Source organism: Lacimicrobium alkaliphilum (assembly GCF_002591895.1).
Taxonomy (GTDB): Bacteria; Pseudomonadota; Gammaproteobacteria; order Enterobacterales; family Alteromonadaceae; genus Lacimicrobium; species Lacimicrobium alkaliphilum.
Genome location: NZ_NISX01000022.1, coordinates 1 through 57671 on the forward strand (window position 1 = coordinate 1; position 57671 = coordinate 57671).

The following is a 57671-nucleotide window of genomic DNA, read 5'->3' on the forward strand; positions in this document are numbered from 1 at the left end:
GCGGAATTGTTCTTCCAGGTAATTATTCCTGGCCTGCAGTTGTGCTACCTGGGCTTCCAGTTCCTGAATGCGTTGGTGTAATTGAGGTGTCGTCATCGGTATCTATTTTACCGCAACATGCTCTTAACTCACTGTATTTATTTAGATTATTGGGTGATCGTTAAAGTTTTTTTATGATCACCGGTTATAAGGACTTAGCAGGCATGATAGTGATAGGTTAACGCTGGATGAGCCTTATCTTGCACCAGGGGTAAGCCTTCCAACAGCCAGTTCAGTTGACGGGCAGAGATGGTCAAAGCCAGTTCGTCATCTTCAATGCCCGGCCATTGGAAGGTGCCTTTTTCTAAACGTTTGTAGTACAGCCAGAAGCCGTTATTGACCCACTGCAGAATTTTAATTTTATCGCGGCGGCGGCCACAGAACACAAAGAGTTGTTCCGAGCAGGGCTCCTGCTCCAGGTCATAGGCAACAATATTGCTCAGGCCATCAATGGCTTTGCGCATATCAGTGGGGCCACAAATCAGAGTGACCTTAAGCTGACTGGATACCGGGAACATAATGACAACTCCTGTAATTATCAGAAGATGCCAGTTTGGTGGTTCAGTTTATTGAAATGAAGGTGGGGTTTACCGGACGGTTACATATAGAGCGACTCTCTGCCAGCGATTGTGTTTGTTTGAAATCGGTACCAAAAGAAACTTTTTCCACTGCGAGTCCGCTTTCCCAAGTTTGGCTTGTAGTGTAAACCCCTGTGCTACAAGCGGCGTCAATTTAGGTTAATTCTGGCCTATTTTGATTAAAGTGGTAAATTGCAATGGGTAGGCTGAAAGCCTTTATTGATAAGGGTTTAGGTGGTTTTTGGTTAATCAGGATTATGCGGGATTTGTGAAATGGCGTCCCCACCAGGAATCGAACCTGGATCTAAGCCTTAGGAGGGCCTTGTTTTATCCATTAAACTACGGGGACTTTACTGTAGCTCAGTGACGGCAATCTGCCGACGGGCGGGCATTATTACCCAAGCCCCCCATAATTTAAAGTCCTGCTGCATACGACCGGGTAAATAATCGCCTGCATACCTCTTTTGGACAAAGTGCTTTAGCGCCGTGATACAAAGTCGTTGGGCTGGATATTTGCCAGTGGCACTCCGTTCACTGATTCCACCACAGAGGAGCTTAGCGAGATACGGGTTACCTGTACTTCCACGGGATGCACCTGATACTGGTAATGACTGTTGCCCATGGGATCGTAAAACTGATTGAGTTTAAATACCTTTAATCGATCACCCAGGCTGACGCCATGCTCTTTGCCGATATCGATGGAGAGCTGCTGGTGAGTGCTTTGCAGCACCCGGCCGTGGGCCGGTAAACAGGCGATTTCATCGTCAATACGTTGCGCCACATCGTCAAGTTGTTGCCTTATCGCCATCCCATAGCTGGATTGCCAGAAGGTATTGCTGGCCGTATCAACACTTTTATGCGGGTCAAAAGGCCAGCTAGCGCGGGTTCGAAAGGGTTTCGAGATAAGTACTTCGCCGGTCATACCATTTATCAGATGCACATCAAGAGAAAAGTTACGGCTAATTTGTGGCTCTTTCCAGAAGGCGAGCATGGAAGGTGAAGTCTGCTCGTCACTGATATCGGTAATTTCCGCCAGCAATACAAACTGACCTCCGGCTTTGCGAGCCAGGGATGTGGCCTGACGACTCAGATCATTACCGGGCGTAACATAAAAGTTCTCTACAGAGTGAATACTGGTATGTTGACTGGCAGTTGAAAACGCGCGATGCAATTGGCGTGGTAAGTCTTTACCAATATTGTAGAGTTGCCCCAGACTTGCCTGTTGCTTGTTTCTGATGGGGAACCAGGTGGTGACGAGACTCTTCTGATAATCAGAAGCCCGGCACTGGGTTTCCTGCGGGAAGATGTCAGCACGAATGGCCACGGTAACAATATCGCCCTGATAGTCTTCATTGATCAGCTCGACCTTGTTAACTTCACCACCGGATCGGACTTCGAGACGATCATCCTGTAATAATCCGTCGGCAAGGTGTTGCACACTGTTGACCCTGGCACCGGCAAACATCAGAGCTTGTTTTAGCGCTTCCTGAGTTGCCATTTTTCTGGCGTGGCGTTTATCACCGTTGTGGACAACAGCCTGGCCACTGGCTTCAAACCAGATTGCCTGAGCCTGAAAGCTGGATAACATTATAAATATCAGAACAAACAACTTATTCACAGGCATAACCTTCTATTTCCCCTGTTTGGCCCCTTGCACAAAATATACCGTTTTTAAGTTGGTTTGTTGACGCTATCCTCAGAATGGATAAAACAGGTATACAAATTGCTTACTTTTAATCAGTTGAAAAGTGAGTTCCATTATTCTTAACCAACAACATCACCAGTCCATTTTATGACTGAGATTGTTGATTTGGCTTCCGGCGAATACGCCGGTTTTATTCCGAGGTGGCAAATGAAAAGACTCTATTCCGTAATTGTGCTGGCATTTGCATTAGCCGGATGCTCGGTACTGTATGACAAGCATGTGGAGTGGGAGTATGTGGAACCCGATAACTATCCGGTTCTGACGGCCGTTGGTTATGCGCCCATTGACGAGCAGTCCGGCAACTCCGCATCATTAAAAATGCTACAAGCCGTTAAAGCGTCAAAACTGGATGCCTATCGTGAGTTGGCCGAGCAGGTGTACGGTCACAGAGTCAATGCAGAGCAATCATTGGAAAACATGCTTCTGGAGAATGAGCAACTGCAAAGTTCGGTGCAAGGCGTAATCAGAGGGGCAAGAGTACTCAGAACCTATGCGGTAGGTGATAACACCTATGCCACTGAGCTTGAGCTGGATATGCAGAAGGTGTACGACATTTATTTGTCGGTGGCCAAACCAAGACGGATTAAAGAAGTGAAATATTACTGACAAGCCGTCAGTCATCAGCTTGCAGCGATCAGATACAAAGACAAATCAGATTAAACAGGAATGTTCTGGCTGGGAAGTGGGATGTTTCTTTAAAACTAAAAACTAGGCTGTTACACCGCCGCCCTTGGGGCCGGCTTTTTTCTTTCCCGCTTTGTCATAGGTGAGGCTTTCTTTTGCTCTGACTTCCATAATCAGATTGCGCAGATGTTCGAGCCTGAGCTGGCCCTGTTCAACTGCTGTGGCATTGATTTGAGTGCGATATTGACAGTCTTCCACCAGCCGCTGGATCTTTTCTTTGGCGGCTACAAATTCAGGTTCATCAGGTGAGGTAGTGGCATAGAGGCTGGCTATTTTCTGATCCTGCTGTTGAATTTCATCCAGCAGAGTTTCTTTTTCATTGACCAGATTAATCAGAGCTTCGGCATCCCTGGAGCTTATAAGCTGTAATTCGCTGTCCAGTAATAACTGCAAATTGCTGAGCAGTTCCTGTTGATGCGTCATTGCCTCAATAATCTGGCTCATATATTCAGGACTTCACCCCGAAAAGCTCGGCTTCAAGTTTGGCAATTTTGTTCGCCAGAACTTCTGGATTCACCCGGTACTCGCCGGATTGCACTGCTTTTTTCAGGCGATCGACTTTTTCCTGACTAACAGGCGCATCAGTGCCTTTCTTTTGCATCTGTGCCAGTTGCTGAGCTGACTGGGTCAGCGACACTGAATCCTGCCTTGGAGCGGCAGCGGCCTGAGCGCTGGCTTTATCTGCCTGAGACGAGGCCTGATTCTGCGTCTGCTGGTTCAGCTTCTGGTTGTCAACCTGCGTTTTATTCAGGTTGCCGCTATTGCTGTTAATATTGTTAACTGACATGGTTAATTCCCACTACCTATTTTACCTCTGCTTTGGTTATCGGCAGGCCCTGGTACATCTTTAGCAATCTTTTACCAATATTGGCGAATATGTTAGCAAATAATTTACCAACACTCACTCTTTGCCTGTCGCTATCTTATCGGCCTTTTATACCAAGGCTTTAGATACCCACGGTGACTTCTGATGCACTGACTACTGTGGCGTCAATCTGACGTCGACTGGAAGTATTCTCTACGCGAATAGTATCACCAATATTGCCGTCCTGTTCAGCAACACCGGAGGCTTTGATCTGTAAACCAGCAACATCGGCTGAAATCACTACGCTGTCACCTTTGCAGACATAGCAAAGCAGTGAAGGCTCAATAGGTTGTCCGGCTCTCAGCCGGCGCTTGCTGCGTGCCCCGGCAAGGCTTTCGATGGTGGAATAGGTGCTGCCACGAAGCTGGTTAATATCCAGCCGGATGACCTCCAGTTGTTCTTCAGATAACAGCTCTCCCGGCGACACGGCCTGCCTGGCGACGACCACTTGTTGCATTTGCTGAACATTGACCATCACGTATAAAAACCAGTTCGAACCGGGGCAGGCCACCCGCACAGTAACATTGCTTTGAGTCAGACTATTTTCACTGGCGCTGGCTTCAAAAGGCACCTCACAGGAAGGAACCTTAATGCGCTGGTCTACTTTTCCTGCACTGACCTGCGTACTGATATTGCTGCTGTTGTCAGTGATAACCCGTGTTTTTACAAAGTCTGCAGCGATAGTCCGGATTCGCTCATGGGGTGAGTTTTTACCCTGTGCCGGGCACTGTAACGCCACAAAAAGCGTAAAAAAGGTCAGTGTTCTCAGGAAACTAGCAAAATTTTTCATATTTACTTTTTGCCAGTTTGTCTATGCTTAAGGACAAAATCTTGTAACATGGTAAAGACATAATGCTTTTTCACTCGTTCAGGATTAATGTTACCGCCACTGTTTGCGATAACGAAAAACAACGCACAGGCTTTATGTATGCCGAAATCAGTGTTCGTTGCTGTTGTCGGTTTAATCTGACGTGTATCGGGTGTCAAATTACTGTCGATACAGACTAATATTATTTAGTGGTGGCAATTTCTGTGCCTAAACTGAAATAGCTTTGGGGTGATATATGGCTGGGATCCTTGATTCGGTTAATCAACGCACACAGTTGGTCGGGCAAAACCGGCTGGAGTTACTATTATTTAAGTTGCAGGGCAATCAGCGCTTCGGAATCAATGTGTTTAAAGTGCGTGAGGTTTTACAATGCCCGCCCCTCACATCCATGCCCAGGTTAAACCCTTTCGTCAGAGGGGTTGCACACATCCGTGGTCAGACTATCTCTGTTATCGATCTGAGTATGGCGACAGGTGGCAAGATGATCGATGACGTCACCAAACGTTTTATTATTATTGCCGAATACAACAGATCGGTGCAGGGTTTTTTGGTGGGCTCGGTGGAGCGCATTATCAATATCAACTGGGATTCTATTTTACCACCGCCTAAGGGCACTGGCAGAGCCAGTTATCTTACCGCCGTTACAGAAATTGATAACGAACTGGTAGAGATTCTTGATGTAGAAAAAATTCTGAATGAAATTACGCCGCTGGGAACCGACGTCAGTGCATCGGTGACCGAAGGGTTGGATATTTCAGCGATTAAAGACAAGATTATCTATATCGCCGATGACTCATCGGTTGCCAGAAAACAGGTTATTAAGGCCCTGACCAGTCTGGGGCTCAAAATTGAGGCGGCTAAAAACGGTGCAGAGGCTCTCAAAGGGTTATTAGCCTTTGCTGAAGAAACCGGTGATGTGACCGACAAAGTCGGGGTGCTGGTGTCAGATATCGAAATGCCGGAAATGGACGGTTATACTCTGACCGCAGAAATTAAAAATAATCCTAAACTGAAAAATCTGCATGTTATCCTGCACACCTCTTTAAGTGGCGTGTTCAATCAGGCGATGGTAAAGAAAGTAGGAGCCGATGACTTTATTGCTAAATTTCACCCCGATGAACTGGCAAATTCAGTGAAGAAGTGGCTAGGTCTTGAAACATAATCAGAGTGCAGTCCGTGTCTGATAGAGAAATTGGCGATCAGGATTATCAGTTGTTCCGGGGGTACCTGGAAAAACAGTGCGGTATCGTATTGGGTGATAACAAGCAGTACCTGGTGCGTAGCCGACTCTCACCATTGTTGCGCAAATTCAATATAGAAAGCCTGCCCCAATTAGTGGGTAAAGTGGTCAACAGCCATGACAGAGGCCTGCGTGAGGCCGTGATTGATGCCATGACCACCAATGAGACACTCTGGTTTCGCGATAATTATCCCTTTGAACTGCTTAAGTCGCAGTTGCTGAGCAAGTTTCGCGGCAAAACATCGCCACTGCGGATATGGTCTGCGGCCTGCTCTTCCGGGCAGGAGCCTTATTCTATTGCGATGAGCATACAGGAATACCTGCAACGCAACCCTGGCGCGTTCCCCGGAGGAGTGCAGATACTTGGCACCGACATTTCAGTAGACATGCTGAATCGCTGTAAACTGGCCGAATACGATAATCTGTCCTTATCACGAGGATTATCAGAAGAGCGTAAGCGACAGTTTTTCCAGCCAACCGCTAACGGAACCCTCAAACTGAAACCTCAGGTTACCAATATGGTGTCATTCAGACCCATAAACCTGCTGGATTCTTATGCCTCAATGGGCAAGTTTGACCTGGTATTCTGTCGCAATGTGTTGATCTACTTTTCACCAATGAGCAAAACCAAGATACTGCAACAGATTGCCGCCAGCCTGCAAAGTGAGGGAGTATTATTCCTTGGCGCGTCGGAATCCATGTCCGGATTATCTGATGCCTTTAATATGGTGCGTTGCAGTCCCGGCCTGTATTACGTTAAAAAATAACGTTTTTTTTTATCCTCTGACAATTCCTTCCTAACGATACCAGTATATGGCACACGCCTTGCTTTGTTTTCTGCAGTGAAATTTTTTGCAGGACCAGAGCATGGCAATCAGCCTCGACAAATTGGTTGGCTTCCACCATAAGGCGCTGACCCTTCGTGATCAGAAAATGGAGACCATCGCCGGCAATATTGCCAATGCTAATACACCGGGTTACAAGGCCCGCGACATTGACTTTAAAGCCGCGATGCAGGCCGCTCAGACAGAACAAAAACAGGCTCTGAGCCGCACACATGAAAAGCATTTTAATGTGCAGATACGTAACACCCAGGACCTGTTGTACCGGGTTCCGATGCAACCGGATACCGGAGACGGCAATACGGTAGAAATGCAAAAGGAAAGAAACGAGTTTCTCGACACCGGAATGCGTTATCAGTCCGGACTGGAATTTCTTAAAGGTAAATTTAAGGGCATGAAAACCGCCCTGAAAGGAGGGCAAGCCTGATGAGTCTGTTTAATGTAATGAATATTGCCACTACCGGTATTACTGCTGAAGGCGTTCGACTCAACACTACCGCCAGTAATATTGCCAATGCGAACAGTGTCAGTAGCAGTTATGAGGACACGTACCGTGCCCGTAAGCCAGTATTCGCAGCGGCTATGGACCAGGCAATGAACAATCAGAATGCCACTCCCGGGGTTAAGGTTGAAGGCATTGTAGAGAGTAATAAGCCGCTTCAGATTGAGCATAACCCTGACCATCCCATGGCCGATGCAGAAGGTTATATCTACAAACCGAATGTGAACGTGGTGGAAGAAATGGCAGATATGCTGTCGGCGTCCAAGGCCTATGAAACCAATGTTCAGCTGGCAGATACCACCAAGCGGATTTTCCGCCGGGTGTTAATGCTTGGCCGGGCTTGATAGCAGGAGCCGATGATGGATAACGTTACCAACAACAAAGATATCCGTGACCTGTACTGGAAGGATGAGAGCAAAGTGCCTGAGCCTGATGATGGCAAACTGACACAGGAAGATTTCTTTTCTTTGCTGACAGAACAGCTGGCCATGCAGGATCCCACCAAACCGGTGGATAACGACCAGATGATCGCGCAGATGACCAATTTCACCATGGCCGACAGTCTTAACAAACTGAACGTCAACTTCGAAGATTTTGCCGCCAATATGAATTCCAGTCAGGCCCTGCAGGCCTCCAGCCTGATTGGTCAGGATGTACTGGTAATGGGTAATAAAGCGGCGCTGGGTGCCGAGGGCAATGTCTCAGGAGTGATCATCAACGAACAGTCCGTGCAGGATATGAAGATCACCATAGAAGATCAGTTTGGCCAGACAGTGAGAACCATGAATCTTGGCACGAATCCGGCCGGTAATATTGAATTCGGCTGGGATGGTACCGACAGTAACGGCAATATGTTGCCGCCCGGCAATTACAAGATTTCAGCCAGTGGCAAAGTGGGTGAGGATACCGAAGATCTGCCCACCGCCATCAATCGCCATGTTAACAGTGTCAGTCTTGCCTCGAGCAGCCAGGGCGTGATCCTGAATCTGGCCGGTGAAGAGAGCGTCAAGATTGGCGATGTGCTTCAAATTGGTAAAAGTTAATTAAGTGCCTCTGGCGCAGTTGGTTCCCGTCAGGAAACCTTATAGGAGAGAGTGACCATGTCTTTTAATATTGCTTTAAGTGGCGTTAATGCCTCACAAAAAGACCTTGATACCACGGCGAATAATATCGCCAACGTTAACACCGTGGGTTTTAAAGAGTCCCGCGCCGAATTTGTCGATGTGTATGCCGCATCGTTACTGGCGGGCGGTAAAACCAAAGTCGGTGACGGTGTACTGACCTCTGAAGTGGCTCAGCAGTTCAGCCAGGGCAGCCTGCAATTTACCAATAATGCACTGGATCTGGCGATTACCGGCAATGGTTTCTTTGCCACCATTCCTGAACAGGGCTCGCAGGATTATTCCTATACCCGGGCGGGTATGTTTAAACTCAACTCCGAAAACTTTATGGTGAACTCAAACGGCGATCATCTGATGGGCTTTCCGGTTAACCCTGATGGCTCGTCAGCCTCAGTGGCCTTAAGTACCACTCAGCCTGTACGTGTACCTGATTCATCTGGTACGCCACAGCCTACCAGTGAAGTGGATTTAAAAATGAACCTGCCGGCTAATGACGGTGCGGTTGATCCGGCAGACTTCGACCCCACCGATCCGCTGACCTATAATGCAGCCACTTCAGTGACCATTTATGACTCTTTGGGCGACAGCCATGTGCAGACTTTTTATTTTATGAAAGACTCCACCGCAGGTGTTGGTGCCAATGAATGGGTGATGGTGACCTCGGTTGATGATCAACTGGTTAACCAAACAGCGAGTGATGGAGTCACAGTTCCACCGTTGCCGCCAGCTGCTGGTGCTGCAACAAATTTTGCCGGTACTAACACAGGCAACGGTGTTACAGCTTCCAGGCTGCTGTTTTCCTCTGGCGGCGACTTTATTGGCATTGAGTCGGCCGATGGTGCAAATCAGGCGGATAATAAATTAACGACCGAAGCACTGGGTGTGGGTATTCTTACCAACGGTTCTGACCCTGCCCAGGATCTCAGTATCGATTTTAATTTAAATACTGCCACGGCAACGCCCAATGAACCCACTCAGTTTGCTGCAGGGTTTGAAGTTACTGCGCTGGAGCAGGATGGGCTGGCAGTAGGGCGTCTTACCGGTGTGGATATCGGCCCCGACGGATTAGTAAGGGCGACCTATTCTAATGGTACTTCCGAGCCCCTTAGCCGGGTGGCGCTGGTGCGGTTTGCTAATGATCAGGGTCTGACCCAAATGGGTAATTCTCAGTGGCAGGAGAGTATTCTGTCCGGTGAGGCGCTGGCCGGTGAAGCTACTACCGGCACCTTTGGTGAGATTAATTCTTCGGCACTGGAGCAGGCCAACGTTAACCTGACCACAGAGCTAATCGATATGATTATCGCCCAGCGTAACTTTCAGGCCAACTCCAGAGCCCTGGAAGTGAATAATCAGCTGAATCAGACCGTACTGAATATCAGGTAGTAAACAGTTAGGAGAGAAGCGTAAGGGGTGAGGAGGGAAACCATTTCACCCTTTTTTTGTGCTCTTTTTGTAGTAAATATTGCTCTTCTAAAAGGTCACTGGATGCCCGACAACAGCACTCGGGCATGACAGACTGTCGTTCCCGCGGCAGTTGGCGGGAACCCAGTGTCTTCTCGGCCTCTGGGTCATCCTGAGCCTGCCTCAGGATCTTTTTCAGCGCGCAGGGAGATAGATTGCCCTTCACAGTCGCCGCCAAAAACCGTCATATGAGAGAGTGATACTTAGACTTAATCGATAACTTTCTGTAAAAGCTGACCTGTATGGACAAAGGTATATTAAGGTAGTTGTTTGTATAGAAAGGGATACTTGTATTATTAAATGGTTCTGGCCAGTATGAAATCGTTAAATGGGCTAAACTATTTTAGGCCAGTTAACATAGTCGCACTAAGGATGGTACCGATGGAATCCATCTTTGGCGTCCAGCCAAGTTCCAACTACAAGGAATATAAGTAATGAGACACTTCTTTAAGATTTTTATATCGCTATTATTCATACAATTAAACTATTCGCCTTTGGCTTGGGCAATTGAGCCAGAAGGGTTGGCATTTCAAGCCAATACGACCACGGTCTACAGACAGGAACATCCTGCAGTAGGATCCCTAACTGGTGGGGGCTTTGTTGTTGTGTGGGAGTCAGATAATCAGGATGGCTCGGAAGATGGTATTTATGCTCAACAATACAGCGCCGGTGGTGTACCTGTTGGCTCAGAATTTCGGGTAAATACTCATACTGATCAGTACCAACAGAAACCCGCAGTAGTTGGCCTTGATGATGGGGGCTATATAGTTGTATGGTCGAGCTCAGGAACATACTCAGGGGTTTATGGTCAGCGTTATGATGCCAGCGGTACTCCAGTTGGGGCACAGTTTATGGTGCATACGCAGTGGGGGCAATCCGGTAACGGTAGTGATCCTGCCATTGCCTCACTTAAAGATGGTGGCTTTGTGGTTACCTGGTCTGGGGTACACTACGATGGTTCTGTAAATGCGGTAGTAGGACGACGTTTTCAAGCTAACGGGGATCCCATTAGCGGGGAGTTTGTAATAAACACGTATACCCACAATAATCAGTATAGGTCATCGGTATCAGCATTAAATGATGGTGGATTTGCAGTGGTTTGGGAGTCTGCGTATCAGGATGGTTCATCATCTGGCGTTTATGGTCAACTTTATGACGCAACAAATAATCCAGTGGGTGAAGAGTTCAGAGTTAATACCGATACCTATGCAAGCCAAGGCTTTCCGAGTATATCAACCTTAGAGAATGGCGAAATTGTAGTTATATATGAATCATCGGCACACGACACTACGGGCGTTTATCTTCAGTCTTATGATTATGATGGGGAACCAATAGGTGTAGAAACGCGTATCAATGCTCCTGATGAGAGGGGGTCTATGTCTTCAGTAGCTAGCTTAGAAGATGGTGGCTTTTTTGTTGGCTGGACTTATATGTCTGACGATGGAACAGAAATTGGACTAAGAGGGCAAAAGTTCTCCGCATTTTTTGAACCTGTGGGAGAGGAACTTAATATTGCACCAACTGACCAACTATCGAAGAGGAATGGAAATGTTGCAGCCCTTATGGATGGCGGGTTTTTGGTGGTATGGGCAATAACTTACACTAATCAACAAGGAATTACTGATCGTGAAATTTTTGGCCAAAGGTACAATCAATTTAGCGAACCTGTAGAGCTATTAGTTCCTGATGTAAATCTCAATTTTACTAAGACACTTTCCGTAATTCATGATCAAGATAGCGATGGTAACGCGGATAAAGCTGTAGTGTTTGTACCTCAAGTCTATGACTATCGCTTATCATTGGATGATCTTAACGGCAATTTGATTGACGATGAAGTTCGGGTCACGGACACGTTCGACGGTTGGTCTATGGTTTATGCCACTCCCTCTATAGGTGCTGCTGTTGTTGAGGTAGTTGATGGCAAAACGCAACTGGTGTGGGACTTACTGGGGCTGGATATCAACACACAAGGAAATGCCTTTGTGGATATCCGAGTTCAGGAGAGTTGTGGCGCCAAATACATCGGTGGTGAGGCGATGTTTCAGCGTAAACCAGATACAGTCGGCCACTTCATTACAGAAGATGTCGAACGTCCTAAGTTATGTGTGGTTAGACTATTCGATGCCAATAATGACGGCACAGTAAAATTAGACGGCACTGGTGATGAAAATGATAACGGCATCAGTGATTATGTTGAAGCCTGCGAAATGAGCCAGGATCCTTGCTTATAATAAAAACAATGTTTGAGTAAAAATAACAGGGTGAGGTGGGATACCATCTCACCCCTTTTTTTTGCTCTTCTCTGCGGCCTCTGCGTCTTTGCGAGACCAAAGAGAAAAGACTAATGATCTCGCAGAGGCGCCAAGACGCAGAGGATTAAAAGAGGTTAAAGTTCAAATCTCTGCGATCTCAGCGTCTCTGCGGTGAATAGCTTTTTGTACTGTTGTGTGATGGCAAACAGAGAGTTGGTTTTCTATTCATCATTCGCAAGTCCCCCAACCTGGCACCCAACTTGCAGTATTAACTGCAAGGTTTAACAGTCAAGAAAGTGTCATGGACAAGTTGCTCTATATCGCGGCCAGCGGCGCCAAGCAGGATTTGTTGGGCACCGCGGTACGCGCCAATAATCTGGCAAACGCCCAGACCACAGGATTCAAGGCTCAGCTTCAACAGGCCAGAGCCATGCCCGCCTTTGGAGAAGGAATGCCGAGCCGGGTTTTCGCCATGACGGAAAGTCCGAGCCATAAATACGAAAACGGCGCTATGATTCAGACCGGTCGCGAACTGGATGTTGCCATTCAGGGCCGGGGCTGGCTGAGTGTTCAGGATGCTCAGGGCAATGAAGCGTACACCCGTGCAGGTAACCTGCAGGTGGGTGCTGATGGCTTGCTGGAAGATGGCCATGGCAATCTGGTGATCGGTGATGCAGGCCCGATAGCTTTGCCTCTGCCACTTTCAAAAATCGATATCGCTGCCGATGGCACGCTTTCCATCAGGCCTCAGGGTGCCCCGGCTGAAGTGCTTGCAGAAGTGGGGCAGTTAAAACTGGTTAACCCACAACTGGATCAAATGCAAAAGGGCACCGATGGCTTATTCCGACTTAAAGACGGCACGGCGGCTGCCCAGGACATCGATGTCAGGTTGATGAATGGCATGCTTGAAGGCAGCAATGTTAATCCAATTGAAGAAATGGTCAGCATGATCGAGCTGCAGCGTCATTATGAACTGCAGGTGAAAATGATGAAAAAAGCTGACGAGCTGGATATGCGCGGCAATATGCTGTTACGCATCATCTGATTGAAGTTTGAACGATTAGTGGAGACAAATTATGCACCCGGCATTGTGGATCAGTAAAACCGGCCTGGATGCGGCCCAGACCGATGTATCGGTGGTTTCCAACAACCTGGCGAACGCCAGTACCGTTGGCTTTAAGAAAAGCCGCGCTATTTTTGAAGACTTGTTGTATCAGAATATTAATCAGCCAGGCGGGCGCTCATCTGCTGATACCGAAATGCCTTCCGGGTTGATGTTGGGCGCCGGCTCTAAAGTCGTGGCGACGCAGAAAGCCTTTACACAGGGCAACCTGTTAACCACCGAGAACGCACTGGATCTTTCTATTCAGGGGCGGGGCTTCTTCGAAATTCTGCAGCCTGATGGCACCCTTGCCTATACCCGTAATGGGCAGTTTACCCTTAATGAAGATGGCGAAATGGTCACACCCGGTGCCGGATTCCAGCTACAGCCCGCGATTGCGGTGCCTGAAGATGCCCAGCAGATCACTATCTCACAGGATGGTGAAGTGTCTGCCACGATTCGTGGGCAGGCAGAGCCTGTAGTGCTGGGGCAGCTAAACCTGACCGACTTTATTAATCCCACCGGATTACAACCTATCGGCCAGAACCTGTATGTGGAAACCGCTGTCAGTGGTGCGCCATTGCAGGGCGTTCCGGGGCTGGAAGGACTCGGTTCACTGAATCAGGGTTCACTGGAGACCTCTAACGTGAACGTGACCGAGGAATTGGTCAATCTGATCGAGAGTCAGCGACTGTATGAGATGAATTCAAAAGTGATTTCCTCAGTGGATCAGATGCTGGGGCAGGTCATCCAGCAGCTTTAATCAATGGGTAATATCATGAAAGTGCTTGTTTTGTTCGTTATTTTGTTGGGGCTTAGTGGCTGTGCCAGTACCCCGCCAAGAGGACCCGCACCCGGCGATCCGTTCTTTGCGCCGGTGATGCCTGATGCGCCGGAAGAAAAGCTCGAAGAAGACGGCTCCATATATAAACAAAACTTTGCCAACAGCCTGTATTCCGATGTTAAAGCCCGGCGCGTGGGTGACATTATTACGGTGGCGCTGCGGGAAAATACCAATGCCAGTAAATCTGCCGGCACCAATACCAGCAAGGAATCTGAAGTAGATGTCTTGCCGATCACAGGCCTGGGCGGCAATAACATTAATATTGGTGGTCAGTCAGTGCAGTTTGGCCTGGACTCATCCAATGAATTTTCCGGTAACGCCACGGCTAATCAGAGCAACAGCCTGAATGGGAATATCTCGGTGACTGTGACCCGGGTGTTACCCAACCAGAACCTGGCGGTGCGGGGCGAAAAGTGGCTGACACTGAATAACGGTGATGAATATATCCGCCTGACGGGTATCGTGCGTGCTGCTGACATCAGTCCTGAAAACCAGGTGGACTCCTCAAAAATTGCTAATGCCCGTATTCAGTACAGCGGTACAGGTAGCTTTGCCCGGGCTCAGGAAAAAGGCTGGCTGACCCGTTTCTTTTCATCCCAGTGGTGGCCTTTCTAGGAGTTGATATGCGTACTTTAGTCCTGTTACTAAGTGTGGTGCTGTCTGCCTCTCCTGTGGTGGAGGCGGCTCAGAGAATCAAAGATCTGGCTTCCATTCAGGGGGTGCGCAGCAATCAGTTGGTGGGTTATGGACTCGTGGTGGGGTTACCGGGAACCGGTGAGCAGAGCCCGTTTACCGAGCAAAGCTTCAGAACCATGTTGTCCAATTTCGGCATCATGATGCCGAGTGATCTGAAACCAAAAATCAAAAATGTGGCTGCAGTTGCAGTACATGCGGAGCTGCCACCATTCATCAAGCCCGGACAGACGATCGATGTCACTGTGTCTTCTATCGGTGAGGCCGACAGTCTGCGCGGTGGAACCCTACTACAGACCTTTCTTAAGGGGCTGGATGGCAATGTGTATGCCGTAGCTCAGGGGAGTATGGTGGTCAGCGGCTTTGGTGCACAGGGCGCAGACGGATCCAGAATCGTGTCGAATACCCCTACTGTGGGCAGCATTGTTAATGGTGCAATTGTAGAGCGGGCGGTGCCCAGTGGTCTGATGCAGAACGACTATCTGACCCTGAATCTTAATTATCCTGATTTTTCTACGGCGCAGGCCCTGGCCGATGCAATCAATGAACAACTGGGAGCCGATCCGACGAAAGGACAGGCTGTTGCAACCCCTATTGATGCCGCTTCAGTCAGAGTCTCAGCCCCGCGTGATGTAGGCCAGCGTGTCGGTTTTCTGGCCACGCTGGAAAATTTCGAGTTTGAACCGGCTGAAGCGTCCGCCAGGGTTATCGTTAACAGCCGCACCGGAACTATTGTAATAGGGGAAAATGTCCGGCTCAGACCCGCAGCCATTACCCATGGCGGTTTGACGGTGACAATTTCAGAAAATTTTCAGGTGGATCAGCCCAACGCACTTGCTGAGGGTGAGACTGTAGTAACGCCGCGCTCAATTGTCGATGTGGATATGGAAGACAGTCGAATGTTCAAATTTGAGCCCGGTGTGACGCTGGACCAACTGGTGCGGGCGGTGAATGAAGTCGGTGCTGCGCCAGGCGATCTGATGGCGATCCTGGAAGCCCTGCGAAAAGCCGGTGCGTTACAGGGCCAGTTGATTGTGATTTGAGTCTGAGAGTGGATTATGGAACAGCGCTATTCAATTGAGCAACTTCAGCAGTCCAGAAATGTTCATGACTTAAAAGGTCTGGATACGCTGCGAAAGGCGGCAGTTTCCGGTGATAAAAATGCACTGGAGGAAGCGGCAAAGCAGTTCGAAGGAATTTTTGTCCGCATGATGCTCAAATCTATGCGTGATGCTCAGGATGTTCTCTCTGATGAAGACAGCCCGTTTAATTCTGAGCAGGTGAAATTCTACCGCGATATGCATGATCAGCAACTGGCTACCGATATCAGTGCGTCTGGCACCATGGGCCTGGCCGATCTGATCATTAAGCAACTGGGGCAGAATGTTGAAGGGTATCAGCCTGCACAGCTCTTGCGAAACGATGGCAATTTGTCATCTATTAACCGCCAACGCCTGCAAAATACTGACACAGCACAGCAACAGGTGTTGGGGGGCGATTCCATAACGGGTAATAAGTTGCCGGGCTTTAATGATGCTAAGGCCTTCGTTGACAGTTTATTGCCGCACGCCCAGCGAATTGGCGGGCAGATCGGACTGGATGGCCGGGCCCTGGTGGCCCAGGCTGCTCTGGAAACAGGATGGGGACAGCAAATGATACATCTTCCCTCGGGTCAGAACAGTCACAACCTGTTTGGTATCAAAGCGTCGAAGGGATGGCAGGGAGACAAGGCACTGGTTGATACGCTGGAATACCGGGACGGGTTGCCTAAATCTGAAAAAGCCCCCTTCAGAGCTTATGAGTCTTTTGCTGATTCGATGCAGGACTATGTGGATTTTGTACGAGACAACCCCAGGTATGCTCAGGCCATGCAAAAAACCGATGACCCTGAAACCTACTTCAGGACCCTGCAACAATCTGGTTACGCCACAGACCCTCAGTATGCCGATAAGGTACTCAAATTACTGAACGGTGATTTGCTTGGTCAAAGCCACCAGGCGCAGAATTTGCATTCCGATACTGACCAGGCTGCCGTTACAGATACCAGTCAGCATCAAAGAACTGGTTTCAGTGCAGGCAATGAGTGACAGGTACCAGACCTGTGACCAAGACACCAGGATAGTTAAATGACCATTCGTACTGCCGATTTATTCTCCATTGCTAACAGCGGAATCCGTTCCAGTAACACCTTGTTGCGAACGACCGGTCATAACATCTCCAATGTGAATACAGAAGGCTTTGTGCGTGAGCGCACCAACTTTGTGTCACAACTGACCGGAGGCGTTGGGCAGGGCACCACTGAACGGGTCATTAATCAGTTCGCGCAGAATCAGTTGCGCAGAGACACCACAAGGTTAGGCGAAGCCGAGGCGTTTTTTCAGCGAATTTCTCAGCTGGATAATATTCTGGCCAGTGAAGCAAACAGTATTTCCGGCAGCCTGAGTCGTTTTTTCTCAGCGTTGCAGACGTCCATTGACGAGCCTGGCAATGTGGCAGCCCGTGAGCTCGTGCTGGGGCAGGCGGGTTCTAACCTGGAGCGTATGAGCAGTCTGTCGGCGTACATGAATCAGACCGAGACCGATCTGAATCAGGAACTTGGCAATATAACCACTGAGGCCAATGATCTGATTAAAAATATTTCCGAACTGAATACCCAAATCAGAGACGTGCAGTCTAACAACCGCAATGAAGAGCCCGGTGTGCTCAAGAATGAGCGGGATATGGCAATACAGCAACTGGCTGAGATTGTTTCAATTGAAACCCGCCAGCAGGATGATGGTACCACTCTGGTGAACCTTACTGCCGGACAGTCACTGGTACTGGAAGCCGGGGTGTTCAATGTGTTTCAGGTCAGCGGTGACCCGGATATCACCCGCAAAAGCCTGCAATTGCAAAGTTCTAACACGCCTGCGCTCATCAATGTGGCGGAAACCGAACTGGGTGGCAAAATGGGAGGCCTGTTTTCCTTTCGTGATGAAGTACTGGCACCCGCCCAGCGAGAGCTGGGCCAATTGGCACTGGGATTTGCCGATGCCATGAATGAACAGAATCGGCTGGGTATGGATTATGACGGCCAGCTGGGTGTGGATATTTTTAATCTTCCCAGTGTTCAGGCACTAAACTATGCCGATAACTCTTCAGCAAATCTTGCAATAAATGGCCGGATTCAGGAAGGTCAGGCTGAAAACCTCACCACCTCAGATTACAAGATTACTATTGATGCAGTAACAGCAGGCGCGCCTGACACGGTGGATATTACGGTTGAATTGCTCAACGCCGACGGTACGCCATCACTGGATACCGACGGGAATCCTATTACTTACTCGGACACCGGGCTCGAAGCAACACCAGGTAGCTGGGTGCCAATTCTGGATGGACTGGAGCTGGAGTTTCCTGACGGTGCGACATATGCGGCGGGTGACGAGTTTTTATTACAGCCAACCCGCTATACCGCATCCCAGGTGAATCTGGATATTGTGCGCGGAGAAGATCTTGCGTTTGCCTCGCCTATTAAAGCGCAAGGCGATATTGATAATCTCGGCGGTGCTCAGGTGGTGTCTACATCTGTTACCAATACCACAGTGGATAATACGTTTGCCGACAGTGGTGCCTCTGGGTTTAATGGCTCAGGCGGCATTCATGGTCCGGGGGCTGCACCTGGCGGTGGCGTAGGTGCACCAGCGGAGATAGTGTTTACGGCCAGTGATTCCTATCAGGTTCTCGACAGTGCCGGTACGGTGATCACCGAAGTCACTAATGCGCCTGATCTGAAAAATCTGCTGGCTCAGGGTGAGAGTATAGGTGCAGGTCCGGCCTGGCCCGGGGCGTTCTCCGCGCTGGATAACTATCCCGGTTATGATATTAGTCTGGAAGGTGTGCCCAAAGCCGGGGATAGCTTCAGCATCAGCTTTAATACCAATGGTGTAGATGATAATCGTAATGGCCTGGAACTGGCCGGGCTGCAGGATGTCAACACTATCCGACGTAATGTGAGCACCGGATTCAGCGACCAGAATGGTGCAACCTTTCATGGTGCCTATGCTGATACGGTCAGCAGTGTTGGTGAAAAGGCCGCCACTGCCGATATAGAGTTTAAGGCGGCACAGGCGATGGAGCAGCAGTCCAGCGACTGGTTTCAGTCTGTTTCCGGTGTCAGCCTCGATGAGGAAGCGTCCAATCTGATCCGTTTTCAGCAGGCTTATGCCGCTTCGGCCAGAGTGTTGGGTACAGCCCAGACGTTGTTTGATACTATACTCGGTGCTGTACGATAAAAGGTAATTTCATGCGAATCTCCACTAATCAATTATTTGATCGCAGCATTCAGAGCATCCTCAATAATCAGGGGAACCTGTCTGATTTGCAGCAGCAGCTGGCCTCCGGTAAGAAGCTGCTGCGGCCATCAGATGATCCTGTCGGCGCGTCGAAAGTCATACGTCTGACCGAGGAGCTCGAGCAGATTAAGCAGTTTCAGCGCAATAATGATGTGCTAACCAGTGCACTGAAGGAGCAGGAAGCGGTAATGCGCAATATCACCAGCTCTGTGCAGCGGGCCCGGCAGCTGGCGGTGCAATCCGGCAATGGCATCATGGCGGCGGAAGACAAAGCGGCGCTGGCAGTGGAAATTGGCGCGATCCGGGATGAAGTGTTTGATCTGATGAATTCGCGGGACGCCTCCGGCGAGTATATCTTCGCCGGATATCAGTCCAAATCACCGGCCTTTATTTTTGATCCCGCAGCAACAGGCAATAAATATCAGTTTCAGGGTGATGAGGGCACGAACGATCTTCAGGTATCCCCGGCGGTGAGGTTACAGGCCGCTGACTCAGGTAAAACCGTATTTGAAGACGTATTTGCCCGATTCAAATCCAGTATTACCGGCGGCACTGCAGCCGATTCATCACTTAATATCACTCTGCAGAAAGATCTCGATACCTTTCATCAGCAGAATTATGACGCAGTGACCCCGGCCAATAATGCCTTTGAAATTCAGGTGAACGGTGCCGGAGATCAGGTGACCGTGACGAACACCGGCACAGGCGCGAACTTAGGCACGTTCAATTTCACATCGGGTGAGCCGTTTACTTTTAATGGTATGGAATTCACCATAGAGGGTGGCCCGGGTGATACGGTTCAGTTTGAATTGGATCCGCCGCAGAAAAAAAATCTGGCACAGACTCTGGATGACTTTTTTGTCGCGTTAAATGACCCTGATATCTCGCAGCAGGGGTTCCAGAATGGCCTTAATGACGCCCTGATTGGCATGGACAATGGCCTTGAACGTTTGGGAGCGGCTACAGCTGGTGTCGGCGGCCGGCTTAATGTGGCCGAGTCAATCTATGAGTCGAATCTGGACCTGGAAATTGCACATAAATCAACCCGGTCTGATATTGAGGATGTTGATTATGCAAAGGCGGTTTCCGATCTGAGCCGTCAGGAAACGGCATTACAGGCTGCTCAGTCGACTTTCTCCCGGGTGACCGGCTTATCCCTGTTTGACTTTATTTAGAACAGTTTTCAGAAATCAGCTATCAGTACTGACAACTGAGAGCTGATAACTGACGATTTAAATTATGAACCTCGGTGTTCTTTGTCTAGGGACCGCAGATTCCCGCTGCGTCTTGGCGCCTCTGCGTGATCATTAGCCTTTTTTCTTTGATCTCGCAAAGACGCAGAGAGCGCTGAGAAGAGCAATCTTATGTAGGGGCCAATTTATTGGACTGCCTCACAATATTTGTCGAATAAATTCCAATCTTAGAGCCTGGAGGTCATTCCGGCGTGTTGTTAGCCGGAATCTTTAACTGAGGGCTAAGATGTTTACCTTTAACTACTCAGCCGTCGGCAGGAGATCCTGATTTGTATCAGGATGACAGGTAAATTCATTATTCAGCATTCCATTCCCGCTGCGTCTTGGCGCCTCTGTGGTTAATCTTGCTCTTCTTAAAGGTCACTGGATGCCCGATAACAGCATTCGGGCATGACGGGCGGTTCAGGTAATTACTATTAACTGCTTAGTAGTCAGCTGGAGATCCTGATTTACATCAGGATGACGGGGTAGATTCACTCTTTTGTATTCCTGATTCAACATTTTTCAGTCTGGTCAGATACACCATGGTCTTACGTTCGTGAGTGGAGTAATAGCTGATATACAATCCTTGCTGATTAAAAACCATACCGGGGTAGCTGTTGTCTCCTGCAGATGGCAGAAATTGCAAAAGTTCAGGGCGTTTACCGGCCAAATCCATTTTCAGTAGTGCGGTTTTCGGGCCTTGCTCTGTCCATACCCGGCCACACACCAATGCTCTGCTGTTATCTATGGCTAATATTGCCGGGCCGCCGATATACACACCGAGATCCGTCCATTGCCATCTTTTGTATGGTGCATCGGCTACTCCCAGCTGTGCAGTGCAGGTGTCAGCGTCCCTGCGCAACAGCACATACATTCTTCCATCATTGTCAAAAAACATGTCTGATTCATTGGGGTAGCCTTTGCCATGGGTCGACAGACTAAATAAGTCCGGGTAGATGCACTCAAATGTCCGTCGGGGATTACCGGCGTATAGCGAGACGCGCTGTGCCTTTCTGCTGTATGCGATACCGTAAGCAACGCCCTGGTGCCACCTGAGCCGCCACAACCACCAGTTCCTGTCTCCGAGTGCTCGCGGAGATGACCAGCTGTGTCCATCGCCGGAGAACCAGGTCATTGGCTGAGAATAGCGTCCCTCTTTAACGTAAATACGTCCATAAGCCAGCAACAACAGCTTACCATCCGCGGTAATGCTGAGCTTTGGATCTCTGAGATCAGTCTTTGGCATGCGGATACGATGTACAGCCTGTACCTCTCCTTGCCAATTAAGTCGTAAAATACAAATCAGACCATCACTGCTGACATGATCAGAGGCCTCTCTGAAACAACAATAGAGCTCCTGATTAAACTGACACAAATCTGTAAAAGCGCTGTGAGCTGCCTGTGAGGCGATACATTTTTGCCACATGACTGACATTTTTTTAACCAGCAATCCTCTCGTTAAGCCATTGAATCTCAAATGCTTAGAGAATGCAAAGCGGCAAAGCCTTGCCGTTTTTTTTGCCGGGCGGCAAGTTTTTACTAAAGGACTTTTCCGGACCGTCGATAAACTTAATCGAGAGAGCCAGTAACATTAACTTTTTTCAAAAAGTTCTTGTTCCTTAAGTGTTATTAAACCTTCGGTGAAAGCCGGATGCCAGCAGACCGCTGGACTGAGAGTGTAGGAGAGACTTATGTCTTTATTTGTAAATACCAACGTTTCGTCATTGAATGCGCAACGTCAATTGATGGATTCTTCAAACGCATTATCGACCTCGTTTGAAAGGCTGTCATCCGGCTTCCGCATTAACCGTGCCGCCGATGATGCTGCAGGCTTGCAGATCTCGGATCGCATGACTTCACAAATCCAGGGGCTGAATCAGGCCGTCCGTAACGCCAATGATGCCATATCTCTGACTCAGACGGCTGAAGGTGCAATGGGAGAGATCACTAACTCTCTTCAACGTATCCGTCAGTTGGCTGTACAGTCACAAAACGGTATCAACTCATCAACAGACCGTGCTGCTTTACAAAAAGAAGTGTCAGCCCTTAAAGCGGAAATCAGCCGTATCGGACAGACTACGCAGTTTGCCGGTGTAGATTTGCTGAAAGGGGATTACTCAGCCTCCTTTTTAGTGGGTGCCAACGGTGGTCAGAACATTGAAGTTACACTTAAACTAAGTGGTGGCTATGGTGCGTCGGGTCTGAACCTGGCAGATACAACTGTTGCTACAACCGCTGAAGCATCAGCCGCGCTGACAGCAATTGATAATGCGATTTCCACTATAGGCGGGGCGCGTGCCGATTTAGGTGCTTTGCAGAACCGGTTCCAGTCGACTATCCGTAACCTGAGTAATATCGTTGAGAATGTATCAGGTGCCCGTTCACAAATCCGTGATACTGACTTTGCTCAGGAAACGGCTGAACTGACACGTAACCAGATCATTCAGCAGGCCAGCACCACCGTGTTGAGCCAGGCGAATCAGCGTCCACAGGCTGCACTGCAGTTACTGGGATAAACGATTAATCGTTTGGGAACTGACGCCAGGAGGTGGTAGAGGTTTGAGAAACCAAACGGTAAGAGTTTCGCTCACTCTCTCCTAACGAAGAGCGATTGGCCGGGGGCAACCCCGGTCATTTTTAAACCAAAATCTATATTTATATGCCCGAGTAAGATATTGAATCTTCTTGGGTTTTTGTGTTGCTTTAAAAATTCTCTAAAGCTTTCTCTGATTTGGTTCGATAACTATTTCAAAGGCAGTGAGTATTAAAAAAACAATAAACTCATGCCAGACAGAGCCCGCTAAAAACAACAATATGGGCCTGTTAACACCAAGCAAAGCTATAAAAATAATAAGCCTGGTGCCAAATTTGTTTCAGTTAGGAGAAAATCATGAGTTTATACGTCAACACAAATGTGTCTTCGTTAAACGCGACACGTCAATTATTCACCTCGAATAATCAGTTAAGTACGTCGTTTGAGCGTCTGTCTTCAGGCTTCAGAATTAATGGTGCCAAAGATGATGCTGCAGGGCTGCAAATCTCCGACCGTATGACGGCCCAGATACAGGGTCTGAATATGGCGGTCAGAAATGCGAACGATGGTATTTCTCTGGCCCAGACCGCAGAAGGTGCGATGCAGGAAATCACTAATGCCTTGCAGCGCATCCGGGTACTGGCCGTGCAGTCACAGAACGGGATTAACAGCTCTGCTGACCGTCTGGCACTGCAAAAAGAAGTCTCTGCACTGAAATCGGAAATGAGCCGTATTGCCTCCACTTCTCAGTTTGGTGGCGTCAATATTCTTGATGGTAGGTATTCGGCGGTGTTTTTAGTCGGTGCCAATGCGGGTCAGACGATCAGCGTAAATATCTCTCGCCAGGGGGGCTTTGGGTCATCGGGCCTGTTTAATGGGGTCGATGTGTCGGTAGCGACTGCGCAGGACGCTTCGGCAGCCATGACGCTGGTGGATACCGCGATTTCAATTATCGGCGGTGCCAGGGCAGATCTGGGTGCGATTCAGAACCGTTTCCAGTCCACGATAAGAAACCTCAGCAATATTTCGGAAAATGTATCGGCGGCAAGGTCGCGCATCAAGGATACAGACTTTGCCGTGGAAACGGCAGAACTTACCCGTTGGCAGATTATTCAGCAAGCCAGCATCACTGTTCTGGGGCAGGCTAACCAGCGTCCACAGGCAGCACTGTCACTGCTGCAAGGATAATGACTATGCGCATCAGTGATATTGCAATGCGGGGGCAAGCTGCAATAACTGAAGACAGATAAGCTTTTTGGCCTGAACAGGCTGAAAAGATAAGAAAAAGGCCGGTTTGCAAATTGTGGGGCAAGCTGCAACCGACCTGAAGACAGAGAAACTTCACCGGATTACAGCCTTAAAAATAAAGTGCCAGCTCACAGCTAAAGGCGAGGCCTTTGTTGTAAGCGGCCGACTGACAGGAACGACGCCAGGAGGTAGTAGAGGTTTGAGGTTTGGCCATCAAACCCGTCAGTGCGACCAGAGCTTGCGCTCACTTTTTTGCATTTATCTTTACAGGCTAGGTAACCGGTAAAGCGTCCATCAGAAAACTGACAGACAAACAAAGCGAAGCACGTAGTGTGCCAAAATTTAATTTAATGTTACCCACAAGGTGAAGATGCCATAAAAACAATAATGTCATCACCGGGTTAGGAGAGAGTTATGAGCTTGTATGTCAATACCAATGTGTCGTCGATAAATGCGACCCGTCAGTTATTTACCTCGAATAATCAGTTAAGTACGTCTTTCGAACGCCTTTCTTCTGGCTTTCGAATCAACGGCGCCAAAGATGATGCCGCAGGACTGCAAATATCCGATCGTATGACGTCACAGATCCAGGGCCTGAACATGGCTGTGCGAAACGCCAATGATGGTATTTCCCTGGCCCAGACCGCAGAGGGAGCGATGCAGGAGATTACCACTGCACTGCAGAGAATCCGGGTGCTGGCGGTACAATCGCAGAACGGAATTAACAGTTCCACCGACCGCCTGGCACTGCAAAAAGAAGTGTCTGCACTGAAATCGGAAATGAGCCGTATCGCGTCCACGTCTCAGTTTGGTGGAGTGAATATACTGGATGGAAAATACTCTGCTACTTTTTTGGTCGGTGCTAATGCGGGGCAGACAATCAGCGTGAATATTTCACGCCAGGGCGGCTTTGGGTCGTCGGGCCTGTTCAACGGTGTTGATCTGTCGGTAGCAACGGCTGCAAATGCGTCGGCGGCAATGGCGGCGGTGGATACCGCAATATCGATTATCGGTGGTGCTCGAGCAGACCTTGGTGCTATTCAAAACCGGTTCCAGTCGACTATTCGTAACCTGAGCAATATATCTGAGAATGTCTCGGCGGCAAGATCGCGCATCAGAGATACAGATTTTGCCGTGGAAACGGCAGAACTGACCCGCTGGCAGATTATTCAGCAAGCCAGTATCACTGTTCTTGGGCAGGCGAATCAACGGCCCCAGGCAGCATTGCAGTTACTTGGAGGTTAATGAGTAGGCAAGACGTTATCACTTGAAGTAAACATAAATCAAAGAGGGTGGAAGTGAGAGGCCGCCGGCCATGTTAACAGCATGGCATCAGGGACTTACCGCAATTCAGCAGGACTGAGAGGGGTAAAGACCACCCGGGGATTCCCGGGTGGTTAAGGGATAAAACGCCGACCGGCAGGACTGAGAGTGTAGAAGTGGTTGAGAGGCCAGTTTCATTCTCAAAACCTGCAAGCCGGACAGAAACCTTATTTGCTCGTTCTCCTAACGTGAGCAAGTTGGCCAGGTCATTTGACCTGGCTTTTTTTATATAGATAGCAAATTCCATGTCAATATGGCAAATAAAAAGCAAAGGGCGTGCCAGAACAACTATCATTACCAGGATATTTTCCTAAGTCACCGCAAGAGTCATCAGCTTTCACTTATCAGTGGTCAGTAAAACAATAATTCCTCACGAAAAGACGCTTCACCGCAAAGGCGCTGGGATCGCAAAGATTTGGTCTTTTAACCTCTTTTAATCCTCTGCGTCTTGGCGCCTCTGCGTGATCATTAGTCTTTTTTCTTTGATCTCGCAAAGACGCAGAGGAACAACGGAAGGGGCTGTTGGTATCACTGCGTCGCGAGAGTGTTTTTGGTGGTAATACCCCTGTGACTAAAACCAGCTGTTTATGTCGTGGCAGTACTTGCCGGCAGGAGGATTCATTGCTGATACCACTCCATATAGATAGTTGCCCGCTCAGTGAGACTAAAATGTTCTCTGGCAATAGATGGCCCTGAAAATCTGACAGGGCTTAATAAAGAGCCTAATAAACAATGCCTTAAGTTTTTTATTAAAAAAATTTAAAAAAAACCTAAAGAGGCTCAATTTGCGGTCGATACCGTTAGTCGAGGGGTAATTTAAGTTTTGGATTTTGGCCTTGCGCCGGATTCCAATTATGAGGCAACTCAGCAATGAGTTGAAATGAGGCAAGCCAACGTTGATATGAGGGTATCAGGGGCGGCTTTCAGGAGGTAACTCTTATGAGTTTATTTGTAAACACTAACGTATCGTCGCTGAACGCTCAGCGTCAGTTGCAAAGTTCCGGAAATGCACTGTCTACATCCTTTGAAAGGTTGTCTTCAGGTTTCCGTATTAATCGTGCGGCGGATGACGCAGCAGGCCTGCAGATTTCTGATCGTATGACATCGCAAATTCAGGGCCTGAATCAGGCTGTCCGGAATGCTAATGATGCCATTTCATTGACGCAGACAGCTGAAGGCGCAATGGGAGAGATTACAAACTCTTTGCAGCGTATTCGCCAGTTGGCCGTACAATCGCAGAACGGGATTAACTCATCCACAGACCGTGCGGCACTGCAAAAAGAAGTATCGGCCCTTAAGGCTGAAATCAGCCGTATTGGGCAGAATACTCAGTTTGCCGGTGTGGATTTGCTCAAAGGCGACTATTCAGCCTCCTTTTTGGTGGGTGCAAATGGTGGTCAGAATATCGAGGTTACATTGAAACAGAGTGGTGGCTATGGTGCGTCTGGGCTCAGCCTTGCAGACACTACAATTGCCACAGCCGCTGAAGCATCAGCAGCGTTGACAGCAATTGACAATGCCATATCCACCATCGGTGGTGCCCGGGCCGACTTGGGTGCCTTGCAGAACCGGTTCCAGTCGACAATCCGTAATTTGAGTAATATTGTTGAGAACGTATCAGGCGCCCGTTCGCAAATCCGTGACACGGATTTTGCCCAGGAAACGGCCGAACTGACACGTAATCAGATTATTCAGCAGGCTTCTTTGTCTGTACTGAGTCAGGCGAATCAGCGGCCACAAGCTGCACTATCGCTACTGGGATAAACCAGCCAGGATCACTATACTATTATAGTGATCCGCGCTTTTCCTAATTGGGAGGTGGAAAATGGACGTAAATTTTTCACAAAGTGTGCAAAATGCCGATAGATTCCTGTCTGAGCGAACTGTAAAAGCTGAGGAGGCAAAGTCTCCCGCTGAAACCGGGGAGAATAACGCCTCTGCTATACCATCAACTGAACCAGCTAACTTAGAGGACATTAAAGCTCAGCAGCAAAGTGCCGATAAAGATAAGCAGAAAGAGGAGAGCGAGCAGGGAATTGAAGCGGCAATTGAAGAGATTCGGGAGTTTGCCAACATTCAGAACCGCCAGCTCGACTTTAGTATTGATGAAGACAGTCAACGGCGCGTAATACGGGTGCTGGATGCAGAAAGCGGCGATATGATTCGCCAGATACCTACTGATGAAGTATTACAACTGGCTGAGAGGATCAAAGAGCTACAGACTGAGGTAGGTGCTGCCGTCGGTGTGTTTTTTAACAAGGCTGTGTAGGTTTACAGGTTTTATAGATAGAGGTATAAAATGGCAATTCAATCATTAGGGGTTGGTTCAGGATTGGCTCTTGACGATTTGGTCAAGCAGTTAATTGCGGCTGAACGTAAACCCAGGCAAGACCGGTTGGATAAACGCGAAGAGTCACTCGACGCGGTCATTTCTGGTATTGGCCAGTTAAAGTCCAAAATGGACGCCTTTAAAGAATCTGTCGATGCTCTGCGCAGAGACAATCAGTTACAGAGTCGCTCTGCTACAACAACCCATCCGGGTATTACCAGCGAAGAAGGCAGCGGCCCTTTTACTGCCGAGGCTTCTAACAGTGCTGTTACCGGTTCGTATAAAATTGCCATAACCCAATTGGCAGAAGGCAGTCGTATTGAGACTGCCGATGCCGTTGATGGCGGTTTCTCCAGTAAAACTGATTCCGTGAGTGGTACCGCCGGATCGCTGACATTTAAAGTGGGATCTGAGAGTTTCGATGTCAATGTGACTGCTGGCATGACAATGGAACAGTTGCGAAATAAAATTAATGCCAATGCGGACAATTTTGGGGTTAATGCCAGTATCATCAGTACCGGCACCGCAGATGGCGGAGCCAAGCTGGTGTTCAGTTCAGACAAAACCGGGGCTGGTAATGACCTGCAAATTGTAAATAACAACAACATTGCTGACCTTAATCGGGTATCGACAACGGATTCAGCAGAGACAGCTACCTATCTGACACCGGTTAAATCTGCTACCAATGCTCAGGCAACCGTCGACGGCATTCTGGTTGAAAGTGAAACCAACCGGTTTGAAAATGTAATCGACAATGTCGCGTTTTCTGCGACCGAATTATCTACAAAAAATGCGTCAGACGAATTCCAGACGTCGACGCTCAATATTGGCTTAGATAAAAAAGGCACGGAAAAGAAAGTCCGCGATTTTGTGGATGATTATAATTCTTTGATGTCTGAAATCGGTACGCTGACAAAATATGGTGGCTCAGAGCTTGAAGATGATGGGGCTTTGGCAGGTGATTTTATGGCCAGAGGCATATCCTCTGGTCTGGCTAATATTGCGTCGGGCACCGTCAGTACTTCAGAGTTGGGTAGCTTGTTCCAGATTGGCATTGCATTTGATGAAGACGGCAAGCTGGAAATATCTGACGTCGATGAATTTGGTTTTGGTAGTGGTGAAGACCGACTGAATGAGGCATTGGACAGTAATTTTGATGAGTTCGCAAAGCTGTTTACCGATGAGAAAGAGGGTATCGCCAGTCGTATGTACGACTATCTGCGCGAATACACCACTTTTGATGGCTTGCTCAGAACCCGTGAACAGTCTGTAAAAGATGAAAAAGATCAATTGGGTAAAGAGCGGGAGCGTTTCGAGTTGCAAATGCTTAATTTTGAAGATATTCAGCGCAAAAAGTATTTAGCTCTGGACCAAACGGTTTCTCAGCTTAACCGAACCGGCAATGCCCTGTTGACGGCGTTGAATTCCACCGGATTTTAAGGAGTAGCTATGTCTCTTAAAGGTATTAATGCCTATAAAAAGGGTAATCTTAAGCAGGATATCACTCATGCAGATCCGCATAAGTTGACCCTGATGTTGATGCAGGGCGCATTAGATAGAATGGCCTTTGCCAAAGGCTGCATTGAACGAAAAGAATATGAGGCCAAGTCTGAGCACTTATCCCGCGCCAGCGCGATTGTGATGAACTTGCGCGACAGCCTGGATATGTCGCTCAAATCCGAAGTCGGTGACAACCTTTATGCGTTGTATGACTACATGCTGGAACGCCTGGTAGATGCTAACGTGCAGAATAGCTTGAAGATTATGGATGAAATCATTAGTCTGATGGTACCCATAAAGTCAGCCTGGATGGAGATTCCTGAACATGCCAAGCAGGAAGCCTATGAAACCAGGCGACAAAAACAACAAGCGGTCGTGTGAAAAAACTGACACTTCATCATTCCCTGACGTTTCCAGAGCTTGATGCCAAGAATGAAGCCCTTTGCGGGCTTCTTTGCGTTCAGGAACCTGATATCGAACAGCTCCGCCAACTGGTGATTGAGCGTGATCAACTCGTCCTTTCCCATTTAGAAAACCTTGAAGAAGAGAGTAAGAAGTCTTTTGCTGAAGCGGAGTTGGCATGCAATAAGCAGCTAATAGACGTTATCCAACCCATGCTGGATGAAACTGAGACCTCTTTGACCAGTTTTCTGCGCAGCAGAAAAGCGATTCGCAATTATCAGAAGTAGCTATGCTAAAAAATATTCGCCTCCACTTGCAGCAAGACGAAGAACAACAAAAGCATCAGGAAGAGCATTTGGCGGAGCATATCGCCCGCATCAGTCACAAAAATATTAATGCCTTTCAACGTCATATTCCCTCGCTGTTAGCCTATATAAAACAACAGAGCCAGAATATCTCGGTATTTTGCAATAAATACGGTGATTACAATCTGGTGGATTATGGTACCGGCAGAACATTTTACGGACTTCATCCACAACGGGAAATTCAGACTCATCTGAATAGCTTTACGGACCATGCGCCCTACATTTCATTTGAACAGGCATCTTCTGCGCTAGAGAATACACCAGATGTAACTGATATCACTGAGCTGACAGAATTGCCAGAATACCGGCAACGCCTTAGTGCTCCGCCACTTCCCGATTCATCTGAATTAGTTGTAGTGCTGGGGATAGGTCTTGGCTTTCATATTCAAGAGCTCATAGAGAAGTATCAGGTTTCTCATTTGCTGATTTATGAGCCAGAACCCCAGTATTTTAAAGCGTCCACCATGCTGGTTGACTGGCAGCATATTCTGCAGCTGGCGAAAGATAAAGGTACTGCACTGTATCTGCAGATTGAAAAGGATGGCCGCGACTTTATCAATAATGTACAGGAGCTGCGGGAACACGTTGATATCAGTGGGGCCTATCTTTATCAACACTATAACCACCCGGTTTTTGATGCGTTGTATCAGCAGCTGACAAACCACCCCTGGAATAAACTGGTTGAACAGGGACTAAACTTCCGTTTCCGTCAGGGGGCTGATGAATATTGTCCGATCTGGACAACGGCCTCCCAGCCTGAAAACTGGACTAATGTAGACCCGGAGTCTGAACGTTTCAGCAAAAATCTGGCCGCATTCAAGCACTATTTTCCTGACGTATACAAAGAGTTTAAAGACTATCAGCCCAGACGATGGCTGCCGGTGCAACAGGACAATGGAGAGATCAATATTGTTGATAAGCACCGGCTGGTACCCTGGTATGGTGAGGATCCGGCACAGGAGAGTCGGATTAACCTGAAGGGTTTTTCTGAGCATCCGCACAAAGACGGTCTGGTGCTGGGGTATAACGGCACAAAATTAAAGCATTACCTGCATTATCAGTTTGTGGAGAAAACCGAAGCCATTCTGGAGCAGCTGGAAGAAGAGCAGGGCATGTTGCCTGAAACCATAAAGTCGATGATCCTGTTTGGTCTGGGTTGTGGTTACCAGTTAGAAACGCTGTTTGATAACCATCAGGTTGAAAAGCTGTTTATCTGTGAGCCAAACCGCGACTTTTTCTATGCCTCGCTGTTTGCCATCGACTGGGCATCGATACTGAAAACTGTCGATGAATCCGATGGTCGTCTTTACCTGAATATCGGTGATGATGGGACTAATTTGTTTCGTGACTTATTGAATCAGTTTTATGCCATCGGCCCCTACATGCTTAACAGTACCTATTTTTATCAGGGCTATTACAACGGAGCACTGAATCAGGCCATAGCCCAATTAAGAGAACAGTTGCAGGTTGTGATCTCAATGGGCGAGTATTTTGATCACGCCTACTATGGTATTGCTCATACCAAAGAAGCGCTTCGCCGTGAATATCCCTTTTTAAAAAAGGATGCGGCAAAACAGATTGCCGCTGAGTATCAGGAAGTGCCGGTATTTCTGGTGGGAAACGGACCGTCACTGGATTTTTCCATCGATGCCATTAAAGAGTGGCAGGATAAAGCCATTATCGTTTCCTGTGGGACATCACTACAGGTGCTGCACCGCAACGGTATCGTGCCCGATTTTCATGCCGAGATTGAACAGAATCGTTCTACCTTTGACTGGGCCAGCAGAGTGGGGGACTTTGACTACTTAAAGAAAATCACCCTGATATCCTGTAACGGTATTCACCCCGACACCTGCGATCTCTACAAAGATGTGTATCTTGCTTTTAAAGAGGGAGAATCCTCCTCGGTCTCTACCTTGCAGGTACTGGGTGAGGAAAACTACCAGATCCTTAAATTCGCCTTTCCCACGGTAACTAACTTTGCGATGAATTTTATTGCCGGGATGGGTATGAAGCAGGTGTATCTGCTGGGTGTGGATCTGGGTTTTGCGGAACAGACTCATCATCACTCTAAACAGTCAGGTTACTATAAAGAAGATGGTGAAGAGCTCTACGATTATTCACAGAAAAATAATACCGCCATCGTTGTACCGGGTAATTTCCGTAAAAGCGTGTATACGAAACATGAATTTAAGGTTGCCAAGATGCTGCTGGAGCAGTCTCTGGCCAACACTAAGATGGATTGTTATAACTGTTCAGATGGTGCAAAGGTTCTTGGTGCGACGTCACTTCAGCTGCAGAATATTTTGATTACAAAGGGCTCAGATGATAAGTGTCAGAGTTTAACCCTCCTGAAAGAGAAAGGTTTTGTTTCACAGTCTGCGGGTGAATTTGAACAACGTTTTAATGATAAGTTTTCTTACCATGCCCTGCAGAGAGAGCTTCAGGTTTTTTGTGACAATGCTAAGGCAGATATGGCTTCTTTTGATGACGCAGAAGCCCTTATTGAGTCACAGAAAAAACTGCTGTTTCTTTCTTATCAGCAGGGAGACTCATTGTTGTTTTATTTTTTGTATGGCACGACAAATTATGCAAACTCAGTGTTGACTAAGATTCTTTACTCATCAAAACGCGAGATCGAAGTTATAGATAGGTTTAACCAGGTTTTGAACATGTGGAAAAAATGTCTGATGCAAATCAAAGAACGTCTGGTATTGCCATTCATTCTCTTTGACGTATCTGGAAGTTTTTCTACTAAGCGTTATGCCTCTAATATAAGAAGGGTGAGCAGAGAATTTGATGTCTTATTGCTGAGCACTTCCGAACGTTTTGTTAAAGCTGCAAAAACCTGGAACACAGAGCAACACCTAGGATTCAATCTTGAGTGTTTTAATTCTCCTGATCACGTTCCTCAGGAGTTATTAGAAAGTCGAAAGTATAAACTAATACTGTTGTATTGTAATCCCTATCCGGAAGGTCAGCCTGGTTGGTTGGATATTATGGCTCAAAGCGATACTCGATTAGTTGTGTTTGTAAATGACCAAAGATACCTACCTCCATTAGATAGTATTTCTGATAATGTTACGATCATTTATCTTCCGGGAGATGTGAGTGAACCGGCAGGTCTTGTCCAGGCTCATGATCTTAAAAGATTTATGTTGTTATGTAGCTTTTTGGCTAACACAAAGCATTACCGATTAATTATTCCCAGAATGATCGTGGATGACGAATCAGCTTTGCTTCCCTTTTGCGTTGACATACCCACAGAGCGCTATTTTTTGTATGCATTTCATGACGCAATTTGTGTGAGTGATCATCGTCTGGAAATGAGTGAGATGCAGGCCAGTTCAGGAAATCGGGGAGATTATGTTGTTGCGCGTGATTTGACTCCCGAGATGTTGATAATCAGAAAAGAGGATCCGGATAGGTTGGCTGAGTACAGACATTCACTTTTTAAGAACTATCCTTTTCTCATTAAAGAAGACCAAGATTATGTTCAATAATAAAATGATCCTGATTACAGGTGGAACCGGGTCCTTTGGGCAACGTTTTATCGCCAGTATCCTTAAAGACTATTCGCCGAAGAAGCTGATCGTTTACTCCCGGGATGAGCTGAAGCAATTTGAAATGCAGCAGAGGTTTGACGCCCCTTGTATGCGTTATTTTCTCGGGGATGTCAGGGATAAACATCGTCTGCAAACCGCGATGCGGGATGTGGATTTTGTGGTGCATGCCGCTGCCCTTAAGCAGGTGCCTGCGGCTGAATACAACCCCATGGAGTGCATCAAGACCAATATAATGGGCGCTCAAAATGTCATTGAGGCGGCCATTGAATCAGAAGTAAGCAGGGTGATTGCCCTGTCCACCGACAAAGCGGCAAACCCGGTTAATCTCTATGGTGCCACCAAGCTGGCCTCAGATAAGTTGTTTGTGGCCGGTAATAATATCTCCGGCGCTAACAGTACCCGTTTTGCCGTAGTGCGATATGGCAATGTGGTGGGCTCCCGTGGCTCAGTGGTACCTTTCTATCAGAATCTTATTACTCAGGGTAAAAACACGCTGCCGGTGACCCATGAGCAGATGACTCGCTTCTGGATCACTCTGGATCAGGGGGTGGACTTTGTGCAGAAAAACTTTCAGCGGATGCAAGGTGGTGAGATCTTTGTGCCCAAGATCCCCTCGGTACGCATTCTGGACCTGGTTGAAGCCATAAGCGGTAAACGTGATTATGAAGTAGTAGGTATTCGACCCGGCGAGAAAATCCATGAAATTATGGTACCCGAGGAAGTGGCCCACCATAGCCTGGAGTTTGATGATCATTATGTGATCACCCCGCCTATAACTTTTTTCGAGAAGAATATTAACTATCATAAAAATAAGTTGGGTGAGAAGGGAACGGATGTGTCAGATCGTTTTGAATATAACTCTGGCACCAATCCACAGTTTCTGTCAGTGGAGGAATTGCGTCAGCTGAATGAGTCCATTCTGTGATCCCTTACGGTAAGCATCATATTGACAGGGCTGATATTCAGGCTGTTATCGATGTGCTGGAAAACCAGTTTCTGACTCAGGGGCAGCAGGTGCCGGCTTTTGAGCGGGCTCTGGCTGATTACTGCACAGCAAAGTACGCAGTTGCTGTAAACAGTGGCACATCGGCCTTGCATATTGCCTGCCTGAGCTTAGGTGTTGGCCCTGACGATAGCGTCTGGACTTCGCCGTTGTCTTTTGTGGCTTCTGCAAACTGTGCCCGATATTGCGGTGCCGATGTCGACTTTGTGGATATCGATCCTGTCAGCCGTAATATCTGTATTCAGGCGCTGGCGATAAAACTGCAACAAGCCAAAGCCAGCAATAGTCTGCCAAAAGCCTTAGTGGTGGTGCATTACGCGGGTTTAAGCTGTGATATGCAAGGTATCAGAGAGCTCACCCAACCTCTGGGGATTGCGCTTATCGAGGATGCCAGCCATGCACTCGGTGGCAGCTATCAACAAAAGCCGGTAGGAAGCTGTGAATACTCTGATGCCTGTGTGATGAGTTTCCACCCGGTGAAATCTATTACCAGCGCAGAAGGCGGCGCAGTGCTGACGAATAGTTCAGAGCTGGAGCGGAAGCTGAGGCTGTTTGCCAGCCATGGTATTACCCGGGAACCATCACAGATGCAGGGTAAATCAGATGGTCTCTGGTATTATCAGCAGGTGGAGCTCGGATATAACTACAGGCTTAGTGATTTACATGCCGCGCTGGGGCTTTCACAATTAAAAAAGCTCACCGGTTTTGTTAAGGCCCGAAAAGAAAAAGCCCGGCGTTATACCCAAGCCTTTCAAGACTTAGCCATTGAACTTCCTGTAGAAAGTGAAATGGCAGAAAGTGCCTGGCACCTTTATGCCATAGCGCTGCGGGAACATAACAGAAGTGAAATCTTTAGCAGACTGCAGGAGGCGGGGATTGGCGTGAATGTGCACTATATTCCGATTCATCTGCAGCCTTATTACCAAAAGCTCGGCTTTAGGCCAGGCGATTTTCCCAATGCCGAGGGGTTTTACCAGCGAGCGCTGACCTTACCTCTATATCCTGATCTGACTGCCGATAACCAACAACAAGTGATTGATGCCGTTATCAGTATCCTGAGATAAAAATACTATTAACCACAGAGGCGCAGAGATCACAGAGGGTTGTAGGTGTTTTAGGGATGAATTTATTCGGTGTAGGGTCGAATTCATTCGACCAACAAAGGCGGAAATAAACAGATAGCCTAATGAACTGGCCCTACAAAAGAATTAAAAGAGCTAAACAGGTACAGAGCACCAAGGATTTCAGGATCTATATTCTTACTTTCTCTGTGCCCTCTGTGACTCTGTGGTTAGAAGCGCTTTTTGGTTTTCTGTTTTTTTAACAATGAGTGGTAAATGCAAAAGATAGCGATCATTCCGGCCCGGGGAGGCAGTAAACGTATCCCCGATAAAAATATCAGAGACTTTTGCGGTAAACCGCTTATCGCCTATTCAATTCAGGCGGCACTGAAGGCCGACCTTTTTGATAAGGTCATCGTCTCTACCGACAGTGAGAAAGTGGCAAACGTAGCCCTGGGTCATGGCGCCGAAGTGCCCTTTATACGTCCGGCAGAGCTTTCGGATGATTATACCGGCACCAGTGCGGTGGTGGTGCACGCTATACAAGAGTGTCAGAGAATGGGACTAAGCCCTGAGCTGGTGTGTTGCATCTATGCTACAGCTCCTTTGATTCAACAACAATATTTGCAACGGGGTTTTAAGGCTCTCAGAACTCAGGCTGAAAAGCACTATGCGTTTTCAGTTACTGAGTTTGCTTTTCCGGTGCAGCGGGCGCTGATACAAAGCGATAATGGCGGCATACAGCCTATGTTCCCTGAGTATATCGGCAAGCGTTCTCAGGATTTGCCTGTGGCCTTACATGATGCCGGGCAGTTTTACTGGGGCAGGAGCGAGGCATTTTTAGCCAGCAAAAAGGTCTTTGCTCCCCATAGTGTTCCAATTATATTGCCCCATTATCTGGTGCAGGATATTGACACACTCGATGACTGGCAGCGCGCTGAGTTACTCTACCGGGCGTATTACCAACACAGTAGTGAGGATAAAAAATGAATCAGGAAAAGGTACTGCTGATCCGCATGCAACAGTCAGGTGAAGTGGCTGCCATTGGTATACCCGCATTGCGTTACTTTCGTCAGCGTTTACCGGAAGCAAGCATTGAGATGCTCAGTTATGCAAAGGGTATAGAGCTGATTCGTCTTGCTGAACCAGATATCAGAGTATTCGGACTCGGGCAGCAAGAATGGCCGGACAATATTATTCCGGCGATGGAGACGTTTTTAGGTCTGGCCGAAAAAATAGTTGCACAGGGTTATGATCAGATCGTCAATCTGGATACCGGCTTTATGCCCTGTTTCCTGGCACGGTTTTTAAAAGATGCCGGCGAGCCTGTGGTAGGTAACTTTATGAATATTACGGTGCAGGAGTTGCTGGAGCAATTCCAGACCCAGCAGCTCTCTCCTGAATATGTTAATCAGCCGCAAAACTATATGAGCAGTACATTTCTGTCTATGGCTCGCTGGCACAGCCCATGGTGGCAAGGAGATCTGTTGCCGGATAACGGTTATCCGGAGTTTTATCTGCGCAGTTGTTGTGGTTTTGATGATCTTGAAATGGAGTTGAATATCGACGTGCCTGCAGATAAGGCCCTTAAAAATCAATCAAAAACAAAAAAAGTCATTGCTCTGCAATGTGAGGCTACAGAGGCGAAGCTGAGTTATCCTTTTAAGACTGAAATGGAGAAGCTGTTACGTGAGCAGGGCTTTTATGTCTGGACTGTTGAGAGCGCACAGAATACCCGCAATCAGCTGATGCAGTTAAAAGCCTCTGATTTATTGGTAACGGTTCCGGGAGACAGCCAGTGGCTTGCCTCGACTGTGAGCTGCCCCAGTCTGGTAATTTGTGGTGATGTGGATCCGCGTATGCTGATGCCAGACTACGCCACCGACCCTGTTACTGCTGATAATCCACAGCCTATTGCTGCAGCAGAACTGGCCGAGAGTATTACCTCTGTTTTTGAGCAAGAGAACGATAATGCAGATAGGTAAAAGAAAGATCGGCCCCGATCAGCCGCCTTTTATTATTGCGGAGCTTAGTGGCAACCATAATCAGCAGCTGGATCTGGCGTTGAATATGGTTGAAGAAGCTGCCAGGGCAGGTGCTGATGCAATTAAATTGCAAACCTTTACCGCAGACAGCATGACCCTGGATGTGGATAAGCCAGGATTTGTGATAGCCGAACAGGACAGCCTGTGGGCCGGCGAAAAACTGCATAGCCTGTATCATAAAGCGGCAACGCCCTATGACTGGCATCAGATCTTGTTTGATAAAGCCAGAGAACTGGGTATGCAGGCTTTTAGTTCCCCTTTTGATGAACAGGCGGTGGATTTTCTCGACAGCCTCGATGTGCCCTGCTTTAAGATTGCCTCGTTTGAACTTACTGATCTTCCGCTGATAAAAGCTGCCGCCCTAAAGGGTAAACCGTTGATTTTGTCCACCGGAATGGCGACCCTTGCCGAAATAGAAGAGGCGGTGAATACGGCCAGAAAAGCAGGTTGTAAGGATATTATCCTGCTTAAATGCACCAGCACCTATCCCGCCGAGGCCAGTAATACCAATTTACTCACCATCCCTCACCTGCGTGATGCTTTTGGTGTAACAGTGGGCCTGAGCGACCATACCGCTGGTATAGGCGCGGCGGTGGCGTCGGTAGCGCTGGGTGCACAGGTGATTGAAAAACATTTTGTACTGGACAGAAGCGCAGGCGGTGTGGATGCAGCCTTTTCCCTTGAGCCTGATGAATTAGCGGTCTTAGTAACAGAAACCAGGCGTGCCTGGCAGGCACTGGGGCAGGTGCGTTATGGCGGGTCTGAAGCCGAGGCCAAGGCGAAACAATATCGCCGTTCTATTTATGTGGCTAAAGATATTCATGCCGGAGAAAAACTCGGACCTGATAATCTGCGCATAGTACGTCCGGCTTTTGGTCTGGCACCCAAACACTGGGAACAGGTACAGGGCAAAATCGCCAAACAGGATCTGCCCAAAGGCACCCCCCTGAACTGGGAATTTATTGCGTAAACCGGGACAGTGAAGCGCTATGGAAAAGAATATATCCGACCACGAAAAACACGAAAGGCACGAAAAACTGCTGCTGAAAGAAGAGTGTTATCGGATTCAAGGCGCAGTTTACGAAGTTTATCGGGTAATGGGGTGTGGTTTTCTGGAATCAGTGTATCAGGAATGTCTGGAAAGAGAGTTGCGAAGGCAGAACATACCCTTTGTAGCCCAGCAGGAACTGGCCTTGAGGTATAAAGGGGAGCCGTTGGTGCAGACTTACAGGCCGGATCTTATATGTTTTGACAATGTGATTGTTGAGCTCAAGGCCGTTAAAGAAATCGACGCAAAGCACAAAGCTCAGGTTATCAATTATTTAAAAGCTACCGGTAAAAAGCTCGGGTTGCTTGTGAATTTTGGTGAGTATCCTAAGGCATCGGTAACCAGGCTCGTTCTGTGAACCGCTTTTGCTATGTCTGTTGTTCGTGCTTTTAGTGTTTTTCGTGGTTGAAGGCTTTTTAACCACGAACCACACGAAAGGCACGAAAAGGTGAAAAAAGCAGAGGGATAGCAGGCTGAACCGCTTTTGCTCTGTCTGTTGTTCGTGCTTTTAGTGTTTTTCGGGGGTGAGGCTTTTTAACCACGAACCACACGAAAGGCACGAAAAGGTGAGAAAAGCAGAGGGATAGCAGGCTGAACCGCATTTGCTCTGTCTATTGTTCGTGTTTTTAGTGTTTTTCGTGGTTGAAGGCTTTTAGTGGTAAATGGTGAATGAATAAAGTTCTGTTTCGCACCGATGGCAATACGCAGATGGGCCTGGGTCATCTGATGCGCTGTCTGGCATTGGCCCAGCAACTGGATGCGGGTAAGGTAGAAGTGATTTTCGCTGTCAGGCAAGCCACAGTAGCTTTTTGCCTCTCCCGCCATGACTGGGTGGGTAGTGTCATTATCGTGCCTGATTGTTCGCTTCAGCAGGAAGTACTTTGGTTACAACAACAGCCAGAATTTAATCAGGCAGACTGGCTGATACTGGATGGTTATCAGTTTGATTCAGACTATCGGCAGGCCTTGAAAGCCACAGCCAAGCCGCTGGCGCTATTCGATGACAATAATAACTCCGGGCCGTTATATGCGGATCTGGTGATTAATGGTGCCAGTCATGCGTTACAACTTGGTTACACAGAAACAGCTCCCGGTGCCACCTATTGTCTCGGTGAGCAATACCGGGTGCTCAGGCGTGAATTCAGCCTGGTTGAACCTTTGCCCTTTAGTGAACGCAAAGATTTAGTTATCAGTTTTGGTGGCAGCGATCCGTTGGATATCACATTAAGGCTGTTGAAAGAAGTGGAGCAACTGAAAGCGGATATGCCCATTCGGGTGATAACAGGAGCGGCGTACGACAGGCTTGAAGAGCTTGAAGTGTATCTGCAACACACTGTATTAAATATTCAGCACTTACATAACCATCAGCAAATGGCAGATTGTTTTGGCTGGGCAAGATTAGCTATATCGGCAGCAGGTGGCAGTCAGTTTGAACTACTCGCCTGCGCCACGCCTTCCCTTTTGGTTATTGTGGCTGAAAATCAACGTCAGGCGAGCCTGCAGGCCAGTCAACAGGGGTGGTGTCAGGTAACAGATATGACCAGGGAACAGGACATAAGTAGTCTGGCAAAAATGGCACTGGAGCTGTGGCATCAGCCGCAGAAGCTGCTAGCTAAGCATCAAAAAGCAGCACAAATTGCCGATACTAATGGAAGTATGCGAGTCTGTGAACAAATGGCAGATCAGCTTAAGCGCATTACCAGCAGTAAAAAGGAAGCCTGATTTTGGTTAAATCCTACCCGGTAACAGAGTTCAGATTGATTGAACAGGATCAGCTTGAGCGGGTATGGCAATGGCGAAACCAACCCCATATCCGTACCAATATGCATCATCCTGAGCCCATTAGCTGGGCGGAGCATCAGAACTGGTTCAGGAGTTTGCAACAGGATAATACCAGGCGTTTTTTTGTGTTTTACCAGGATAACCGGCCCATCGGTGTGCTTAATTTCAGCGCCCTTGATACCGATATGCCTGAGTGGGGCTGTTATCTGGGCGAGTCAGATATCTGGCCCGGTAGTGGTTTGTTACTGGAAGTTGCAGCATTGGATTATGCCGCGGCATTTACCACCGCCGAGGCCCTTTATGCAGAGGTACTGAGTTTTAACCTGGGCGTACTCAAGCTGCACCGTTTGTTTGAGTATGAGCCGCTTCAATCCCGAAAAGGCGGCCAGCGTGAGGGTCAAGCCTTTGATGTACTGAGGTTTCGTTATGCTTTAGAGAATTGGCGTTGCCGCCGACAAAAAATATTGAGTAAGCTGCCGGCACAGATTCGTGCCGCCACAGACTATATTAGTTTTAAACAGGAGTCACAGTGACCGCTAATATGACCATAGAACAGCAAGTTCGTGATGCCATGATCCAGGTAGCTGAAATCAGTGACTGCCAACTGGTAAGTGAGATAAATAACGACACCGTATTGTTGCAAAGTGGCCTGGACTCACTGGGTTTTGCCATGCTGGTGGCACAACTGGAAGAAGATCTGGGTTTTGATCCTTTTACGCAAATGGCGATTGCCGTTTATCCCAGCACCTTTGGCGACTTCGTCAGTATTTATCAGCAGTATGCCGATCAACAACAGGACGGGCAGTGACACTCTCGGAGGCGCTCGCACAACAACTCTCAGAGTCACAGGCTGGTGCCTTGCTGACAATGGCACCTGAACACCCTGAGCAAGCCAGCAATGCGGATTTAACCGAAACCCCCTATACACAATTGCTTGAATCTGCCAACCAGCTCCGTGCCCTGCATACGGGGTTACTAGGCAAAGCGCTGGCAATCAGATACACAAGTCTTTGTGATTTTGTGACGGCGCTGCTGGCATTTGATGGCTGGTGCAGTGCACTTTATTTGCTGCCCAATGATAGTTGTCCGTCACTGCCGCCGGATTGTATGTATTTGTCTGATACAGAAACCGGCAACAACCAGCAGATGATTAAGCCAACAAAGCCCGTTCATACCCGCTGGTATCTGGCCACATCCGGCACCACAGATAAGCCAAGATGGATAGGTCATAATCTGGCTGGCCTGACTCATTCAATTAAACACAGTGACCGTTTGTCTGGTTTGGTGTGGGGATTGGTGTATCAGCCCTTTCGTTTCGCAGGCTTGCAGGTGCTGTTGCAGGCGCTTTTAACCCAAACCCGACTGGTGGATGCCAGTTCGGGCGATATCAGTGCGCGTTTGCAGCGCTTACAAAAGGGCAGGGTGACGGCCATCTCCGCTACCCCGACTCTGTGGCGCCAGTTACTTGTAAGTGGCCAGTTATCTTCTCTTCAATTAACACAGTTGACACTGGGCGGTGAGATTGCCGATCAGGGCATCCTTGATGCCCTGGCTGATGTTTTCCCACAGGCTCGTATCCGGCATATTTATGCCTCAACTGAGGCCGGTGTGGGCTTTGCCGTCAGTGACGGTAAGGCCGGATTTCCTAAGGCCTGGCTTGACCAAGGCTATGACAATATCAGGTTTAAAGTGGATCAACATCAGCACCTTTGGATAAAACCGGCTACCCTGGCACAAAGCGGTATTTCAGGCAGAGTGGATCAGCAGGGGTATCTGGATAGCGAGGATCTGGTAGAAATCAAAGCCGACAGAGTGCTGTTTTTAGGCCGTGCTACCGGGGCCATCAATGTGGGTGGTAATAAGGTGCATCCACAGCAGGTGGAACAGGTACTGCTGACCCTGCCCGATGTGATGCAGGCCAGAGTCTATGGCCAATCCAGCAGTGTGATCGGGCAGCTTGTGGCAGCACAGATTGTGGCGGCACAGGGCGTGGATACCAGTGCACTAAAAAAACAGCTGCTAAAGCATTGTATGCAACGGTTGCAGCGCCATCAGATTCCGGCACGGGTCCAGTTTGTTGATAAAATTGACAGCAACGCCGCAGGTAAGATCAGCAGGAGTAGTACAAATGAGTAAATTGGTAGTACTTACCGGCGCAAGCCGCGGTCTGGGGCTGGCGATTGCGGAGCAATTATTGCAACAAGGGTATCAGATACTGGCCATTGCCCGAAGCCCGTCTGAGGGGTTAACAAAATTGCAGCAAGAAGCCCCTGAACAATTGGTTTTTATGCCCGCAGATTTAAGTCAGCTGGATACCTTGCCGGAGCTCTGCCACGCCATCATCAAGCAATACGGCCGCCCCTACGCACTGATCAATAATGCGGCAGTGGGTCATGACGGGATATTGGCAACACTACATAACAGCCAGATCAATGAGTTACTCAACCTTAACCTGCAGGCGCCGATATTAATGAGTAAGTATCTGCTGCGCTCTATGCTGCTCAATCGCAGCGGGCGCATTGTGAATATATCGTCTATCGTGGCCAGCACCGGCTATAACGGGTTGAGTGTTTACGCGGCAAGCAAGGCCGGACTGGAAGGTTTCAGTCGGTCACTGGCACGGGAGGCCGGAAAAGGCGGGATTACGGTCAACTGTGTGGCACCGGGGTATATGGAAACGGAGATGACCAGCGCCTTACAGGGTGAAAAGCTGGAAAGTGTAAAACGCCGCAGTGCCATTGGCAGATTGGCCACCCCAGCGGATGCCGCTGCCATGGTAATGTATCTGCTCAGTGAGCAGGCCAGTGCCATTACCGGCACAGTAATGACGGTGGATGGTGGCAGTACTGCATGAGCACGCTAATATTGGGCGTAGCCCCGTTATTGACGTAAAAAAGGTGAGAGTGGGTGTCACAGAATCTGGAAACATTACGGGATAAAGCCTTGTATGTGGCACCGGCAAACCCTGCCGGCAGAGCCTTGCAGAACCGCTTATCTAATATAGGAGCCCGTGTGTTAGGGCTGGCGGATAACCTTAAACAGGGCACTGATATCATCAATGATGCTAAACAGGCACAACCTTTTGATGCTGTAGTGGTGGCAACCGGTGCGTTTCAGAATGCAATATGCCTGGGGTTGTTGGCGCGAGGGTTTTCTGCCGATTCAATCTATTGTCAGCAGGAAAATGCCAACCAGATAAGACGCTTCAGAATAACCTTTGCTATGCAGATGCAAAGGCTCAGAAACCAACTGGTATCTTTAGTTATCGGTGCTGGCTGCTGGTTATTGCCAAAAGGGAAAGTGGTTTATTACGCCGAAGAATTTATTGATACCAATGTGTTGCTGGCCTGGTATCAGCATTTTCAAATCAGTGCCGATGATGCCGTATTGATTGCCATGTCACTAAAGGGACAGCCGCTGGATGCACTGCCTGGAAAAGTACTTATTAATTCGCCCTTGCGGGCCTGGTGGCATTTACTGCGGGCGAAGGTTTTAGTGCTGGATCATGAATACACAGGTTTTGCTTTTACGGAGCTACGTAAGCATAAGAAGGTAATACAACTCTGGCATGGACTTCCCTATAAGGCTCTCTCCGGAAACCATCATTTTACGGAAATCTGCGATCAGGCTTTTGTTTCCAGCTCAGAATGGTTTAACCAGCATATTTTCCCGGAGATATTCAGGGCCAGAGAATATCTGAGCCTGGGCTATCCCCGCTGTGATGCGTTATTGCAAAAGCCTGAAGAGCGGGTGTGGCTTAATGCTGTGCCGCGGGAGAGACTAAACCAGTTAATGAGTGATATTGGCCCGGTATGGATCTATATGCCCACTTACCGGGATAGTGGTGATAACAGCTATGAGCTTGACCTTAAAACGCTGAATGCCTTTTGCCAACAAGCCGGCCGTGCATTGGTACTGAAATTTCACCCCTTTATTTCGCGTAAATTCAGCGATGCTATGGACTTGAGCGCTGACTCATCAGAACTACAGCCGTTACCGGAGCTGCCTAACCTTTATCTGTACCCCAGTGCCATGAATATATACCCCTTGCTTGCCGATGCTGAAGCCTTGATCACTGATTATTCGTCAGTGGCTTTTGATTTTCTGGTGACCGATAAGCCAATTATCTATTATCAGTATGATAAAACCCGCTATCAGGCTATCCGTGGGAACGCACTGGTGGAGGATAAGGACTTTATCGCCGGTCCGCTGGTGCAAAACCAACAAGAGTTGCATCAGGCACTGCAGAAAGTGTCTGATGGTGAGGATGCATTTTCCCAAAAGCGGGCAGAGCTTGTCGGTAAGTTCGCCATCCGCTACCAGCCATCTGCCCCTGCCATCGCCAATTATGTGGCGAGCATTACGTAATAGCTTTGAGCAGTGGTTAACTATTTATCAACTGTTCGATCAGTTTGGCAACACGCTGGCTCGATTGATCGTCCTGAAAATGATGCACGATATCACGGATCTGACGCCTTTGGATGGCGCCATCATCAGGGGCATTCAGTTGTTTTAATAATGTTTTCTGCAGGGTTTCCTGATCAGTGACTTTGGGCCCTGGTGCCCAGAAATCATAGGGTTCAAGTAGCATTCCCCGGTTTTGTTGGTACTGGGTGAGATCTCCCGGTGTGAAAAGTATGGGTCTATCCATTAGCAAATAATCAAAATAGACTGAGGAGTAGTCGGTAATCAGCATCTCTGCTGCGCCTAACACTTCATACAGATCCAGCCCGGATTCGCAAAACATATGTTCTGTCAGCACTTCCACCTGTTTTGGAAGCTGGCCAGGTTCTCCCATGCCAAAGTCCTCTTCCTGATAGGGGTGGGGTTTTACTACCAGTAAAATTTTATGTTTAGCTAACAGATCGATAAAGGCCTGCAGCTCAAAGCCGGGAACGCCAAACAAATCTGATGATGGTGCACCGTTCACCTGCCCGAACTGATCTTTTCGAAAAGTCGGTAAATAAAAAATAATATGCCAGTCATCGAGGTTTCTGCCTAATAATTTGCACAGGTTCTCTGTGGCTGGAGCACTCAGCAAGGCATCATTTCTGGGCATGCCTGTTATTTGGTATTGCTCTGCGTTGGCGCCATAGCAGGCATTCATCAAAGTGGAGTAGGTGTGAGAATAGGAGCCAATGGCCCGGTATTGCTGCCAGTATTGGCAAACCTTATTCCTGGTGTTGTTGTCTGTCGCCAGGCTCATGCGGTTCAGCCCTTTTAGAGGGAATCCATGCCATAGTTGAATTGCGCGGGTCTGAGGGCGGATAACGGTCTCATGGGTGGTGACGATAACGTCACTGGTGAGGATTTGCTGTAAATAGCGCTGATCTTTTTGATAGTCCAGAGCCCTTTGTGCCTGCAAACCAACCTGTTCTAGTGCGCCACTTTTGGCTAAAGCCAGGGTGTTGGAGCCTGAATGGTTATGTACCAGTAAGGTTACTTTGCCCGGTTCAATGCTGTCTTCAGCATTGGTGTCAAACCAGCGCAGTGGTGGGGCTTCTGTGCGCATTCCTTTGTACTGAGGATCGTAAATGGCAAAGTGAGATATACCTGAATGAATCAATTGCTCACAGATTTCAACGGCAAATTGAGAAGCGATCACAATATTCATATCCGGAAAATGTCTTCTCGCCTGTTCCAGACTGAATATTGGTAAATCACAGAAGCTTGATCCCTGGCGTTTTTGATCATTGTCGATAAAACCTGAGATCTCAAAATCTGAAGCCAGGGCTCTTTTGGCCATCTGACCTTTCCTGGATGCGCCAAAAATCAGTACATTGCTCATAAATAATCCACTATTTGCTTTTCTCCATGAAAGGTATCGGCCCCATGGTGAGGTTACTTGGGTAAATTTTGCTTATGATTCGCGTAACAGTTACTTTATGTCAATACACTAAAGAGGCTGGTTACAGAGACGATAGTTGATATATATTCCGTTTAATAATCAATGTGTAATGACTATTAGAGAGTAAGGAAGGGGTAAATGCAAAAAAGCGCGGTGCTCTTTCTTGATCGGCCTCATGCCAATGGTATGGTGCACATCTGGTTAAGGGAATATTTCTTTGAGGCTGGTTATCATCTTATTGATCTGCCCATGCCAGTCTGGAAAAGTTCTGTATTGGCCAACGTGGAGCAACACCACCCGGATAATTACTTATCTGACCTCGATTGGGATGAGATGGCCAGGCATACGTTCGCTCGCCTGAGTGGCATGTATGACTATGGGGCCATTGACAAGGACAAGAAACAAGCCCTGATAGGAGCATTTCGCAACTTCGCCTGGCAACTGGAGCAGCATTTTATAAATGGCAATGTTGCCTTTGTGGTGGCCTTCGGCAATTACCGTATTGAGTCAAAATTAGGTGGGCTCTTCGCAGACAAGTATGTCAGCCAGGTGATTACGCTGGAGACTTTTTTTCTGCAGCAATATTATTATCTGGAATTTTTTGCCCGCCAGGTATGCAATCATCATGGATACCGCCTGCGCTGGCAACAACAGCGGCTGCATAAATTGCCTGAAGAAGCACATGTTATCCTTGATGAGCTGGTTTATTCCAGAAACACAGGTGCGTTGATGGATGGCTATATCAGCCAGCCATGTCCGGACAGTGGTGCGGAACACATTGCTGAGCGACTGGCTTCTCATCAGGGTAAAATTGCGTTGCTGTTAGGACAAGTGGCACACGACGCTGTGATCGTTAATGATCTGAAAAATTTTGCCGATCAGAAAGACTTTTTGAGTGCAGCTATCGACAGCTTCCTGGAGCAAAGCGACAAGGATTGGTTAATGGTTTGCCGGCTGCATCCTCTGGAGCAACGTTATGGTGATCAGACGTTGGCCCACTTGGAACAGCGCTATGCCAGTCACCCCAGAGTATTACTGATATCGGGTCAGCAGTTTAATACCTATAAACTGATGCAACTGGCCAGTTTTGGTATTGTGGCCAACAGCCAGAGCGGCTTAGAGATGGCATACAGAGGAAAGGCGGTGCTGGTTTGCGCAAAGCCTTACTACGCCGATAGCGGCTGTTTTCTCGAAGCCACTGACAGGGAGACACTTGCAGTTCAGATGGCCAGATTAGTGGATGGATGGAAGCCGGATCAACAGGCCGGTGTTGTGCTGAAAAATTACTTATATGGATTGGTAAATGGCTATTTATGCCGACGCAGTCGCTCGGCAACCTATGCCCGCCTCAGTGCGCAGAATATTAGTTCCAAAAAAGATGCCTTGTTATGCAAGTTGGTATCAGGCTATAGACGCATTAAATCACGTTTAGTGAGAGGCTATGGCTATTTCCATAGTAAGTATTTGCTTTGTGACTATGGTATTCAGGCTGATGGTACGCCGGGGTGGAGTTTTGTCAGTGGCTCCAAAGTCGAATTAGCTAAAGGAAAAATCCTGTTGTTCGGGGTAGGCACTCTGACCCATCTGTTGGTAAAACACAATAGTGAACGTTTCATCCTTTGTTCAGATAATATGGCCGATATCGGACAGGATATTTTCGGGCAGCAGGTTCGTTTATTCGATACATCTTTATTGAAAAACTTCTCGGGTATGATCATTTTCACCTGCCCCAGGGCTAAAGCGAAGGTGCTGGCCAGTAAAGCTTTGCAACACAATTCCGATATAGAAGCATATCGGGCGAAAAAGGTTCAGCTTGCAGATAAGCTGCACTATGTCCTCCATCCTCTGCATTAAATGTTGGTGATTTATTGTCAATAGCTGAGCTGAAGGATTGAGGACATTACAGGAGAAGTTAGTTGAAAGCAGCGCATGTAGTTCATCACAAAAGTGGTGAAGTTTCGATTTGTATTGATGAGCAAGTTACATCCATCACCCCTCCATGGAAGCTGTCGGAAACGTGTTCAGGATTACAACGCATAGTCAGCGATAACCATCTGCAATATCTGAGCAGTATGGAAGCGGAGGCGGCCATGCTGGATTGGTACAATGCTCTTGATATTGAGGGGAAATTGGAAATCATTCTGCCGGATCTGGATTACTATCTGCAATTATGGCAAAAGGCCGTCTGGGATGAGAAAAATCTGCGTGATATGGACTCAGAAGCACGTTTAGCGTTTGCAGGTTTATTTGGTGCGCAGATAGATGCCAACCCAAGGTCGGATAAATACAGCGGCTTATACCATGATTGTCACAAGTCAGGTTATAACAAGGCGCGCCTGAATTTTCTTATGCAAAGAGCCGGATTTGTCCGCGTTTCTGTTGCGCAGGAGGCAGGCAGGCTGATTGCAAAGGGTGTGAAAACCATGCATAAGGGCGAGCGTCAGGTCACTCCGAGCTATGAGAACATTCGTCAGGACCATAAAGAACGATATCAGTTTGCCTGTGAACAGCTAAAGCCCTTGAAACCTAATAGTATCCTGGATCTGGCTTGTGGTATTGGCTACGGTTCGCTGATGCTGAATGAGCAAACTGGTAGTGAGGTAATAGGAGTCGATATTGACAAAGGTGCTATCGACTATGCCAATACTTATTATTCAGGCGAGCGCACCCGCTTCATATGCCAGGATGCCCGTAAATTAGAAATTCCTGAAGGCAAGATGGATGCAGTGGTCTCCTTTGAGACTATTGAGCATATAGACTTCGACAGGCAGTTATTATCAGTGTTCTATTCATGTCTCAGACCTGGTGGTGTACTAATTTGTTCCACTCCTAATCAGGATGTTATGCCATTTGATAAAAATAGATTTGCCTTTCATATCAAACACTACACTGTGAGTGAAGTGGTCGACCTGTTGCAGTCTTGCGGATTCTCAGATATCAGGCTATTCAAGCAGGAAGATGCTAAAGCGGCACCTGTGACGCCGGGTAACGATGGCTGCTTTACGATTGCAGTAGCGAGGCGCTGATGCGCTTTTCAGTTGTTATTCCTGTTTACAATAGGGTTGAGCCTCTGGAGCGAGCGCTAAGTTCTGTTTTGAGGCAAACTTGCCAGGACTTTGAAGTATACGTTGTGGATGATGGCTCTGAAGCTGATATAGCGAAGCAGATCAGGCAATTAATTACGGAATTAAATGATCAACGTATTCAGCTTCTGGTGCATCCATCTAATAAGAATGGTGCCGCTGCGAGAAATACAGGAATCCGAGCAGCCAGGGGCGACTATATTTGTTTTCTTGATTCTGATGATGAATGGTTGCCTGAGAAGTTACAGCGGGTAAGTGAGGTTTTAGACACTCAGGTTAGAAGTAGATTGCCTATTCTGCTTCATCACCAATATCAGAATGTTGATAATGGTATAAAAAGGTCAGCGCTGCCAAAACAGGCGAAAAGCAACGCTGAAAGCGTTGCTCACTATTCTTTTGTGACCAATAATGTCGGAGGGATCCAGTCCAGCACAATTACCGTGAGTCGGGAACTGGCTAGTCAAACTCTGTTTAATGAAAAGCTTAAAGGTCATCAGGACTGGGATTTTTGTCTGCGAGTCGGTGAGGTTTGCGAAAATTTTGAATTTATTTCTTTGCCCCTGGCCTTGCGTTATAGAGATTCAGACAGTGGTGTAGCCAAGAGTTTAGATTGGCGGTTTTCTTTAAACTTTCTTCGTGAATACAGATGTTACTTTGATCCTAGAACTAAAAATAGCTATTTGCAGCGCGTAGTTATTAAAAAAGCAGCTCAGCAGGATGAGTTGATGCGGTTGTTTTTTATTCTAATGTGTTGGCCAAAAATATTTTTCAGTATTTCTTCGCAAAGGACTCTAATTGGGAGTTGCCTGAATAGAAAAAGATTAAAAGCTCGCTACCGCCGCTTGTTAGATTATTTTAACAAAAATAACGTAAAACGAGTAATCCTGTGGGGAGCGAACAACTATACTTTGCATTATTTTTCAATGGAAGACTCGTCATCAGAAGTGATATGTATTTTAGATCAATGCGCACCAGAACATGGGGTTTTATTTTCCAGCATTCCGCTAAGATCAGTTCAGAGTGTTGAAGCTAAGTTGCTTAGGGAAGCAGAGGCAATAGTATTGATGACTGATCGGCATCAGCAACAGATGCAGAGGCAATTGGCAGAGAGAATGCCGGAAGCTTGTTCAAAGGTGTTAATATTCTGAAGGCCAACCGATTGGTAAATATATACCAACACCATCAATATAAACTTTATAAGAAGTAATATGAAAAAGATTATAGTGGGCATAATTCGACATTATAGAAGTGGTGGTTTACGTAAAGCCATTTGGTATGTTCGCTCACGCTTCTATCATGATGTGATTAAAAAGATAAAGTTCGGGGATTTTCACTATTGGTTGAATCCTGAGCGGGTTCTGGCAAAGCGTTTCGAACTTCAGTTACCCGCAGTCGATAACGAGGAGTTTGTTTCTCTGGGGAATTACTGTGTCAGCAGGAAGATTCCCTTGTGTGAAAAGAGTACGATATACTCACTCGGGGTGCTTAATGATACTAGTTTTGACGAACAAGTATCTACAGCTTATAACTGCAATGTTTATCTGTTTGATCCGTCGATTATTGCCACCAGGCATATCAATAAAAAGAATAACAAACTATTTAAATTCCAACAGGTTGGTGTGTGGAAAGATTCTGGTGAAATAAAATTTTATACGCCAATGTATGGTGGCTCGCCTTCAATGGTATTTGAGCATGCAGGGCAAGAGTTTTCAGCTCCCTGTAAAACCTTGCCTGTACTAATGCAGGAGTATGGTCACACATCAATAGATCTGATTAAGCTGGACATTGAGGGTGCTGCGATGGGAGTTCTCAATCATATGTTGGATGAAAAAATATATCCGGGTCAGGTTATTGTAGAATTTGAACGGCCAAACAAAAAGGATGCTATGGAATTTTTTCAGTTTTACAGAGAATTGTTAAATCTGCTAGAACGCTTTGATTCACTTTCTTATAAAGCTTATGTGATACCGCGTGAGAGGTATAAGTATTTTTCAATTGAGATGATTTTAGTCAGAAATCCGGAAGTGGGGTGATCTTCTGAAGGTAAATTTTACCCAGTGTCCACTATCTTAAAGGATATAGCACGATTGCCGATAACATAGTAATTCTTGAGAGTATGAACAATCTGTGTCTGTTGCCACAGACGTGATTCGGATGTTGTGTTGACCACTTGATGTTTTGGAGGATGCAATGCACGGCACAGTCGATTATATACTGACTGATCTAAGAAGGCGAAGTTTGCCAGACGCTGTGGAAGCAGTACTGGAGCGCGTCAGGTATTTTGGTCTGTGCATGATACCTGAGTATTACTCTCATCAGTTCTGCGAGCAGGCTGTCGGAATTATTCGCGCACATGAGGCTAACAGGGATGTAGATATCTGGCGGGACGCACAAGGTTCTGACACGCGCATAATGGGTATCGAGGCGTTCCAGTCTGAACTGGATATTCGCAAGGATGTTTTAGTCGGGCGCGTTATCGCTTCGCTCTACGGCCAACCGCCTGGAAGTGGCTTTATTACCAGTGGTCATCTACTTTTTAGGCCCGGAAACCTGGGCTCTGGGGGAGGATGGCACCGAGACTCTGTGCACAGTGATCAATTTAAGGCACTGGTGTATCTTACCGATGTTAACTCCGATAATGGCCCTTTTCAGTATTACCTGAACACTTCAAGTGAGAACAGCCTCGCTGAATTGGAAGAGCATTACGACATACCTGTTACAGAGAACCGTATCTCCTGCGATCCTACATCTGTGCTACCGGTGGATCGTCTGGTTGAAGTGTGTGGACCCGCAGGAAGTCTGATTATTTCCAATACGAGGGGCATTCACCGGGGCAAGCCGATACAAAGCAATGAGCGATTCTCATTAACCAGTTATCACTGGAAAGGTGGCATTCCGGCTCATATTGATAAGTTAGTGAACAAGAGTTGTCTGGCCTGATGGCGAATACTCAAAATGGAGGAGAAGTTTTGGTATTAGTGACTTCACCCTTCCAGTATTTGTGTGCGCTTGAGCTAATTCAACAGAGATATCAAGGGGCTTCAGTCACGGTAATAGATGGGTCTGAGAGGTGTGCAAATTCTGCGAATCAGTTGCAATCCTTATATGCTCAGTATCCACCCGAACGTATTGTTCCTGTGAATATTCTGAAAAAGGGTGATTTGGCCCAGCGTATTGCCTCATATTCCTGGTTAGCCGTCAAAGAAGAAAACAAACACTATACCGCAATCCTGATTGGGGATTTACGTCATCAATGGATGCAGGATCTGGCATGTTCGATTAAAAGTAATAACATTTATCTGGTAGATGATGGTGCCGTTACAGTGCTATTGTACAATTTTGTATTGAAGCCCGCAGATTTTACTATTCCCATATCAATGACAGTTTCCAGCCCCGAAAGGCAGGAAATGGCCAGGCAACTGAAGTTATCGCTGGGTATGGAAGTAAAAAACAAAAAGATCGAGGTTTTTTCAATATACCCATTAGGTGGTGACAAGGTGTTAACTAACACGCTGTCGGTTTTACGTAACGCATTTCCTCCCAACGTCAGAATGAACAAGGAATGGCACTTTATCGGCGCTCCTGTTTCTGAAAAAGGATTATTATCGGAGCAGCGTTACTTTGATCTGTTAGCCGATGCGATGGCCAATTACAAAGGATACGGTCGTGCCGTATATTTTTCCCATCGGGCCGAAGACATCTCAGGCAAACAGGGGATGCTGGCAGAGCTGGGATTTAGTGTCGAAGTCAACAATGCGCCGTATGAGCTAATACTAACTCAGCAAGGCAGGAGGCCGAAAGCCGTAGTCGGCATGCATTCTACCTCATTAACTAACGTTAAAATCCTGTTCCAGGGTAAGGTGCCGGTAACCTGTTACAGGATACCCGAAGCAGATCTGGAAGCTCTGAAATCCCAAAATGTAATGACCAATTTGTACAGTCTCTATGATGCTCTGATGTGCTTTTATTCGAAGCTGCCTGAGCTGGGTATAAACAGCAAAGTCCTGGCTGATCAGGATTGTCCGCAGTTGGCACAGTAATGATGGATATACGTGAGCTGAAAAGGCGCCCCGCGGCCTTCAAACGACAAACCAGGGATATAGAGCTGAATCTGGATAATCTGGCTCCAGGGTTACAGCAAACCGATGAACTGTTGATCTTTGATGATGGTGAAAGGGTCAAAATATTCGACCGCATCTGCGATCACAATGGGGGGCGTTTGTTTGTGCGCGATAAAGTCGCCAGTTGCCCACTTCATGGCTGGACGTTAAACCCCGAGACGAGTCAGTACATGGATGTAAAATGTACTAAAAAGCCGTTAATGGTGGTTGATAAGCATGAGTTGGACTCTCCCGTGATCTGTGTTGAAAGCGCAGAGAACAGAAGAGAGCTGTCAGGTTTTACCCGCCATTATGAGACTCAGGTCGAATTTATTAATCATGCCTGTTTACTGTTCAATGTTGATGGTTTGCTGAGTTTTGCCACCGACCCCTGGGTGGTAGGTCCGGCATTTTGCAATGGTTGGTGGTTGTCCAGACCTTCGCCTGCCGACGTGTTCCAGAGGTTAAATGAATGTGACTTCATTTATATTTCGCACAATCATCCGGATCACCTACACCCTGAGTCCCTGTCATACCTGCGTAAAGATATCCCCATTCTCACTGCCCCTTTCGTTAGTGGGTCAACGGTCAGATATCTGACCAGTCTGGGTTTTTCCAACATCCTGACGTGTGGATTTAATGAAGAGTTATATTCAGATGAACAGCAAATTGCGTTTTCGGTGTTAAAAAGTGGTGATTTCAGAGATGACTCAGGCTTATTGATTCAGCTTGGGAGATTCACTGCTTTATTGACTGTGGATAGTAACTTTATTGATTTCGGGCGTATACCTGAAAAGGTTGACTTGCTTTGTAGCTCTTTCGCCGGCGGGGCTTCCGGATTTCCGCTTTGTTTTGAACTCTATTCAGAACAGGAAAAAGCCAGACTGATTCAGAGAAACAGAGGGGCCATCAGGGCGACTAACAAGCAGGCTATGGCGCGTTGCAGTCCTGATTATTTTTTACCTTATGCCGGTTTTTTTACCGAGGCCGCCCCACGGGACAGCTACATTAAGCGTCTGAATAATAAAAACAGCATAGAAGATTACCGCAGTATCGCTGCGCAACTGGATTGCCAGTTGCTCAGCGTCGAACAGGCTAATCTGTTCAGGTTTCACGGAGGTGAGCTGCAGGAGAACCGTTGGATCGATTACCCGGCTCTACAGGAAAAACCTGTTGATCAGTACATGCAGGAGACAGCGCTGAGTGTTGGCGAATATACCAGAGAACAAATTTGCCAGTATTTTATGCACTCAGGCTTTCACGGTAATCTGGTATTGTTGTTGGTGCTATGTGATGACGAGTTCCAGGTTCAGGCAGAGCCGATTGGTATTGAGTTTGATTTACGTCGGCCGCCAATGCTGATGCCTGATGCGGAAAATGCTAAAGATCTGGCAACAACAACGGGCAAGAACTACCTGCGTATAAAGGTTCGCCAGAATGAAATAAAGAGTGTGTGTCAGCAGGGGTTACCCTGGGAAGATCTGAGTATAGGGTTTCAATGCAGCATCGATCGTGAGCCAAATATTTACAACAGTGATTTTTGGTATCACTTCACCAACATATATATTCATGATGCGGTCGCAAAAGTTGGATCTATCAATGCTAATGAAGACCAGTCATGCAGTCAGTGAGAATGAGCAGGTTATGAATACAGTCACAAAAAACTCGAATCGTGAACTAAGTGGTAAGAGTCATCAAGAAACCCAGGCAATGGAGAGCCTTCTCGCCATTCATCAGAATCTGCTCAGTGAACTGGGTACCAACTGGAGTAGTCACTCTTTGGTGACGATGACCCGCCAGAGTCTAAGTCGTATTTTATATTACGCGGATCTTTACCAGAAACTGCTAAATGTACCGGGCGTTATTTGCGAATTCGGTGTGCAGTGGGGGGCCACGCTTTCACAGCTCATTTCCCTGCGAGGAATACACGAACCTTATAACTACAGTCGGGTGATCTATGGCTTCGATACCTTTGAAGGCTTTAGTCAGGTTGATGATGTAAGGGATGGAGTCCATCTTGAGGCGGGGGACTATTCAACAGAGCTGGGTTATGAGAAAAAGTTAGACAAAATACTGACCTTGCAGGAAAGTTTGTCGCCCCTTAGCCATATGAGGAAATTTGAGCTGATAAAGGGGGATGCAGCAGCTACGATTCAACCCTGGCTGGAAAGAAACCCACACGCCATTATTGCAATGGCGATATTTGATATGGATATTTACAAACCGACAAAAGCCGTGCTCGAAGCAATACTACCTCGCCTTACCAAAGGCTCGATATTGGTGTTTGACGAACTGAATCACCCGGGTTTTCCCGGCGAAACTGCAGCAGTGATGGAGGTGCTGGGACTTAACAATATCCGTTTGCAGCGCTCAGTGTTTCAGCCGACCTGTGCCTGGGCCGTTTTTGAGTAAGGTAAACATCTAAATGCTAAAACCATCATCAACAACGATGTTTTGTCCTTTTACATAGCGTGAAGCATCTGAACAGAGAAACAGTACTGTTCCGACAATATCCTCACTATTCAGCATACCTTTACTATTACACAGAGCTTTGTATTGCTCGATAAACTGTTGGTTTTGGCCGGCCTCAATGCCTCCGGGGCTGACACAGTTGGCACGAAAGTGAGATCCTTTTGTGTAAGCTGTGACATAGCTTGTAATGTGTTGTAGGGCTGACTTTATCGCCGCGTACTCTACCGGCATGGTCATTTCCGTGTCCTGGTAGACGGAAAACTTCGGTGCAATCACGCCATAGATGGATGATAAGTTTACCAATGTAAACTCAGTATCTTGCTCTATGGCATACTTTGCACATTGTTGCATAAATACGAAGAAGCCGCCGAGGTGATCGGTGAGGTTGGCATTAAAGTCATCGAAGGTGACATCAAAGAAATGATGGCCATAGTTTTTGCTGCGAGGGTAGGCGGTATTGATGGCGCCATCTAAACGTCCAAATTCTGTTACTGCGTGATTGAAGGCGTTTCGAATTGAATCCGGATCTGTAATATCGACTCTTTGGGTTGTCAGCCAGGGAGAGAACGAATGTGCTTTAATCAGGAGTTCTAATGCCTGGGCATCATAATCTGTCGCGACGACTTTAGCGCCAGCCTTCAGCAGTGCTGCAACAATTTCTTTGCCCAGACGACCGCCTGCTCCGGCGACCAGAATAGTCTTATTATCCAGTATGATGGTGGACATGATGATAAAGGGCCTCCGCAAACAGAAAATCTAGTTCCTCGTCAATATCGATCGCTCGTTCACGTGGTACAAGTACGGATTTAACGCGCCCTGAGAAAATGCCGCTATTACGCATTATAAAATCCGGCCTTGTCACATAGGCAACCGTTGTCATGTCGTAAACCGGGTGAGCGTCCTGACGTCGGTCAACAGAACTGTTGCTCATTACCAGCCTGCTTTGTCCATCATCGCTCCTGTGGATCATATTAAAACAGGGATGCCGCGATGCAGGAGCCGCAGTAATAACCATATCCGTATCTGTATCAAGCGCGGCTAGGCACTTTTTGATGTCATCCACACTGCGTAACGGGCTGGTAGCCGGTAGACTCAGGAAGACATCAAAATTCTGATCTTGTTGTTGCAGATACTCCACGGCATGTTGCCATGCCTGCCACTCTGGTGTTGTATCTGAAGCCAGAGCGCTAGGTCGATGGATGACCTCCGCCCCCGCCCGAATGGCGACATCCGCTATTTCATCTGAATCCGTTGAAACATAGATTCTTGTTACATCCGTTAGTGCCTGAGCGTGGCGGATGGAGTGGGTAATCAGTGGAATGCCGCCCAAAGGACGAATATTTTTCCCTGGAAGCCCTTTTGAGCCTCCTCTTGCAAAGATAAATGCATAGGTTGTCAGCATCGGCAATCCTCAACACGTATTACCCGTTTTTGTTCAGACGAGAGGCGTATCGCTTCAATTAACATCATAATATTGATGGCCTGTTCCAAGCTAACTTTGGGAGGCAGTTGGCTCGAAGCGCGTTTATCAAAACGCTTTATTTCATCCAGATACATGGAGTTCGGCTGATAATCATCATGAACATGGACATCGTGACTCTTGCCGCTGGCGTCGGTGAATATCAGCCTGTTGGCAAGAA

General features: G+C 47.6%; 54 protein-coding genes and 1 tRNA gene (1 of these 55 running past the window's edge). 44 read left to right on the forward strand and 11 right to left on the reverse strand.

Translation table 11 applies throughout. The annotated features are described in order from the left end of the window. Nucleotides 1-194: 194 nt before the first annotated feature. The 3 genes from tnpB to CDA54_RS17070 all read right to left on the reverse strand — a co-directional run bounded on the left by tnpB (nucleotide 195) and on the right by CDA54_RS17070 (nucleotide 2235). Nucleotides 195-557 carry an IS66 family insertion sequence element accessory protein TnpB gene (gene tnpB, locus CDA54_RS17060; RefSeq protein WP_099036254.1) on the reverse strand — a complete coding sequence of 121 codons (363 nt, stop codon included), beginning with the start codon at nucleotides 555-557 and terminating at the stop codon, nucleotides 195-197. 334 nt (nucleotides 558-891) lie between these two features. Continuing rightward, nucleotides 892-966, reverse strand: a tRNA-Arg gene (locus CDA54_RS17065). A 129-nt stretch (nucleotides 967-1095) separates the two neighbouring features. Beyond that, the gene (locus CDA54_RS17070) at nucleotides 1096-2235 is read right to left on the reverse strand and encodes a flagellar assembly protein T N-terminal domain-containing protein (protein WP_180237266.1); all 1140 of its coding nucleotides are present in this window, start codon (nucleotides 2233-2235) and stop codon (nucleotides 1096-1098) included. A 234-nt stretch (nucleotides 2236-2469) separates the two neighbouring features. Between CDA54_RS17070 and CDA54_RS17075 the strand changes: the two genes are divergently transcribed. After that, nucleotides 2470-2928 (forward strand): LPP20 family lipoprotein, encoded by a 459-nt coding sequence (locus CDA54_RS17075; protein ID WP_099036307.1) that lies wholly within the window; start codon nucleotides 2470-2472, stop codon nucleotides 2926-2928. Nucleotides 2929-3030: 102 nt separating this feature from the next. Here the strand turns inward: CDA54_RS17075 and flgN are convergent, their stop codons facing one another. From flgN to flgA, 3 genes are all read right to left on the reverse strand, one after another. Further along, a complete protein-coding gene (gene flgN, locus CDA54_RS17080) occupies nucleotides 3031-3450 on the reverse strand; it encodes a flagellar export chaperone FlgN (protein WP_099036256.1) in 420 nt (139 codons plus the stop codon). Nucleotides 3451-3454: 4 nt separating this feature from the next. Beyond that, entirely contained in the window at nucleotides 3455-3793 is a 339-nt protein-coding gene (flgM, locus tag CDA54_RS17085; protein WP_099036257.1) for a flagellar biosynthesis anti-sigma factor FlgM, read from the reverse strand. 160 nt (nucleotides 3794-3953) lie between these two features. Continuing rightward, nucleotides 3954-4661, reverse strand: coding sequence for a flagellar basal body P-ring formation chaperone FlgA (gene flgA, locus CDA54_RS17090; protein ID WP_099036258.1), 708 nt, complete (start codon nucleotides 4659-4661; stop codon nucleotides 3954-3956). 274 nt (nucleotides 4662-4935) lie between these two features. Here flgA and CDA54_RS17095 point away from each other — a divergent pair, with 274 nt between their 5' ends. The 14 genes from CDA54_RS17095 (at nucleotide 4936) to flgL (ending at nucleotide 20263) form a co-directional block, all read left to right on the forward strand. After that, nucleotides 4936-5862, forward strand: coding sequence for a chemotaxis protein CheV (locus CDA54_RS17095; RefSeq protein WP_099036259.1), 927 nt, complete (start codon nucleotides 4936-4938; stop codon nucleotides 5860-5862). A gap of 14 nt (nucleotides 5863-5876) precedes the next feature. Further along, nucleotides 5877-6707, forward strand: coding sequence for a CheR family methyltransferase (locus CDA54_RS17100; RefSeq protein WP_099036308.1), 831 nt, complete (start codon nucleotides 5877-5879; stop codon nucleotides 6705-6707). A gap of 100 nt (nucleotides 6708-6807) precedes the next feature. Beyond that, nucleotides 6808-7209 (forward strand): flagellar basal body rod protein FlgB, encoded by a 402-nt coding sequence (flgB, locus tag CDA54_RS17105; RefSeq protein WP_099036260.1) that lies wholly within the window; start codon nucleotides 6808-6810, stop codon nucleotides 7207-7209. After that, the gene (flgC, locus tag CDA54_RS17110) at nucleotides 7209-7628 is read left to right on the forward strand and encodes a flagellar basal body rod protein FlgC (protein ID WP_099036261.1); all 420 of its coding nucleotides are present in this window, start codon (nucleotides 7209-7211) and stop codon (nucleotides 7626-7628) included. Before flgB ends, flgC begins: the two co-directional genes overlap by 1 nt. Before the next feature lie 15 nt (nucleotides 7629-7643). Beyond that, entirely contained in the window at nucleotides 7644-8327 is a 684-nt protein-coding gene (locus CDA54_RS17115; RefSeq protein ID WP_099036262.1) for a flagellar hook assembly protein FlgD, read from the forward strand. A gap of 57 nt (nucleotides 8328-8384) precedes the next feature. Next, on the forward strand, nucleotides 8385-9788 hold the full coding sequence (gene flgE, locus CDA54_RS17120; protein WP_099036263.1) for a flagellar hook protein FlgE: 1404 nt from the start codon (nucleotides 8385-8387) through the stop codon (nucleotides 9786-9788). Between the two features lie 512 nt (nucleotides 9789-10300). Further along, a complete protein-coding gene (locus tag CDA54_RS17125) occupies nucleotides 10301-12097 on the forward strand; it encodes a hypothetical protein (RefSeq protein ID WP_099036264.1) in 1797 nt (598 codons plus the stop codon). 322 nt (nucleotides 12098-12419) lie between these two features. After that, on the forward strand, nucleotides 12420-13163 hold the full coding sequence (flgF, locus tag CDA54_RS17130) for a flagellar basal-body rod protein FlgF (RefSeq protein ID WP_099036265.1): 744 nt from the start codon (nucleotides 12420-12422) through the stop codon (nucleotides 13161-13163). 31 nt (nucleotides 13164-13194) lie between these two features. Beyond that, nucleotides 13195-13983, forward strand: a complete 789-nt coding sequence (gene flgG / locus CDA54_RS17135; protein WP_099036266.1) for a flagellar basal-body rod protein FlgG — start codon at nucleotides 13195-13197, stop codon at nucleotides 13981-13983. Nucleotides 13984-13998: 15 nt separating this feature from the next. Beyond that, nucleotides 13999-14679 carry a flagellar basal body L-ring protein FlgH gene (flgH, locus tag CDA54_RS17140; protein WP_099036309.1) on the forward strand — a complete coding sequence of 227 codons (681 nt, stop codon included), beginning with the start codon at nucleotides 13999-14001 and terminating at the stop codon, nucleotides 14677-14679. Nucleotides 14680-14687: 8 nt separating this feature from the next. Beyond that, complete coding sequence (locus CDA54_RS17145) at nucleotides 14688-15800, forward strand: flagellar basal body P-ring protein FlgI (protein WP_099036267.1); 1113 nt, start codon at nucleotides 14688-14690, stop codon at nucleotides 15798-15800. A 15-nt stretch (nucleotides 15801-15815) separates the two neighbouring features. Further along, nucleotides 15816-16844, forward strand: a complete 1029-nt coding sequence (gene flgJ / locus CDA54_RS17150) for a flagellar assembly peptidoglycan hydrolase FlgJ (protein ID WP_099036268.1) — start codon at nucleotides 15816-15818, stop codon at nucleotides 16842-16844. A gap of 39 nt (nucleotides 16845-16883) precedes the next feature. Further along, a complete protein-coding gene (locus CDA54_RS17155) occupies nucleotides 16884-19028 on the forward strand; it encodes a FlgK family flagellar hook-associated protein (RefSeq protein ID WP_099036269.1) in 2145 nt (714 codons plus the stop codon). A gap of 11 nt (nucleotides 19029-19039) precedes the next feature. Then, entirely contained in the window at nucleotides 19040-20263 is a 1224-nt protein-coding gene (flgL, locus tag CDA54_RS17160) for a flagellar hook-associated protein FlgL (protein WP_099036270.1), read from the forward strand. A gap of 532 nt (nucleotides 20264-20795) precedes the next feature. Here the strand turns inward: flgL and CDA54_RS17165 are convergent. Further along, nucleotides 20796-21758: a hypothetical protein gene (locus tag CDA54_RS17165; protein ID WP_099036271.1), complete on the reverse strand. Its 963-nt coding sequence runs from the start codon at nucleotides 21756-21758 to the stop codon at nucleotides 20796-20798. 256 nt (nucleotides 21759-22014) lie between these two features. Between CDA54_RS17165 and CDA54_RS17170 the strand changes: the two genes are divergently transcribed. The 21 genes from CDA54_RS17170 (at nucleotide 22015) to CDA54_RS17270 (ending at nucleotide 44896) form a co-directional block, all read left to right on the forward strand. Beyond that, a complete protein-coding gene (locus CDA54_RS17170) occupies nucleotides 22015-22839 on the forward strand; it encodes a flagellin N-terminal helical domain-containing protein (protein WP_099036272.1) in 825 nt (274 codons plus the stop codon). A 374-nt stretch (nucleotides 22840-23213) separates the two neighbouring features. Further along, a complete protein-coding gene (locus CDA54_RS17175) occupies nucleotides 23214-24044 on the forward strand; it encodes a flagellin N-terminal helical domain-containing protein (protein WP_099036273.1) in 831 nt (276 codons plus the stop codon). Between the two features lie 474 nt (nucleotides 24045-24518). Beyond that, nucleotides 24519-25349, forward strand: a complete 831-nt coding sequence (locus CDA54_RS17180; protein ID WP_099036274.1) for a flagellin N-terminal helical domain-containing protein — start codon at nucleotides 24519-24521, stop codon at nucleotides 25347-25349. A gap of 1017 nt (nucleotides 25350-26366) precedes the next feature. Beyond that, complete coding sequence (locus CDA54_RS17185; protein ID WP_099036275.1) at nucleotides 26367-27191, forward strand: flagellin N-terminal helical domain-containing protein; 825 nt, start codon at nucleotides 26367-26369, stop codon at nucleotides 27189-27191. A gap of 61 nt (nucleotides 27192-27252) precedes the next feature. Then, the gene (locus tag CDA54_RS17190; protein WP_099036276.1) at nucleotides 27253-27696 is read left to right on the forward strand and encodes a flagellar protein FlaG; all 444 of its coding nucleotides are present in this window, start codon (nucleotides 27253-27255) and stop codon (nucleotides 27694-27696) included. 30 nt (nucleotides 27697-27726) lie between these two features. Beyond that, the gene (gene fliD / locus CDA54_RS17195; protein ID WP_099036277.1) at nucleotides 27727-29196 is read left to right on the forward strand and encodes a flagellar filament capping protein FliD; all 1470 of its coding nucleotides are present in this window, start codon (nucleotides 27727-27729) and stop codon (nucleotides 29194-29196) included. A 9-nt stretch (nucleotides 29197-29205) separates the two neighbouring features. Beyond that, the gene (gene fliS / locus CDA54_RS17200; RefSeq protein WP_099036278.1) at nucleotides 29206-29637 is read left to right on the forward strand and encodes a flagellar export chaperone FliS; all 432 of its coding nucleotides are present in this window, start codon (nucleotides 29206-29208) and stop codon (nucleotides 29635-29637) included. Beyond that, a complete protein-coding gene (locus CDA54_RS17205; RefSeq protein WP_099036279.1) occupies nucleotides 29634-29945 on the forward strand; it encodes a hypothetical protein in 312 nt (103 codons plus the stop codon). Before fliS ends, CDA54_RS17205 begins: the two co-directional genes overlap by 4 nt. Nucleotides 29946-29947: 2 nt before the next feature. Then, nucleotides 29948-33526, forward strand: a complete 3579-nt coding sequence (locus CDA54_RS17210; protein ID WP_099036280.1) for a 6-hydroxymethylpterin diphosphokinase MptE-like protein — start codon at nucleotides 29948-29950, stop codon at nucleotides 33524-33526. Beyond that, nucleotides 33516-34514 carry a UDP-N-acetylglucosamine 4,6-dehydratase (inverting) gene (pseB, locus tag CDA54_RS17215; protein WP_099036281.1) on the forward strand — a complete coding sequence of 333 codons (999 nt, stop codon included), beginning with the start codon at nucleotides 33516-33518 and terminating at the stop codon, nucleotides 34512-34514. Before CDA54_RS17210 ends, pseB begins: the two co-directional genes overlap by 11 nt. Then, entirely contained in the window at nucleotides 34511-35656 is a 1146-nt protein-coding gene (gene pseC, locus CDA54_RS17220) for a UDP-4-amino-4,6-dideoxy-N-acetyl-beta-L-altrosamine transaminase (RefSeq protein ID WP_099036282.1), read from the forward strand. The genes pseB and pseC overlap by 4 nt, the downstream gene beginning before the upstream one ends. Before the next feature lie 273 nt (nucleotides 35657-35929). Then, the gene (gene pseF, locus CDA54_RS17225) at nucleotides 35930-36643 is read left to right on the forward strand and encodes a pseudaminic acid cytidylyltransferase (RefSeq protein WP_099036283.1); all 714 of its coding nucleotides are present in this window, start codon (nucleotides 35930-35932) and stop codon (nucleotides 36641-36643) included. Beyond that, a complete protein-coding gene (locus tag CDA54_RS17230; protein ID WP_099036284.1) occupies nucleotides 36640-37638 on the forward strand; it encodes a glycosyltransferase family 9 protein in 999 nt (332 codons plus the stop codon). The genes pseF and CDA54_RS17230 overlap by 4 nt, the downstream gene beginning before the upstream one ends. After that, nucleotides 37625-38668, forward strand: a complete 1044-nt coding sequence (gene pseI / locus CDA54_RS17235) for a pseudaminic acid synthase (RefSeq protein WP_099036285.1) — start codon at nucleotides 37625-37627, stop codon at nucleotides 38666-38668. Before CDA54_RS17230 ends, pseI begins: the two co-directional genes overlap by 14 nt. A 19-nt stretch (nucleotides 38669-38687) precedes the next feature. Beyond that, the gene (locus tag CDA54_RS17240) at nucleotides 38688-39104 is read left to right on the forward strand and encodes a GxxExxY protein (RefSeq protein ID WP_099036286.1); all 417 of its coding nucleotides are present in this window, start codon (nucleotides 38688-38690) and stop codon (nucleotides 39102-39104) included. A gap of 311 nt (nucleotides 39105-39415) precedes the next feature. Continuing rightward, on the forward strand, nucleotides 39416-40468 hold the full coding sequence (gene pseG, locus CDA54_RS17245) for a UDP-2,4-diacetamido-2,4,6-trideoxy-beta-L-altropyranose hydrolase (RefSeq protein WP_099036287.1): 1053 nt from the start codon (nucleotides 39416-39418) through the stop codon (nucleotides 40466-40468). Between the two features lie 2 nt (nucleotides 40469-40470). After that, entirely contained in the window at nucleotides 40471-41061 is a 591-nt protein-coding gene (gene pseH, locus CDA54_RS17250; RefSeq protein WP_229748163.1) for a UDP-4-amino-4,6-dideoxy-N-acetyl-beta-L-altrosamine N-acetyltransferase, read from the forward strand. A gap of 8 nt (nucleotides 41062-41069) precedes the next feature. Then, nucleotides 41070-41336 carry an acyl carrier protein gene (locus tag CDA54_RS17255; RefSeq protein WP_099036310.1) on the forward strand — a complete coding sequence of 89 codons (267 nt, stop codon included), beginning with the start codon at nucleotides 41070-41072 and terminating at the stop codon, nucleotides 41334-41336. Next, a complete protein-coding gene (locus CDA54_RS17260) occupies nucleotides 41333-42664 on the forward strand; it encodes an AMP-binding protein (RefSeq protein WP_218962425.1) in 1332 nt (443 codons plus the stop codon). The genes CDA54_RS17255 and CDA54_RS17260 overlap by 4 nt, the downstream gene beginning before the upstream one ends. Next, on the forward strand, nucleotides 42657-43382 hold the full coding sequence (locus CDA54_RS17265; protein ID WP_099036289.1) for an SDR family NAD(P)-dependent oxidoreductase: 726 nt from the start codon (nucleotides 42657-42659) through the stop codon (nucleotides 43380-43382). The genes CDA54_RS17260 and CDA54_RS17265 overlap by 8 nt, the downstream gene beginning before the upstream one ends. Before the next feature lie 53 nt (nucleotides 43383-43435). Next, nucleotides 43436-44896, forward strand: coding sequence for a CDP-glycerol glycerophosphotransferase family protein (locus tag CDA54_RS17270; RefSeq protein ID WP_099036290.1), 1461 nt, complete (start codon nucleotides 43436-43438; stop codon nucleotides 44894-44896). Nucleotides 44897-44912: 16 nt separating this feature from the next. Here the strand turns inward: CDA54_RS17270 and CDA54_RS17275 are convergent, their stop codons facing one another. Next, nucleotides 44913-46316, reverse strand: coding sequence for a CDP-glycerol glycerophosphotransferase family protein (locus tag CDA54_RS17275; protein WP_099036291.1), 1404 nt, complete (start codon nucleotides 46314-46316; stop codon nucleotides 44913-44915). A 198-nt stretch (nucleotides 46317-46514) separates the two neighbouring features. Here CDA54_RS17275 and CDA54_RS17280 point away from each other — a divergent pair, with 198 nt between their 5' ends. The 8 genes from CDA54_RS17280 to CDA54_RS17315 all read left to right on the forward strand — a co-directional run bounded on the left by CDA54_RS17280 (nucleotide 46515) and on the right by CDA54_RS17315 (nucleotide 55971). Then, the gene (locus CDA54_RS17280) at nucleotides 46515-48230 is read left to right on the forward strand and encodes a capsular polysaccharide export protein, LipB/KpsS family (protein ID WP_099036292.1); all 1716 of its coding nucleotides are present in this window, start codon (nucleotides 46515-46517) and stop codon (nucleotides 48228-48230) included. Nucleotides 48231-48292: 62 nt separating this feature from the next. After that, nucleotides 48293-49402: a class I SAM-dependent methyltransferase gene (locus tag CDA54_RS17285; protein ID WP_099036293.1), complete on the forward strand. Its 1110-nt coding sequence runs from the start codon at nucleotides 48293-48295 to the stop codon at nucleotides 49400-49402. Further along, nucleotides 49402-50607, forward strand: a complete 1206-nt coding sequence (locus CDA54_RS17290) for a glycosyltransferase family 2 protein (protein ID WP_099036294.1) — start codon at nucleotides 49402-49404, stop codon at nucleotides 50605-50607. Before CDA54_RS17285 ends, CDA54_RS17290 begins: the two co-directional genes overlap by 1 nt. Nucleotides 50608-50667: 60 nt before the next feature. Beyond that, a complete protein-coding gene (locus tag CDA54_RS17295; RefSeq protein WP_099036295.1) occupies nucleotides 50668-51492 on the forward strand; it encodes an FkbM family methyltransferase in 825 nt (274 codons plus the stop codon). A gap of 205 nt (nucleotides 51493-51697) precedes the next feature. Beyond that, complete coding sequence (locus CDA54_RS17300) at nucleotides 51698-52399, forward strand: phytanoyl-CoA dioxygenase family protein (RefSeq protein WP_099036296.1); 702 nt, start codon at nucleotides 51698-51700, stop codon at nucleotides 52397-52399. A 152-nt stretch (nucleotides 52400-52551) separates the two neighbouring features. Next, complete coding sequence (locus tag CDA54_RS17305; protein WP_099036297.1) at nucleotides 52552-53499, forward strand: hypothetical protein; 948 nt, start codon at nucleotides 52552-52554, stop codon at nucleotides 53497-53499. Then, on the forward strand, nucleotides 53499-55190 hold the full coding sequence (locus CDA54_RS17310; RefSeq protein WP_099036298.1) for an MBL fold metallo-hydrolase: 1692 nt from the start codon (nucleotides 53499-53501) through the stop codon (nucleotides 55188-55190). Before CDA54_RS17305 ends, CDA54_RS17310 begins: the two co-directional genes overlap by 1 nt. A 13-nt stretch (nucleotides 55191-55203) precedes the next feature. After that, a complete protein-coding gene (locus CDA54_RS17315; protein WP_099036312.1) occupies nucleotides 55204-55971 on the forward strand; it encodes a TylF/MycF/NovP-related O-methyltransferase in 768 nt (255 codons plus the stop codon). Between the two features lie 9 nt (nucleotides 55972-55980). Here CDA54_RS17315 and CDA54_RS17320 read toward each other — a convergent pair whose 3' ends face one another. The 3 genes in view from CDA54_RS17320 to CDA54_RS17330 are tightly spaced (each overlapping or abutting the next) and all read right to left on the reverse strand, a layout consistent with a single transcriptional unit that may run on beyond the window. Then, nucleotides 55981-56757, reverse strand: a complete 777-nt coding sequence (locus CDA54_RS17320; protein WP_099036299.1) for an oxidoreductase — start codon at nucleotides 56755-56757, stop codon at nucleotides 55981-55983. Then, the gene (locus CDA54_RS17325; RefSeq protein WP_099036300.1) at nucleotides 56735-57433 is read right to left on the reverse strand and encodes an acylneuraminate cytidylyltransferase family protein; all 699 of its coding nucleotides are present in this window, start codon (nucleotides 57431-57433) and stop codon (nucleotides 56735-56737) included. Before CDA54_RS17325 ends, CDA54_RS17320 begins: the two co-directional genes overlap by 23 nt. Continuing rightward, a protein-coding gene (locus CDA54_RS17330) for a Gfo/Idh/MocA family protein (RefSeq protein ID WP_099036301.1) crosses the window boundary here: on the reverse strand, nucleotides 57427-57671 show its 3' portion. Its footprint extends 772 nt past the window's final position; 245 of the gene's 1017 nt are visible here — the last part of the coding sequence; its start codon lies beyond the right edge, outside the window — the gene reads right to left on this strand; it ends in the stop codon at nucleotides 57427-57429. The genes CDA54_RS17325 and CDA54_RS17330 overlap by 7 nt, the downstream gene beginning before the upstream one ends.

Excerpts from the sequence above, each read along its gene's own strand:
- flgA (WP_099036258.1), bottom strand. The coding sequence starts at position 4,661 with ATGAAAAATTTTGCTAGTTTCCTGAGAACACTGACCTTTTTTACGCTT.
- CDA54_RS17295 (WP_099036295.1), top strand. The coding sequence starts at position 50,668 with ATGAAAAAGATTATAGTGGGCATAATTCGACATTATAGAAGTGGTGGT.
- CDA54_RS17290 (WP_099036294.1), top strand. The coding sequence starts at position 49,402 with ATGCGCTTTTCAGTTGTTATTCCTGTTTACAATAGGGTTGAGCCTCTG.
- CDA54_RS17320 (WP_099036299.1), bottom strand. The coding sequence starts at position 56,757 with ATGTCCACCATCATACTGGATAATAAGACTATTCTGGTCGCCGGAGCA.
- flgF (WP_099036265.1), top strand. The coding sequence starts at position 12,420 with ATGGACAAGTTGCTCTATATCGCGGCCAGCGGCGCCAAGCAGGATTTG.
- CDA54_RS17310 (WP_099036298.1), top strand. The coding sequence starts at position 53,499 with ATGATGGATATACGTGAGCTGAAAAGGCGCCCCGCGGCCTTCAAACGA.
- CDA54_RS17230 (WP_099036284.1), top strand. The coding sequence starts at position 36,640 with ATGAATCAGGAAAAGGTACTGCTGATCCGCATGCAACAGTCAGGTGAA.
- CDA54_RS17145 (WP_099036267.1), top strand. The coding sequence starts at position 14,688 with ATGCGTACTTTAGTCCTGTTACTAAGTGTGGTGCTGTCTGCCTCTCCT.
- CDA54_RS17255 (WP_099036310.1), top strand. The coding sequence starts at position 41,070 with ATGACCATAGAACAGCAAGTTCGTGATGCCATGATCCAGGTAGCTGAA.
- CDA54_RS17325 (WP_099036300.1), bottom strand. The coding sequence starts at position 57,433 with ATGCTGACAACCTATGCATTTATCTTTGCAAGAGGAGGCTCAAAAGGG.
- pseI (WP_099036285.1), top strand. The coding sequence starts at position 37,625 with ATGCAGATAGGTAAAAGAAAGATCGGCCCCGATCAGCCGCCTTTTATT.
- flgB (WP_099036260.1), top strand. The coding sequence starts at position 6,808 with ATGGCAATCAGCCTCGACAAATTGGTTGGCTTCCACCATAAGGCGCTG.
- CDA54_RS17115 (WP_099036262.1), top strand. The coding sequence starts at position 7,644 with ATGGATAACGTTACCAACAACAAAGATATCCGTGACCTGTACTGGAAG.
- fliD (WP_099036277.1), top strand. The coding sequence starts at position 27,727 with ATGGCAATTCAATCATTAGGGGTTGGTTCAGGATTGGCTCTTGACGAT.
- tnpB (WP_099036254.1), bottom strand. The coding sequence starts at position 557 with ATGTTCCCGGTATCCAGTCAGCTTAAGGTCACTCTGATTTGTGGCCCC.
- CDA54_RS17175 (WP_099036273.1), top strand. The coding sequence starts at position 23,214 with ATGAGTTTATACGTCAACACAAATGTGTCTTCGTTAAACGCGACACGT.
- CDA54_RS17095 (WP_099036259.1), top strand. The coding sequence starts at position 4,936 with ATGGCTGGGATCCTTGATTCGGTTAATCAACGCACACAGTTGGTCGGG.
- pseB (WP_099036281.1), top strand. The coding sequence starts at position 33,516 with ATGTTCAATAATAAAATGATCCTGATTACAGGTGGAACCGGGTCCTTT.
- pseG (WP_099036287.1), top strand. The coding sequence starts at position 39,416 with ATGAATAAAGTTCTGTTTCGCACCGATGGCAATACGCAGATGGGCCTG.
- flgH (WP_099036309.1), top strand. The coding sequence starts at position 13,999 with ATGAAAGTGCTTGTTTTGTTCGTTATTTTGTTGGGGCTTAGTGGCTGT.
- CDA54_RS17075 (WP_099036307.1), top strand. The coding sequence starts at position 2,470 with ATGAAAAGACTCTATTCCGTAATTGTGCTGGCATTTGCATTAGCCGGA.
- flgE (WP_099036263.1), top strand. The coding sequence starts at position 8,385 with ATGTCTTTTAATATTGCTTTAAGTGGCGTTAATGCCTCACAAAAAGAC.
- flgN (WP_099036256.1), bottom strand. The coding sequence starts at position 3,450 with ATGAGCCAGATTATTGAGGCAATGACGCATCAACAGGAACTGCTCAGC.
- CDA54_RS17165 (WP_099036271.1), bottom strand. The coding sequence starts at position 21,758 with ATGTCAGTCATGTGGCAAAAATGTATCGCCTCACAGGCAGCTCACAGC.
- CDA54_RS17315 (WP_099036312.1), top strand. The coding sequence starts at position 55,204 with ATGAATACAGTCACAAAAAACTCGAATCGTGAACTAAGTGGTAAGAGT.
- CDA54_RS17125 (WP_099036264.1), top strand. The coding sequence starts at position 10,301 with ATGAGACACTTCTTTAAGATTTTTATATCGCTATTATTCATACAATTA.
- flgM (WP_099036257.1), bottom strand. The coding sequence starts at position 3,793 with ATGTCAGTTAACAATATTAACAGCAATAGCGGCAACCTGAATAAAACG.
- CDA54_RS17180 (WP_099036274.1), top strand. The coding sequence starts at position 24,519 with ATGAGCTTGTATGTCAATACCAATGTGTCGTCGATAAATGCGACCCGT.
- fliS (WP_099036278.1), top strand. The coding sequence starts at position 29,206 with ATGTCTCTTAAAGGTATTAATGCCTATAAAAAGGGTAATCTTAAGCAG.
- CDA54_RS17265 (WP_099036289.1), top strand. The coding sequence starts at position 42,657 with ATGAGTAAATTGGTAGTACTTACCGGCGCAAGCCGCGGTCTGGGGCTG.
- CDA54_RS17280 (WP_099036292.1), top strand. The coding sequence starts at position 46,515 with ATGCAAAAAAGCGCGGTGCTCTTTCTTGATCGGCCTCATGCCAATGGT.
- CDA54_RS17240 (WP_099036286.1), top strand. The coding sequence starts at position 38,688 with ATGGAAAAGAATATATCCGACCACGAAAAACACGAAAGGCACGAAAAA.
- pseF (WP_099036283.1), top strand. The coding sequence starts at position 35,930 with ATGCAAAAGATAGCGATCATTCCGGCCCGGGGAGGCAGTAAACGTATC.
- CDA54_RS17275 (WP_099036291.1), bottom strand. The coding sequence starts at position 46,316 with ATGAGCAATGTACTGATTTTTGGCGCATCCAGGAAAGGTCAGATGGCC.
- flgC (WP_099036261.1), top strand. The coding sequence starts at position 7,209 with ATGAGTCTGTTTAATGTAATGAATATTGCCACTACCGGTATTACTGCT.
- CDA54_RS17170 (WP_099036272.1), top strand. The coding sequence starts at position 22,015 with ATGTCTTTATTTGTAAATACCAACGTTTCGTCATTGAATGCGCAACGT.
- CDA54_RS17185 (WP_099036275.1), top strand. The coding sequence starts at position 26,367 with ATGAGTTTATTTGTAAACACTAACGTATCGTCGCTGAACGCTCAGCGT.
- flgL (WP_099036270.1), top strand. The coding sequence starts at position 19,040 with ATGCGAATCTCCACTAATCAATTATTTGATCGCAGCATTCAGAGCATC.
- flgJ (WP_099036268.1), top strand. The coding sequence starts at position 15,816 with ATGGAACAGCGCTATTCAATTGAGCAACTTCAGCAGTCCAGAAATGTT.
- CDA54_RS17210 (WP_099036280.1), top strand. The coding sequence starts at position 29,948 with ATGCTAAAAAATATTCGCCTCCACTTGCAGCAAGACGAAGAACAACAA.
- CDA54_RS17155 (WP_099036269.1), top strand. The coding sequence starts at position 16,884 with ATGACCATTCGTACTGCCGATTTATTCTCCATTGCTAACAGCGGAATC.
- CDA54_RS17190 (WP_099036276.1), top strand. The coding sequence starts at position 27,253 with ATGGACGTAAATTTTTCACAAAGTGTGCAAAATGCCGATAGATTCCTG.
- flgG (WP_099036266.1), top strand. The coding sequence starts at position 13,195 with ATGCACCCGGCATTGTGGATCAGTAAAACCGGCCTGGATGCGGCCCAG.